Genomic DNA, 57,671 nt, shown 5'->3' with positions numbered 1-57,671 from the left:
TACATCTGTTTTTTCCATCGATAGCCAACACCCCACACCGTTTCTATAGGTTCAATTTCGTACTGTTTAAGCTTTCTTCTGAGGTTCTTGATATGTTCCGTAATGGCCGATTCATCGCCGTCTTTATCATATCCGTATATGATCTCATAAATCTGACCTTTCGAAAAAAACCTGCCCTTTGTTCTTAAACAACAGTGTCACAATATCAAACTCACTTTTCGTAAGCTCCACGAGTTCGCCTCTGACCTTCAAGCGGCACTCATTTGGATATAGCAAAACATTTTCATCTCTTAACACCACACCTGCGGAATCTCTATTGTCCCTTCTGATATGAGCCACAATTCTGGCTCTAAGCTCTGCTATGGAAAAAGGCTTCCTGATATAATCATCCGCTCCTATCGAAAGCCCGTATACTATGTCTTCTTCCAGCGCCTTCGCACTAAGGAAAATAATCGGACAATCAACGACTGCTCTTATCTTCGCCAGCAGATCGTATCCGCTTTCGCCGGGCATCATAACATCCATTATTATCAAACTATATACAGACAGATCCTGCGGAAGAGACTGAGTCGGAGAAAGGACAGTATCTACCTGATACTGCCCTCTTAATGCTTTTTCTATAAGAATCAAAATTTCTTTTTCATCATCAATTGCTAAAATTCTCATCGCATCACCATGTAAAGAATAAATGATAGTCCATATAAAACATAGATATGTGCGGGATAAAACCAGTAGAACAACTTGGCATTTCCCTTTCCACGCTCACCATTGTAGCATAACATGAGTATTATTGAAAAAACGCTGAGCCATTCATATGCATCAAAAAACAGTGTCTGCACATTCAGCTGCATTCCCATTACCGCAAGAGCGCCCACATTTATCAAAAGGCACATAACAGCCCATGCATAAATGCGAATTTTCTTATTCTTACAATAGCTGAAAAGAAGAAGTATTATTCCCTCAATCACTGTGATAGTTCCGCCATCAGCAATTGCCGTATGCATTGGCAAAAATGAAAGTGCACACATATTTGCCAATGCCAATCCGGTACTGTTATTCGCATTCATAAATGGTACAAACACGCAATAATATGCGATTATCGGCCATATCAAAGGCACTATCAAAGCTGTCAGGCCTTTTACCCATTTCTTTTCCCTGATCCACTCTATCCCCTGCATTACAACAAACAGTATCGCAAAGCTTGATAACATCCCGTTCTGCGGAAAGAATCCATCGCCTCTGACCGCAGGCGACAAGACGAAATAAAATCCAGACTGAATCACTCCCATTACAACTGAGATCAGATATATTTTCAAAAAATATTTCTTTCTATCGTGCGTGTGAATAAATCCTTCCACGAAACAAAACAAGAACAGCGGCGCCGCCAATCGACCTATCCACGAAAACGCGATCGGCACCTTTCCCGTAAATTCAAAAAAGTAGTGAATATGATCCAGCACCATAAACACCAGTGCAAGATATTTCAAACCAAAACCTGTAAGACCCTTTTCCTTGATATTAAACATTTCCGTCATCCTCCTGTTGAATAGAGGATAGATGGTAATTATAAGGAATTTATAAGGATGGGAAAAAATCAATTTAAAGCAGCATAAATCTCCTCTATTACAGGCGATTTATGCTCAATGTATTTATCTATATCATCAGGGTATAGCGTTGCTGCCTCAAGTTTTATATTTCCATATTTTTCCTTGTCGTCCGGATGACTTCTCAAATAATCCCTGAACGCAAGATGTCTTTTTAACTCTGCAGAATCTTCCGGACATACATATAAATGATGTGTCTGCAAATGCTCTTTTCCCTCATATGCAAAGGCTTCGCGCCCTTCGATTCCGAGATTACCTTCATGTGTATATCCGATGGTTTCAAGCGCCGCGATAGCTCTGTCAACATCCTCCGCCTTTACAACTGCATCAATATCAATAACCGGCTTAGCCGCCAGCCCCTCAACGGATGTGCTTCCAACATGTTCAATAGAAATTGCAACGTCGCCAAGCACCGCTGACAGCTCATTCGTTATATCTATAAAATCTTGCTTCCACTTCTCATCATACGGAAGCACTACTACATGTTTTGTTCTCATGGATGTCACCTCACAAATAAAACAATTTCATTTTTATAACCATAAGAAATCACATGGCATCGCGCAGCCAAAATCAATTATTTTCACCGGCTTATCTATCTTCCATACGCATTTTACAAGGAACTCAAAATAATCATTATTCCACAGGTTCTGCCTTGTACTATGTAAATATACCTTTTCCGATCCCCAATCTCTGGAACCATCTATTCCTGATGCTTTTTTCATAAACTCCCCCGCAATTGATTTATAACTTTTTTCAATCCGTTCTTTCTAATGTTGTCCAATTCCTCTGCATTCAGGCAACCACTCTGATAAAGTCTCAGATACTCCTTAGATACATCTGAATCAAAGATCAACACATCATCGGAATTAATTGTCACATCAACACCGCTACGATAAAGTTCCGCAATTGGATGAGTTTTAAAGTCTTTAACTCTTCCAAGAAGATAGTTACTTGTAGGTGTAATATTTAGCCTGATGTGATTATCCGCCAGAAAACGAATCACAGAAGAATCTTCCACCGCCGCAATTCCATGCTGTATCTCATCAAGTTCAAGGCACTCAACCGCTCTACGCACATCTTCAGCTGTTCCCCACTCGCCTACGTGCGCCTTAAGTCTAAGCCCTTCTGCTTTTGCGCGTCGATAGATTGGTTTGAAATTCTCTATTGGCTGTGCCAACTCATCTCCATACAGATCAATTGAATAAAACGCTTTACATCCCCAGAAATGAGAAAGGCAATCTTCCAAATACGCTACATCACAATGCCTGGATAACCCAATCTGAAGCCTAAGCTCAATTTCCGGTGCGATTTCTTTATGTGATAATTCAAACGCTTCAACAAGTTCATCTATATTCTCATGAAAAAACTCACCCAGCCCCCAGACATCTTCTCCTATTTCAAGTACGCTGACACCGTCCTCCTTTGCCTGCACAAATGTAGCCCGTATCAACATTCTACGCCCTTCAGGTGAATTAAAGTATTCTCCTATATTCTGCGCATTCCAAGCATGCATTTCATCCATGGAATTAAGTGGCTCTGTGATTGGTTGTATATCTTTTCCTGTCTGTTCTTTCAAAAATCGCCTGCTTCCGCCAAGTACAAAGTGGTTGTGTAGATCCGCCTTTGGGCATTTGCGGATATCATCAAGTTTTTCTTGTTTCAATGCCGTCTGAAAGTCCATCGTTGCTCCTTAATCAAGCTTATTCCATATTTTTATGCATATTCTAACGAATACTTAGAGAAAGAACTTTTTTATTATAGCATCAATCTCATTAGTTCCTAAGGGACTGATTGATGTTTCCTCTGTAATTATCAAATTTACTCCGATAAAAATTTCTTCCTTCATCAAAGATTTTAACCTTTGTACTGAATTCTTCGCATATTCTTTATCGTCTAACATGCCACGATGTTCCCAATATAATACTTTTCTTCTTTTGACATCCAAAACAGTGAAGTCAGGATGAATTATTCCCCCGCCACTTAGTTTTAATGGACATTCATATTTATATGGAATCCCCTTGTCCGCAAGTGCATTGGCTATATTGAGTTCTGACTTTGATCGAACCCTTTCTTTTCGTTTAGTTTCAAAAAAAGGAAGATATTCCGGAATAGGTTTTCTTTGATATGGCTCTTTTAACCAGAGTTGCACATAGTCCTCGTCCGAGACATCAATAGGTGTTATTAATTCTTTCGCTTCAGTAGGAAACGATGAATATGCTTTTTGAATCTTATCTATTGTATTTTCCGATTTGTCGATGAGTTTTTTCAGGCATTGAACCTCTACCGTGACAAGCTTATTAATCTTTTCGTCATAAGCTTTTTGAAGATATTGTTTAATCATAGATATTTCAGATTTATGAATATATTTTCCGGATTTTTCCGAACTTTCTCTTCGCAAATAAAACTGGACTCCATGCGCAGTTCTGCTCACATGTATTTTCCCCGGCGGCGCTTTTTCTAATGCTTCCTCTTTTGAATTCTTGATCAAAAGCAGCTCGTTGTACCTCCGCTTTGCTTCAGAATATAGATTGGTATATTTAGTCGTTAATAAATTTCGTTGCTTCTTCGTAATGATTCCTCCTTAAAAATATAAAAAGACTTGAATTATAAAAGCCTAAATTGCAAATAAAATTATAAAAGCTTGTACCATGCAGCTAAGTTGTTCGTTTTTTCTGCCACTTGTCAATCATGCCTTTCATGCTCGGACAGCGGAATTGTGAAAAATGGCATTTTCGTTGCAATAGATAATCATCATTTACTTTTTATAACAGCGAGATTATGAAAGCTGGCTTATCCGCTGTCATAAATTGTTTATCTACCTAGTTTCCAACATCGAAATTATAAAAAATTACTTTTTCGCCGCCGTATATAATCATCATTCGCATTTTCTAACAGCGAGATTATAAAAACCTACTTTTTCCGCTGTCATAGATGTTTTATTTACTTAATTTCCGACAGCGGAATATTAAAAAATAGCTTTTCCGCCGCCATATATAAAGCTTATGTGCTTTTTCCAACAGCACCCTCAATCTCGGCTTCTCAGCACGCAACACTAAAATCACAACACATCACATATCAAGGATTTTTGTGGTAAGACAAATATAACCACTCAAAGAAAAAATTATAGAAATCCTGAAACTGAATAAGAATATACTCCAACACATACAAAAAAGCAACTACAAGTTTTCAGCCTCGCGCCAAAGAGCCCGCATCCCCTATAAATACTAGAGGTTGCGGGCTTTGCTCCTTTACTCCTATAATAGAAATCGCTTGAAATACGAGGCTTCTGGCATGATGGTGGGTACTATGCCAGTCCTCTGATGTATATTTGCAATTGAAAAACCATCTGTGTTTCTGTAATGTATTAGCGTCCAAACTATACTACAGAGATACCAGAGGTACCCACAGATGGTTTCTGCTAATACATTATGTAAAAAATTGCTCAATGTCAATCATGCTATCGTAGAAGATGCAAACTTCTATCTTGATCGGGATGGTGTTACCCACCTCAGAATCCATGCGCGGACGGATAAATGGCATCAGGATGATTGTCCGTTCTGCCACAGACGCTGTCCTCGTTACGACCAGAGGATAGATCAGCCGCGCACTTGGAGAAGCCTTGACTTTGGTGCAACACTCGTAGAGGTTGAGGGGTGGACACATCGTATAGAGTGTCCTGAGCATGGTGTTGTAACAGCCTATGTTCCTTGGGCATATCCAGGAAGCGGATTCACCCGGGACTTTGATCTGACAGTCGGATGGCTTGCAGTTTATCTTCCTCGCAGTGTTGTATCAGAGTATATGCGCATCGACTGGGAAACAGTTGGGCGTTGTGTAAACAGAACTCTGAATGACATTGAACCTGAGCGCTCCAGAAGACTTGATAACCTTATAAACATTGGCATTGATGAGACCAGCTATAAGAAAGGTCACAAGTACATTACGGTTATCGTTAACCACGATACAAATACCGTTGTTTGGGCAGCACAGGGGCATGGTAAAGGTGTGCTGACGAAGTTCTACAAACAGCTTACTCCAGAACAGCTTTCATCCATCAAGGTTGTTACCGGAGATGGAGCAAAGTGGATCACGGAATGCGTTAACGAGTTCACTCCGGATTGTGAGCGCTGTGTTGACCCCTTCCACGTCGTACAATGGGCTATGGAAGCTCTTGACGAGGTTCGCCGTGAAGTATGGCGTGAAGCCTACGCTGAGTTCACACGCTTATCCAAAGAACATCCTCGTAAGAAAGGACGCCCCAAGGCAGATGATCCGGAAGCCGCTATATTGAATGCAGCCAAGGCTAAAGCAGATGAAATCAAAAACTCAGCTTATGCACTCGGCAAGGCTCCCGAAAATCTGACAGAGAACCAACAGAACCGGGTTACCATGATTGCTGAGAATAACAGTCGTCTGTATCGAGCTTACCGAATGAAGGAAACGCTCCGTCTCATCTTAAAAATCAAAGATACTGACGAAGCAGAAGCCGCTCTTAATCGGTGGCTCTGGTGGGCAAGTCACAGTAGGATTGATGCTTTCAAGGAGCTATACCTCAAGATCAAACGTCACAGGGATCACATACTCAATGCAATACGGCTGGGTATGAGCAATGCACGAATTGAGGCTACTAATAACAAAATCAAACTGATCGTCCGCAAGGCATATGGTTTTCGCAATATCCAAAACATGCTCGATATGGTCTACTTAGTATGCTCGGATTTGAGGATTCCACTTCCTAACAGAAAACCTCGAGGCGCATGATCAGCATAAATGCTGGGGATGATGGCATTTTTCACCCACCATTACCCCTGAAGAGCCTGAAATACAGCGATTTCTATTATAGGAGTTGTCGCCGGATGCTTCGACAATTTATATGAAAATCCCTTCGGGATTTCACGCATAAAATAGGAGACAGGACATAAATGCAAGCATTTGTCCTACCTCCTATCTTATGCTAAAACACTACGTGTTTTTCATTTAAAATTGTCTCGTGCCCGGCTCGTTATCACTCCAGTTCCCTAACTTAACCTGTACCTTAAACATTTTTGTTAGGGTTCTCTGTTACGATTTGATTTCATTTGGTTTCAGCTGTCCATATCGCATGGACTGTATCAGCTAATGTTATCAAATTGTTATCACGGAAGTGTTATCAAGTCAAACTAACTTAACTTCTCACTCACTTACCAAATACCTTCTCCATCACCTAAAATGATAGTCTTAATATTTTCATCTATTTGAGAGTCACTAAGCCCCTGTTTGATCAGTGGCTGGACAACCTCCCTGCTTTCACGCATATGCGGTAATTGTGACGCAAGCTTGCAGGCCTTATCTTCTCGCCCTGCTTTCAGATATAAAAAACATAACGCGGCTCTCATCGTTGATTTCTGCTTTTCGTTAATCGAAATAGGCAAACCTCTTTCCATTAACTCTATCGCTTCTTCTGTGTCACCTTTTAAAGCCAATGTACTAGCCAAGCCAAGTATCATTCCCGGCTTGTTTGGATATATTAGCAAGGCATCACGATAGGTCTTTTCTGCCATATCCAGGTCACCATTTCTTTGATATGCAACAGCTTTTTTATGAATATTGTAACGTGTTTCCTCTGCTCGGATGGTATCCATCCCAAGAAGCAAATCAACACTTGTCTCAAATATATTGGCTAACGCCGGGAGAAGCGTAATATCTGGATAGCTTTCGCCTCGTTCCCATTTAGATACGCTCTGCGGAGTTATTCCTAGAAACTCGGCTACATCTTCTTGCGTCAATTCTTTTAAAATCCTGTACTTCTTCAAGTTGGCAGGCAAATACATCATATATAGTTCCTCCGATATAAATTTTATTCAGAACGTTCTATGAAAATAATACCATTTATACATGTAAATCCAATGACGCAATAGTTGTGTTACGCTCAACTCCAATCTAGGATCATCTTTGTGCCTCAATTGCCTTTACGATGACCACGTCCAGCTAATCTACATACCCGATATCTTTCTTCAGATCAACAATCGTGCCACCACATTACAAGTTCATTTCTTTACTGTATTATAAAACGTTATTGGTTGAATAACACCAGATTCACAGTTCGCAATGTTAATACGATAATGCGTTGTATATATCTTAGCAGTTCCTAGGCAGCATTTCTTATATTTCTTGCCACTTCCACATGGACATCTATCATTTCGTCCAATATTTTCATATTCTGGACTGACGACTCGCAACTCGTCTACATTCCATAGTGCAAATGGATCCTTAACCACATTCATAAGTTGCTCCAAAGGAGCATAGTTATATTCCTGTCCCTCCATCTTAATTATGGCGTATTTATCAAATGGATCAGACACAATGGCAAATGCAAGGATTTCCATATCCGTTATTTCATGACAGCACATTTCTCCCATATATAACTGACCAATTCTATGATTACATCCATGTCTAAGACTTATCTTCTTACCACAGATAGAGCATTTCTCTTCTTTTATAATGTCTTCACGACTGGTAAACAGCCTATAAGGAAAAAGCTTTTGGAACTGCTTTACTGAATTCAGAATATGTCCAATGTAAAATTTCAATCCTACAGGACAACCAAAATATTTCTCAAAGTGTGGCTCCAGAAAGGATATTTCGATATCCGTTCTGTCCAAAGTATTCCAAGCTTCTTCAAAATTTCTGTTTTTTAGTCTTTCAAAAGCCGTTAAATATGAGCTTTGAATCTTATAGACCTGCTGAAGACACCATATATAATTGGCAGTTTGTTCATCCTTAGCATCTACTGCCTGCTTTTTCAGCTTTACTAATTCATCTGGGATCCGCGGATCAAGCTGACGATTTGGCTTTTCAAGATATTCTTCAATTTTCCTGGCTGTCATCCTTAAATATGTCCTTAGCTGCAGATTTTAATGCTTCCTCGATTCCATTTACTGGGCCCTCATAAGAAATCATTTTGCTTTTCTTTCCGTCTTCTGTAGTAATAATATTAACCCTTGCAGATACATCTTTTTTATCCCGATGCATCTTCTTTGCCTGATCATATAAATAATTGGATACCAGATTAATCATTATCGGCAGCACTATACTTGTCACAACAAAAGTTGCTATTGTTATACTGGCAGAATGTAATTCTAATTTTTTGAAGTCTCCATCATTAATAGCTATATCCGGTATTAAATTATCCGAACCATTATCTTTCACATACTCTAAAAATTCTTGTGTACATTCAGGAAAAACATAACCTTCTTTATCTTCCCGTTTTATGTAATCTGGAATCAAAAGAACATTAGCTTGCTTTATCTCCTCCGTCAATTCCTTAGGAAAGTACTCTTTCTCATAAATAGTCTCGAAAGTCTCTGAACAGTCTTTTACTATCAATGTTTTCTCATTAATTTCATGTTTCATATCTTCATTCTCCTCAAATACTATATAGGTCATACTTACCATCGCTTCATGTTTTTCAAATATTTTTCAGAATATGACTGTTTCAATTCTTCTGCCGAAATACCATAGCAAAGCAGCACATCATTGTAATACATTAGAACATCTGCCATTTCTTCAACTAAATCCTTTCTGAGTGCCTCATCAGAACACGATTTTGTTCCGCCATTTTTCTTAACGATGTCTATGACTTCTCCAATCTCTCCGACCATCCAAAGAAGTTTATTTTTCCCAGTCTCCGGACCGATAGTTTCCCATTTGTCTTTATATTTATCTTGCAAATTCCTTTGCATTTCCTGCATCTCGTTTATTGTAAAATCCAATCTAAGCCACCTCTATTTTTCAGCAACTACATAGTCACCATTTTTATAATTTCTCATCGATTTACTGATTCTAAATCCCGCCTTTTGCATCTCTTTCACCAAGGTATGCATATAAAAACCGTGCGTGACCACCACACTCTCGCAGTCGTCATTATTTAACAATTCAACAAATTTACTTGCCCTTGCTTCCGTCTCTTTTCTGCTTTCTGCTTGCCTATTGGAGTTAAGGAACCATTGAACTCGTCCCGTTATATTCCAAAACCACAATGGTAACTCCATCCTACAATCAAAACTTGACCCAAGCGGGACTTCGCTTACCAGTTCAGTACATATAAAATCCTTATTCCCAAATATTTCTATTGCAGTGTCCCGACTTCTAGGCAAGGTACTAACGTATACTCGTTTTAGATTAAAAACAGGAATATCATAAGACATCCGCATAATTGGTGCCTTGTCATACTGAGTACAAGCCTTATCAAACTCACAGGAACTATACGTTCTTTCCCAGTCATAAGCAACTGGTCCATGTCGTATTATAATTACTTTCAAATATCAAAATCCCCCACTATTTCACAAGCCACGAGCCTGTCTTCTTTGATCCGATTCTTTCAATCACACCTTCGTCAAGCAATTCCTTCATTAGCATTTGTACTGCCCTTCTGGATTTATTCATCATCTCTGACAGTTCTGCTTGCGTCAATGAAGGATTTTCTTTAAGAAGCAGCAATAGATGTTCTCTATCCGACATCATGCTTTTCTGCGCTTTATTTTGCGCTTTATTTTGCGCTTTATCATAAGCATAGTTGAGATTCCACAACGTAAGAAAGAAATTATACCCATCCGTGTAAAAAACTGGCTTTAATTCTTCCTTATATCGTTCCTCAGCTTCATAGGCGTCAAGGATTTTCTTAAATCCACTTCCTCTTCTCTCCATAAGCCGCATTCTTCCAAAAACATCCGCAAGAATCGGATTGCGTAGTTTTGACGGTACGTGTCTTATATCCAGCAACTGAACCTCCGAACCATCAAACATTCCTCCGGGATTAGTGATGACAATCCTGTCGTCATAGATATCTACCTGACTGTGGGCTCCTGTCTGAAGATAACTCCTGTGGATAAGAGCATTAACCAATCCCTCTTCCAATGCTCGTTCCGGATAGTCAGGCAACTCTACTCGTTTATCATTGTCTTTGCGCCATCCTTTTTTTGTATTGTTTTTTATAAAGGCCATGGTGCTATCATAAAGCTCTATGAGCCCACCTGTGTATTCCGCATCATCAAGTGCATCCTGTGTAGAATTAGCTTTTTCAAGACCATTCCACCTTGTACAAAAAATCCTTGAGTGATGAATATTCCATTGATCTGCAAACAAAATCCCTGCATTCGTCATTTGACCATCTTCTTGCATAAGCTTAAAACTCACAAGATCATTATCTAGCTCCAACGGGAGATGTGTTGCTTTCAAATATCTTTTCCTAAATGATTCAAATGTTAGCCTTTCTCTTGGAATATCCGAAATCATTTCATCATACGATGTCCCAGTACTTTTTATGATGAACTCTGTAAGTTCAAATCCGGTAATCTCCTTTTTTACACTTCCTGTTCGATAATAATATCTACCATGAAGATTTAACGGAAGTTTTGATTTCTTTACTTCGATTTGAATATATTTCTTTTCGTCCTTTGTTTTGAGGTTAACATCACATGTCATCCCAAAAGCCGCTGTAATCTTATTGGGAATATCCTCTAACAGCTTTTTTATAATCTTTTCTTCCAATCCCAGGACGTTACCATTATCATCAATACCAATATAAAGAGTTCCCCCTTGTGCATTGGCATAACCACAAATCCATTCGAGGTATTTATCCTGCCATGATTCTTTCCACTCAACAACCTGACTTTCATTTTCATCTATGATAAGGTCTATTTCTCGCATAATCGCACCTCTTTTTCATTCATTCCAAATATAAAATATCATATTTGCGCTTTATTTTCAATTCTAAAGCGCAAATTCAAAATTATTTTATGTGCTTTATGCGCTTTAATATTATTTTATCCAGTCTGAAGCCATATATTCCCTGTATGACATGATAACGGGAGCGTGACACGCCCCCGTCACTGTCTATCAAGGGAGTAGCTTAATCCAGTTCCGGTCCTCTGCGCTTCTTAGGTATCACCTGATTCGTTGGACGTTCAGCAGTCTCTTTCTTTAGCTCTGACAATCTGCCCAAGACACTTTCCCTGGTCTTTTCTTCAACTTCCTTACGCTTGTGCATATCCCACCACTCTTTAAACTTCCGCCATGCTCCTGCTACAAGCTTTCCAATTGGAGTTTTGGGTTCTTTAAGGAATGCGTACCTCATGAATTCTTTCTGAGCTTCCGTTTCAACCATTGTCTGAATCGTCTCTTCAGTCTGCTTGTTCAGTTCCTCCAAAACCGTTTCATTCACTTCAACGGCATTAGTCGTTTCTGCATATTGTTCATTCAATGATTCCAACGCCTCGGCTTTTTTTCTTATAAAGAACTCTTTGGACCAATCACTGTTCCGTCCCTTTTCGATTTCCTTAAGATCCTCTCCCTCGAAGATCTCGGGATGTTCGTTCATTTCCTGTTCGGCGTACTTATGCATTTTGTCTTGTAGTTCCGTAAGTGATTCCTGCGTGAAGACTCTTGTCTTTGCTGCCTGTTTCTGCATACCGCGCTTGTATCCCCGCCCTATCGGAAGTCCAATCACATGAGCATGGGGTGAATGCTCATCCAGGTGGACTACCGCAGATACAATCCGGAAGTCCGGTACAAGTTCCTGAAGATGCTTCAGCTGGTTTTCGAAGATCGGAAGCATCTGCTTCTTCATCTCCAATGACTTGTCATGCCAGAACTCTGCATCTCCAAGCTGGATGACAAGCTCAGCTGCCACATCGTTCTTTCCACTTTCGGAAACGTATTTCAGATAATCATCAATCTGTCGATCTGCCCGCTTGCCTTTGTTATATTCTTCAAGGCAAGCGTCAAATTCTTGATGATATGCTTCTTTCAGATCATCAAGAATATTATCTCCGCCGATAAGTACGTAAATATTGTCCCGACAATATTCCGGACTTTCATACTGGCGGAGATTATGCTTGCTCGCAGCCGCCACTTTTTTCGTGGTGGTAAGAGCATGCTTCTTGTTGGATAAATGTAATGAATACGAGATCATATTTCTCCTTTCATGATCGAGTGTGAATTACATGTGAGACAACAAGAACGCCCCGCAGGGCCCTCGGAGAGCCCCCGGATAATGATGCGAAGTGTCATTATCCATAGGGGGTTATCGATTATGTCCGTGGTGCTGCGCGCCACATAATCGGTATGCCGCCTGCGGCGGGAAATTCTGTTGTCAAGGTTCTTATAACGACCCAGTCGCACCGGATCGTATTCTATTAACAGAGGAAAAGTTACCATCTGAAATCCGGATGTATTCCTACCCGGTCAAGATATTCCTGTCTCGACTTTTCCCTTTCTTCTTCTGTAGGTGCTGTTTTCGATTTTGAATAAATATCATGATTCACCATTGTGTTAAGTTTTGCTTTAAGGCCTTTTTCGATTTCTTCCTTTTCTTCAAATTTATCCAAAAGGTGATAGCTCAAAAGTTTAAAAAACAGCTCCCGCGTTATCTGTACATATTTCATAAATCGCTCCTTTCAACCAAGTCCGCAACAACGCAAAGTCTTAATTTTTTTGCAACCTTGCATCCTTCAAGTCCGCAATTTCTTACTCCTTGCATTGTTGCGTTCTTCCTTTTATTCCGAATCTTCCCTGAGAACCCAATACCAGACATCGTTGATTTTTTTAGCTTTAAGTCCAAGTTCCTGTTTGGCATTCTCCATAGTCCTTTTGGAAATATTTTCCTCTTTAGCAATTTCAAAGATTTCTTTACTTGGAAGCATCCTGTGATTCTCTGCCAGTTCTTTTAACAGGGCCGTGGCACGGTCCTGTTTATTCACTTTAGGGGCAATACCTCCAAGCACTTCATCCGCCGTAATCTCATAATCTCCGATCCACCTGAAGCCGTCTTCTGAAAGTTCAAAAGCTTTCGAATGACCAAAGGCCGCGAGATTATTCTTAATCTGAACCATTGCTCTTTTGTCCGGTTCTCCTTCGATCCTTCCGACCAGAAGAACACTTCTTGCGACAGCATAGAAGTCTATCGATCCTATTCCTCTGTAAGCTGCCTTTGTACCACCGGCTTTGTTCATGTGACCAATAAGGACGATGGCGCATTTATATTTTTCTGCTAATGCTCCAAGCCGTTTAGTCATATCTCTTGCTTCATTTGCCCGATTCATATCCATCCCGCCGCCAAGATACGCCTGTATAGGATCAAGGATCAGGAGCTTCGCATTGGTCGTTTTCAACGCTTCTTCGATTCTCTCATCTGCCATGGATAATGATTTGTCGCTTTCATCAATCACCATTATCCTTGTGCAATCCGCACCGGCACTATCGAGCCTCGGCTTAACTGTGTCGGCAAGTCCGTCCTCCGCAGTCTGGTAAATCACATTGACGGGCTCACTGCAATTCATTCCTTCATCCAGCGTTTCGCACTTCGTCAGTTTCGCCGCAAGGTTCAATACCATCGTTGTCTTACCATCCCCGGGATCTCCCTGGATAATGGTAAGTTTTCCGTAAGGGATGAACGGATACCAGAGCCAGGACACTTCCTCGGCCTCGATTTCCGACATCTGAATCAATTTCAATTCTGTCTTGTTTTCTTCCATTTACATTTTTCCTCCGTTTTCATATTTTTGTGTTGAATGTAAGCGGAAGCCTTGTTATACTTTGAATTAAGTAAATTTGTATAAGAAAGCTTCGGCTTTTTAGGAAAAGTCCTCTGTTCCAGCAGAGGACTTTTTCGTTTACCTCCAATCGTCTTCATGCTGCATTCCTTCCATGATGGTTGCTATTTGTCTGATAAGTACAATCAGGTCAGGATCCACTGATGAACCGGCCTCAATCCTAGAAAGCTCATTCAGAACCTTTTTCAGTTCGTCCTTAAGTGCTTTATACACTTTAGGATTTCCCTGGACGGTTATTGTTTTGTTCATCAAGCGACTGATAATGTAATCCTGCTTCGTGTGACCTGAGAGGCGAACTTCCGCTTCAATCAGTGCATCTTCCTCAGGTGAAACCCTAAACGCCACTATCTTGTTTCTAAAGCGGCCCCTCTGATCCAAATTCTTTGCTGACATCCTTATGTCTCCTTTTCTGTGTTATTGCTAAATCTTTCATTATCAAGGAAATCTGCCATCTCATCCTGTTTTGTGGGAAACAGATGTGCATATCGGTACGTGATCCTTTCTGTTTCATGCCCTACACGATTTCCAATCTCCAGTGCTGTAAATCCCTTATTGATCAGAAATGATACATGGCTGTGCCGCAAATCATGAATTCGGATAACCTTTACTCCTGCGGCTTTGCAACCCCTTTCCATTTCTGTAGAGAGAACATGTTTGGATAATGACTGAAATATCCTGTCACCGGGCTTGATATCGTAAAACATCTTCAGACAGTCCTTCATTTCCTCACACAGGAACTTTGGAAGTTTTATAACCCTATTGCTCTTTTTGGTCTTAGGCGTCGTTACAACATCCTCTCCGTGCATTCTCTGATAAGACTTATTGATCCTAAGCGTTGACTTTTCGAAATCAAAATCAGCCGGAGTAAGTGCAAGCAGCTCTCCTTCACGTATTCCGCACCAGTACAAGATTTCAAAAGCGTAATAGGAAATCGGCCTGTCCATGATAGCCTCGGCAAAAGCAAGATATTCTTCTTTTGTCCAGAATGACATTTCCTTTATATCTTCCTGCCCCATACAGCCCGCATTTCTCGCCGGATTAACGCTCAGGTGATAATACTTAGCCGCATGGTTGAAAAGTGCGCTTAGTTCCGCATGTATCGTTTTCAGATAACATGGTGAAAAAGTTTCTCCGTTAGCTTTCGTCAAACGCATCATTTCGTTCTGCCAGTCAATCACGTCCTTTGCGGTTATTTCAGAAAGCTTACGTTTTCCAAGATAAGGAAGGATCTTTTTTTCATATATGACCTGCTTTGTCATCCATGTGTTTTCCTTTAGTCTTGGTCTTACGTCCTTTTCGTAAAGTCCGTAAAAGGCTTCCAAAGTCATATCGATATCCGATGCCTGCTGAAGCTTAAACTGAGCTTCCCACTCAATAGCTTCTTTACGAGTAGAAAACCCTCTCTGGCATTTCTGCCTGTTCGTCCCGGTCCAGTCCTTATAACGGATCATCGCATACCAGGTACCGTTCTTGTCGTTCTTATAAACCGGCATTAAGCATCCCTCCTCTCATAATCCTTGGTCTGATAGAAGTGTTCATAGAAGAATTTGGTATCGATCCTTCCCTGAATGGTCTGAAATCCCATTTCCTGCATTTCCTTGTTAAGCTTTCTTATCAGCTTATAGGCGTAACTTTCAGAAACGCCGAGGATTTCCATAACATCTGCAACTCTTAAAAACATTTTTTCCATACATTTCTTTCCTTTCTTTGGTTTCGTTTTTGTTGATACTTCATTTGCCGTTTTCCTTTGACACTTTCCTGACGGGTAACCTCTGGGTTCGTTAGCCTTATAGACTGTTTTGGACTGCGCCGTTTTCGCTCCCTCCATACGCTCGCTTTCGGTCCTCGCATACTTTTCCGGAGTCATATCTGTGTCTCAGACGATCATTCAGTTTTCACTTAACATATTTGTTTAAGTTCATGGTTATAATACTAAACATATTTGTTAAAGTCAAGTGTATTGTTAAACATTTTTGTTTAATTGTTCTTGATTGTCCTAAACAAATATGTTAAGATAATCCCATCAAGCGAAAGGAGCCCTCACTATGGCAATAGGAGAACGAATCCATTTCTTCCGTAGTAAACGCGGAATGACACAAAAATATGTAGGTACTCAGATCGGCTTTGATGAAAAATCTGCCGATGTCCGTATGGCTCAATATGAGAGTGAAAATCGTGTTCCAAAGGATAACCTTGTTCAGGCAATGGCAGAGCTTTTTGACGTTAAACCTGATGCCCTGAAGGTTCCCGATATCGACTCTTTCACAGGGCTTATCCATACCCTCTTCGCTATTGAAGATCGCTACGGTCTCAAAATTGAAAAAGCAGAAGACGGACAACCTCAGCTTTATCTTGATTTAAGGAATCATCCGGGAAGCATGCAGCTTTTTGACATGCTTATGGACTGGATGGATAAATCTGAAGCACTTAAATCCGGTCAGATCACCCAGGATGAATATGATGCCTGGAGATATCACTATCCAACACCCGGTCAGACAACTCATTCACACTTTGAAGAAGTACCTGCTCAGGAATGATCTAAATAACTCTTCTTTGAATTGTTTCCATCGGCTAACATAAGGGCAAAAAGAAAAGGCCTTGCTAAGCTATTCATTAGCTTAACAAGACCTTTTTAAGTCTTTGCTGAAACCTCACCTGCTAACCTTTTGCATTACTCATAAATAATGCTCAATTATCAAGTGTTATCATTTTGTTATCAAATCGCTTTTCAAAATCCTTAGAATCCGCATAAATACTGCATTCTTCAGACTTCGTTAATTATTCAAGTTCCACTGTTCCCGGCGGCTTAGAAGTAAGGTCATACATTACGCGGTTAACGCCCTTAACCTCATTGATGATTCTGCTCATGACTTTCTGGAGAACTTCGAAAGGAATCTCGGAAGCCTCAGCTGTCATGAAGTCTACCGTCTCAACTGCGCGGAGAACAATTGCGTAATCGTAAGTTCTCTCATCGCCCATAACGCCTACAGAGCGCATGTTTGAAAGAGCTGCGAAGTACTGATCGGGAAGCTTTGATAAGCCGGCTGCCGCGATCTCTTCTCTGTAGATGTAGTCAGCATCCTGCACAATGCGAACCTTATCGGCTGTAACTTCGCCGATGATACGGATGCCAAGTCCCGGTCCTGGGAAAGGCTGACGGAATACTAGATACTCGGGAAGTCCGAGCTCAAGTCCGGCCTTACGAACCTCGTCCTTAAACAATGTCTTAAGGGGCTCAATGATTTCCTTAAAATCAACAAAATCAGGAAGTCCTCCTACATTGTGATGTGACTTGATAACGGCTGACTCACCGCCAAGTCCGGATTCTACAACGTCAGGATATATTGTACCCTGTGCAAGGAAGTCAACTGCGCCGATCTTCTTGGCCTCTTCCTCAAACACACGGATAAACTCTTCACCAATAATCTTACGCTTGCGCTCAGGCTCTTCTACGCCTGCAAGCTTTGCGTAATATCTGTCTGCCGCATTCACGCGGATAAAGTTGATGTCGAAGTTTCCTTTTTCACCGAATACGCCTTCAACCTCATCACCTTCATTTTTACGAAGAAGTCCGTGATCAACGAATACGCATGTAAGCTGCTTACCGATTGCCTTGGCAAGGAGAGCTGCAAGAACGGATGAATCAACACCTCCCGAAAGAGCAAGAAGAACCTTGCCGTCTCCAACCTTAGCCTTGATATCTTTAATTGTATTTTCTACGAAAGAATCCATTCTCCATGTACCTGCAGTCTCGCAGATATTTCTTACGAAGTTATGGAGAATCTCTTTGCCTTTAACTGTATGTAATACTTCGGGATGGAACTGAATAGCGTACAGTTTCTTATCTTCACAAGCCGCTGCAGCTACGGGACAATCCGCTGTGTGAGCAATGATATCAAATCCCGGTGCAACTTTGCTGATATAGTCGAAGTGACTCATCCATACGATAGTGTCATCCTCAACACCTGCAAACAACTTATCCTTAGATCCGTCAATAAATGTCTGTGTCTTACCGTACTCTCTTACAGGCGCTTTCTCAACCTTACCTCCGAGCACGTGCATCATGAGCTGCGCTCCGTAACAAAGTCCCAAAACAGGAATACCAAGCTCGAACAATTCCTTAGTATAAGTTGGTGCTCCATCCTCATAACATGAGTTGGGGCCTCCGGTCAAAATAATTCCCTTAGGCTCCATCGCCTTTATCTGCTCTATCGGAGTGCGATATGAATAAATCTCACAATAGACATTACATTCCCTGACACGACGAGCTACAAGCTGATTGTACTGTCCGCCGAAATCAAGAACTATTACTTTCTCTTCTGCAGTCATGGTTCCTCCCGAAAAAAATTTTACAACAACAATTATGCTCGATTATACACTATGGCATAAAGGCTAACAATTGGCACATCACACAAATCTTCTGACACAGATAATCGGTCTGTACATCGCTGAACTATACTTAATTCCCGTCTTCTGAGTACTTGCGTGAACAATCTGTCCTCCGCCTATATATATTCCCACATGCCCGCCGTAGTAGATAACATCTCCCGGCTGTGCATCGGAATATGAAACTTCCGTTCCGTAATTTCCCTGCTCCCATGATGTTCTGGGAACCGATATTCCAAACGCCTTGTAAACAGAATATACAAATCCTGAACAATCTGCGCCGTTTGTAAGACTTGTTCCGCCGGACACATATGGATTACCAACGAACTGGCAAGCATAGCTCGCAATATTAGAGCCTGAACCGCCTCCCGAAGGTGCCGGTGGAGGAGATGAGTTCTTGGAACCGCCTGAAGATGTAGAATCTCCCGAGCCACCTCCGTTATCTGCGCTTGCTCTCTGAGCTTCTTCACTCTTACGCTTCCTCTCAGCTTCTTCCGCCTCACGGGCAGCCTGTGCTGCTTTCTTGGTCTCATTGACCTCATTCTGCTTGGATGCGATCTGTTTCTGAAGAGCCGCCATATCAGCCTGCTGGCTCTTGATCTGTGCCGTATATAACGCAGCATCCTGTTTGGCTTTAGCAAGCTTTACCTCGTAATCAGAATATTTGGCCTTATACTCTTTTAGGACTTCTTCCATCTGATGCTGCTCTTCTTCCATCTCAAATTTGGAAGTTTCAAGCTGCCCCTTCTCCTCTTCGAGCTGTGTCTTTGCCTTATCGGCAGCCGTCTTCGCTTCTACATACTCCTTAAGCTTTTCCCTGTCATATTCATAAATCTGCTCAATATACTGGGCTTTATTAAGTGCATCAGAGTAGTCAGCCGCAGTCAAAAGAATCTGTATATAAGATGATTCTCCCTGCTCATATAAATACTTTATTCTCTTAAGCATTGCTTCATACAAGGTATCTTCTTTTTGCTTCGCATCCTCGTACTCAGCTGTTTTAACTTTTATCTGTTCTTCAGTTTTCTCAATTTCCTCTTTTATAAGATCTATATCAGCCATCATGGAAACAATTTCGTTTGAAGTTTCATCCATGGCTGCTTTTGTCTTTCCCTGATCTGCGGCGATCGAATTTACTTTGCCGTTGGCGTTATTGAGATTTTTCTGATTCTCATTCTTTTTCTTCTCAAGCTCTTTTTTCTGATTCTTTAATGCCTGTTCTTCCTGCTCCAGCTTATTCTGTTTTTGCTGTAAATCAGTACTGGTGGTAGCCCTTACAGGGTCCACCACCAGCATACTAAGGACTAAGGAAAGAGCTATCGCAGAAAAAAAGTAATCTTTTCTCATTTCATCCTCCTTGTCCCTCATTATTCAGTAACTCTATATAATTATAACACGTAACACCAAGAAATTGCTTGATTCTGCAAAATCAAAGCTCACAATTTCCGACTGTTCTCGGGAATGACTCAACGTCTCTGATATTTCCCATACCTGTGAGATACATTACGCAACGCTCAAATCCGAGACCAAATCCGGCGTGTCTTACACTTCCGTACTTTCTAAGGTCAAGATAGAACTGGTAATCATCCTTCTTCATTCCAAGCTCATCCATACGCTTCTCGAGAATCTCAAGGTCGTCTTCTCTCTGGCTTCCGCCAATAATCTCTCCGATTCCGGGAACAAGGCAATCTGCTGCTGCAACAGTCTTTCCATCGGGATTAAGCTTCATATAGAACGCCTTGATATCCTTAGGATAATCTGTTACGAAAACAGGCTTCTTGAATACTTCTTCAGTGAGATATCTCTCATGCTCTGTCTGAAGATCGCATCCCCATGATACCTTGTAATCAAACTTATCATTGTTCTTTGTAAGAATATCGATAGCTTCTGTATAAGTGATACGACCAAACTCGTTACCTACAACGTTGTTAAGTCTATCGATAAGTCCTTTGTCAATGAACTCGTTAAAGAATGCCATCTCTTCAGGGCAATGCTCAAGAACATAGTTGATAACGTACTTAAGCATAGCTTCTGCTGTGTCACAATCATCCTTAAGATCTGCAAAACACATCTCAGGCTCGATCATCCAGAACTCAGCGGCATGTCTTGTTGTATTGGAGTTCTCAGCACGGAATGTAGGTCCGAATGTATATACATTCTTAAATGCAAAAGCATAAGTCTCAACATTGAGCTGTCCGCTAACAGTGAGGTTAACAGGCTTTCCGAAGAAATCCTTTGAGAAATCAACAGCTCCGTCCTCAGTCTTGGGAACGTTGTTAAGATCGAGAGTTGTTACCTGGAACATCTCTCCGGCACCTTCACAGTCACTTCCTGTAATAAGAGGAGTATGAACATATACGAAATTTCTCTCCTGGAAGAAAGAATGAATAGCATATGCAGCAACTGAACGAACCTTGAATACTGCCTCAAAAGTATTTGTTCTTGCACGAAGATGAGGAATTGTTCTGAGGAACTCAAGAGTGTGTCTCTTCTTCTGAAGAGGATAATCTGAAGTAGATGTTCCCTCAATCTCAACTTCCTCAGCCTGCATCTCGAAAGGCTGCTTTGCGCCGGGTGTTGCAACGATTGTTCCTGTTGCGATAACCGCAGCACCTACGTTGAGCTTACTGATCTGTGCAAAGTTTGAAAGTGCATCCGAATATACGATCTGAAGTGGTTTAAAGTATGTACCGTCATTCAAAACTATAAATCCGATAGCCTTAGAATCACGGATACTTCTGATCCATCCTCCGACTGTCACTTTCTGTCCGACATATTTTTCTTGTTCTGTAAATAATGCTTTTATATCTGTAAGTTCCATGACATCCTCCAATTAAAAATATTTCCCAACAAATAAAACGCTTTATCAATTAGCAGGCTCAACCACATTTGCATTATCAACAAGGAATGCTACAACCTTATCTGCCATAAGGCCTTCCCTAATAGTCTTGGGATCAACATCACCCTTAAGTTCATCAAGTGAGCTGTATCCTGTAGTTCCTGCATCAAAAGCTTCCTTAAGATAATTCTCAACATCCTCATCAGAAATTGCAATATTTTCATTCTTAGCAATTGCTGCGAATGTAATAAACTGCTGAGCTACCTCATTTACCATGTTCTTCAAAAATGCATCGGCATCTGTCTGATCAGGAGCGGTATTCTGCATCATAATGCGAACAATATCGCTTGCTGTTGTAGGCTGTCCGTATGCTGTGTACATCTGAGCATAATTCTCAAGCTGCTCATTCTCCTGAACAAGGTAATAATTGAGAAGTTCCTGAGGGAAATCCTTAAACTCTGAGATTTCAATAACTTTCTCAATAACTGCAGACTCAACATCAGCTTTGTGTGTTGCCTCTGCTTCTTCTGTAAGCTGCTGCTTAGATGTTTCCTTAAGCTGCTCAAGATTTGTAACACCTTCCATTCCAAGGCCGGCTGCCCACTCATCTGTAGGCTCTTTTGACTTTTCACTTATCTTGTTAACTTTAACTGTAAATACAACCTTCTTACCTGCAAGATCCTTTGAACCGTATTCTTCAGGGAATGTAAGGTCAAGATCTACTGTATCTCCAAGTTTTACACCGACAAGTCCGTCTTCGAATCCGGGGATAAACATACCGGATCCGATATCAAGATCGAATCCCTTCGCTGTTCCGCCATCAAAAGCAACTCCGGTGTCAGCGTATTTTCCTTCGTAATCTATATTTGCAATATCACCCTTCTGTATAGGTCTGTCTGTAATCTCTGTCTTGGCAGGATTGGACTCAATAAGATTATTGATATATCCGTCAACATCCTCATCTGTCACAGATACGGGAGCAACCTCGACAGTAAACCCTTTATACTCGCCCAATGTGATGTAATCCATAGGATTTATATCATCAAGAGTCTTCACTTCAAGTTTGTCCAAATTCTGCAAAGATGCAATGTCGTTTGAGCCTGCTGCAGCAGCTGCTGCAACTGCTTCTGTAGATGAGCTCTCAGATGCCGCATCGCTTGCAGCCTCTTTAGACTTTGAGCCACATGCTGTAAGTGAAGTTACTGCCATTGCCACGACCAACAATACAGAAAGATTCTTTTTCATAATGCTTTCTCCTTTAAAATAATTTGATATATTCAAGAATATAGAATATCTTGCTATTTCATATCAAAACAATATTTCTTATACTACCACACCTTCCAAAATGATTAAAGTATTTTATTTGCCTATCTTCCTAAAGAATGCTACAATACTTTTTGCTATAATATAGTATATTGATTTTCGGAGGATAATAGATTGAGTACCGGTTTAATTGTATTTATCGTAATAGCAGTAATTTTAGTCGCAATAATCATTGCACTTATGATAATCGGCAGAAAAGCCCAGAAGAAGCAGGAAGAACAGCAGGTTCAGCTCGATTCCATGAAGCAGAGCATGTCTATGCTTATCATTGACAAAAAGAGAATGAAGATCAACGAAGCAGGTCTTCCGCAGGCCGTTATCGACCAGACTCCCAAGCTTCTTCGCAGATCCAAGCTTCCAATCCTTAAGGTAAGAGTCGGAAACAGGGTTATGAGCCTTATCTGTGATGAAAAGATTTTCGATTCAGTTCCCGTTAAGAAGGAAGTTAAGGCTTCTGTCAGCGGTATCTACGTAACAGAAGTTAAAGGCCTTCGTGGTAAGACTGTTACTCCTGAGAAAAAGAAAGGCTTCTTTAAGAACCTTGTTGCTAAGGCTCAGGAAAAAGCCGGCGCTAAGATGGTTAAATAATATTTGCTCAAAATATAAAGCTCTCGCAAGCGATGATAATATATCACGCGATGTGAGAGCTCTTTTTTTGCCTTATCTTGCTTTTATTTCTATTATCATTTTAGAGTCGGATAAAACCTCATCTCCGGATTTAATTATGTATTCCGCAGAAATTTCACCGATCACACCGTTTTCTTCATTCTTAAAATCAAGGCTCTTGGTGATAACTTCCATCTGCATCGATCCGTACGGTGTCTTGTAATCCATGACATATTCTTCGGCGCCAAATACCATCTTCGAATTCATAGCGCCTGTGCGCACGATCTCTACGCACTTTAAATCGGCAGGTACAGTGACTTTGTTGGCCACCTTTATTCTCTGGCCGCCCACATCCTGCACTTCATCATATTCTATACATACAGAGCCGTCCGAAAGGGCCTCGTAGATTCCTCTTGAGTTTGTATCAATGCGCTCTTCTTCGTTTCCGTCTCTTATGTGGATTCCTGCCACGTTTATATCAACTTTTTTCTTCATTTTACTATCTCAGTCCTCTTTACCGGGATTAATGGGTGCGGACAAAAAAGCTTCCGGCGCAAGCTTACTTTCAACAACTGCCTTATAACCCGCTTCTGCCGCTTCTTTTTTGTCGAATACGCCAAATACTGTGGGTCCGCTTCCTGTCATGAATGCACCTACAGCGCCCTCATTTCTGAGTATCTCTTCAATCTGCCCTACCTCTTTGTATTTGGATGCAGTGACATCTTCAAGAACATTTCCTATAAGAGAGCACATCTTCTTAAGATTACCTGCTTCTATTGCAGCCTTGATTCCGTCTATATCCGGATGTGTTATCACTTCCCTGCTGTCCAGCTCTTTATAAACCCAGCCTGTTGAAACATCTATCGCAGGCTTTGCGATAACAAGATAACAATCCGGCATGTCGCTTATAGTTGTCAGTTCCTCACCGATTCCCTCTGCAAGCGCCGTTCCTCCGATTATACAATACGGGATATCGGCGCCCAGAGACACAGCAAGCTCACAAAGCTCTTTTTTACTGAGGTTAAGTCCCCATAACTCATTCAAAGCCAGATATGCTGCCGCACCGTCTGTACTTCCACCTGCCATTCCCGCAGCTACAGGGATTCTCTTTACAAGGTGCATGGTAACACCTTTTTTCACATTATATTTGTCCTTAAGCTGCCCGGCCACCTTGCAGATAAGGTTCCTTTCATCAGTTTCGATCTTATCCGTAGATGCGGTCAAAATGATATCGCCGCTGTCATTATCCTCAAATGTAAGCGTATCGTACAGATCCACATTCTGCATTATCATCTTTACAATGTGATATCCGTCCTCACGAACTCCCGTAACATCAAGTCCGAGATTGATCTTTGCATATGCTTTTCTCTCAAGCTTCATAATTATATACTCCGAAATTATTTTTCTTCATCTTCTCACTCCGAAGGATCAAACTCAAGGAAAAAATAAAATTTTTAAAAATTTTCGATATTTCGCTAAAGTTTTTTGTATAATTACCGATATGAGGATTAGGTAAACCATAGTTTCGTTTCAGCGCGGTATTTAGTACCCTGTCGCAGAAAAGGAGTTCGATATGGGCGTAAACGGAATTACCGAGGTTACTAACAACATCGCAACCACCTATGCTTCATCAGTTAATCCGTCAGTAGACGAGAAGAGTAAAAACGATGAAGTAAAGGAAAAGACCCAAGCTGCAGCCGTGTACGAAAAATCTGAGGAAAGTGATACAAAAAACGTATCTTCCAAAGAAGCGGACCGGACCAAGATCATCAAGCAGATGCAGGCAGATGTAGCAATGCGCCAGCAGCAACTTTTGAACATTGTTCAGAAGATGATGGGCAAGCAGGCCAGAGCCTACGGCATCGCCAACTCTGACAACGATGAGGATTCAATGTGGAAGTTCCTTGCAAAAGGGGATTTCACAGTGGATGCAGCAACTAAGGCACAGGCAGAGGCTGACATTGCCGAGGACGGCTACTGGGGCGTCAAGCAGACATCCGAGCGAATCCTCGATTTTGCCACCACACTGGCCGGAAACGATCCTGAAAAGCTGGAAAAGATGAGAGCTGCTTTTGAGAAGGGTTATGCTCAGGCAGAGAAAACTTGGGGAGGCGAGCTTCCCGAGATTTCAAAAAACACCTTCGACGCAGTTATGAAAGGCTTTGACGAATTAACCGGCAAGACAATGACTGAATAATACGTTGCTAGTAACAAAAAAGGACTGTCACTTTAGATGATCACTCATCTAAGTGAAGTCCTTTTTTCATGTTATTCATATGTTCTTCGTATATTTTTGCTTCCGACCTTGGTTCTTCCGATGCATCGGTACTTGCCGCCTCAGTAACAGAAGCTGCAGCGCTCTCTTCAAGTTCCGCCATCCGCTGAATCCTCATTACCGAAACATTTGTCGCAACGCCGCTAAGCATATCATGTGCCCACGGACTGACCGTGCATATGAAAATAATAAGAAAAACCAATGCGATCAACGCACCTATTGCATATAATAACGCTTCCAATATCTTCTTTATAATCATAATCTTTCCTTTACAGACCGCTTCCCTGCGTCCCCTTGTCTGTTTGTTTTTTATTCTATCATCACAATATTAAAAAACGTTAAAGGATTGATTATATATAGATAAAAGAACTATTTATACAATCTTACGTATGTCGTTTATGTCCTTAACATCGTACTTCTTCATGTACTCTTCGATGCCATCCACTACTTTTTCCGTAGTATAAGGATCGTGGAAGTTCATTGCTCCGACTGCAACCGCTGTTGCTCCTGCCATGATGAACTCGATTGCATCCTCAGCATTGGCAATTCCGCCCATTCCTATAACGGGAATATCAACCGCATGAGATGCCTCATATACCATTCTTACGGCAACAGGCTTGATCGCAGGGCCGGACATTCCTCCGGTCTTATTTGCAAGCGCGAACTTTCTCTTATAAATATCAATCTTCATTCCCGTAATCGTATTTATAAGTGAGATCGCATCCGCTCCCGCAGCTTCTGCAGCCTTTGCCATTTCAGAGATACTGGTGACATTGGGGCTGAGCTTCATGATTATCGGCTGCTTTGCCACCTTCTTGATCTTCTCTGTTATGTCATAAAGCGCATCTTTATTCTGACCGAAAGCAATGGCTCCTTCCTTAACGTTAGGACATGAAACGTTGATCTCAAGCATATCTACACGCTCTTCATCGCCAAGTCTCTCTACAACTTCCAGATAATCTTCTACGGACTTTCCGCATACATTTACAATGACCTTAGTGTCATATTTTTTCAAAAACTCTAGATCACGTTTTGCAAACACATCAATTCCGGGGTTCTGAAGACCTATCGCATTAAGCATACCACCGTACACTTCAGCAACTCTGGGTACCGGATTTCCGGGCCACGGCACGTTTGCAACACCTTTAGTTACTACTGCGCCAAGTTTATTAAGATCTACAAAGTCCGAGTATTCCATTCCCGAACCGAATGTTCCCGAAGCTGTCATTACGGGATTTTTAAATTTAACTCCTGCTATTTCAACTGTTGTATTCATATCACATCTCCAAATCGTCAGCATCAAAAACCGGGCCGTCGGTACAAATTCTCGCATTATGAACGTGAGAATGGTCATCAATTTCCTTTGTCTTACAGATACAGCCAAGGCAAGCACCTACGCCGCATGCCATTCTTTCTTCAAGAGAAAGATATGCCTTTGCACCAACCTCGGATGCATATGCTTTTATTGCTCTGAGCATAGGCATAGGACCGCATGCAAAAATAACGTCGCACTCTATTTTCTCTGCTTTCATTGCATCAATGACATTTCCCTTTGTTCCGACACTACCGTCTTCGGTTGCGATGTACATCTTGGCATACTTAGAAAATTCATCAGACAAAAATGTCTCACTGTTTCTATATCCCATAACTGCACTGACGTCTTCGGAAGAAAGCCTCTTTGCTGTCTCAAGAAGCGGTGGCACGCCGATTCCTCCGCCCATTACAACTACCTTTTTTCCCTCGGCAGCTTCAAGCGGAAAGCCGTTTCCCAAAGGTCCGAGGACATTTATATAATCACCCGGCTGATAAAGCGCAAACTCCGCCGTTCCGGATCCGACAACTCTGTAAACAAGTCGAATTGCCGATTTCTCTGCATCAACTTCGCATATACTGATAGGTCTTGGAAGTAATGTAGATTTATTTACAGGATATACCCCAACAAACTGACCGGGCTTAACATCGCCAGCAAATGGCGTTTCAAGCCACATATCATATATTCCGTCCGCAAGAAGCTTCTGACTGAGAACCTTCGCTTCTTTTTTCATTTTTTTAGCCATTAAGAACTCTCCTCATTTATATATTTCTTCCATAGCGAAGCGCTTTATATTTGATAGGAATCTCCTATCAAATATAAAATTACTGCGCTAAAGTATACTCTGTATCCCCAAGCATAAGCACGTCATCTTTAATGAAATACTTGATTGCCTGTGAAGGATCGTTATCATATTGTATTCTCTCATCGTTCCATACAAACCAGTAATCACTTTCATTTCCCGAATTATGTATTCCGGTTTTGTCACTGTAAAATACAATATAATCTCTCCACTTATACTGCATCCTCGAATCCTGATAATCTTCTTCTCTCTCGCGAATGTATACGGAGGCTTTTCTTCCTGTCCTCTTCGGATCCACAAAATCTGTAAATTTCACGTACTCATTGCCGTGCTTATCGACAATCTCCATCCACTTATCATATGAAATCTCATTGGTAGTATCCCAATAAGGACTTTCGTCAGAATAAAAATACCTGATTTTCTCTGTATTCACCAGATATTCATCACGGAGTCCTTCGACAACTTCAAGCTCATCATTGACAAATTTATAAAATGTAGCAACCTCCAATACCGATTTTGAAGGCATTGTACTTGGTTTGCTGTCTTCCTTGATGATTGTTCCGTCTGTTCCAAAATAATAAGTTTCGTCTTCTTCGCTTTTTAATACATGTACCATTACACTTTCCTGTAATGTAAAGATATCAAAAATAAGCGTATGATATCTGTCTTTTCCCGGTATGTCGGTGTCTTTTATACATGAATTAGCGCCAATGATAAGCTCCTTTATCCCGTCACCGTCAAGATCTCTTATCACATAGCCATATCGCAGATCTTCGGCCTCACTTCTGTATGTATTATATACATTTGAAGAAACATCCAGCCCTTTGAGATCTCCTTTTTCGACGCAATACCTTATGTCATCGATAAACTGCTCGTACGATCCATACTTCTCTTCATCAACTTCTTCGGAAGCTCCGTCTTCACCGGATTCGCTATTTTCGCTGTTCGAAGCCAAGCTCGCATCTGCACCAAGAATATCAACGGCATCTGTGGCTATCTCTTCACCGGCTCTGCTTCCATTGATCGCACTTGCTTCTGTACGACATCCTGTCAAAAAAACGGACACCATAAGTGCTAAAATAAATCTTTTCTTCATTCTTTCATTCCTTTATCAATCTGCTTCATATACCACTTTTCCACAGCATATTGTATATAAAACACGCGCCGGGAATTTCTCTCCCAAGAACGGTGTATTTGAGGCCTTTGAATATGTCTTATCAAACACCCACTCTGTCTTATTGTCAAATATCACAAGGTCTGCCTTTCCTCCGACTTTCACACTTCCCGCATCCAGACCGTAGATCTTGGCAGGGCAGATTGTCATGCGCTTTAACAGCTCAGAAAGCGTCATATATCCCTTGTCGACAATTTCTCTTATTCCCAGCAAAAGAGATGTTTCTATTCCGGTTATTCCACTCGGAGCCTCTTTTATCGGCTTATCCTTCTCTTCCTTTGAATGAGGCGCATGATCGGTAGCGATCATCTCTATCGTGCCATCCTTAAGGCCCTCGATTATTGCAAGTCTGTCAGACTCAAGTCTGAGCGGAGGATTCATTTTTGCCAAAGTTCCGTGCTTTAAAAACCGCATCCTCCGTAAGTGTGAAATGATGCGGAGTTGCCTCGGCATAAACTTTCACGCCTCTCTTTTTGGCCTGTCTTATAAGATCGACTGACTCAGCTGCGCTTATATGCTGCACGGTTATCTTTGCCCCCGTCCTCTCAGCTATCTCAATATCTCTTTTCACCATTGAAATCTCTGCTTCTCTGGGTGAGCCTGTGATTCCAAGCTTCCCTGCAACAGCGCCCGCATTGATTCCGTTGTCTGTAATAAACTTAGGATCTTCTTCGTGGAGACTAACAACTTTATCAAGTACCGCAGCTTTTTTACAAACAGCCTCCATTATCTTCTCATCGGTTATGGGTTTTCCGTCATCTGTAAAAAGAACTGCTCCTGCATCAAGCAGCTTTTCCATATCCACCTGCTCTTTTCCCTCCATGTTCATGGTCACATTTGCGCAGGTATACACGTTGATTCCCGTTTTCTTGCCCTTATCAAGAGCATACTTTATTGTCTCGACATTATCCATATGCGGATTGGTATTTCCCATCATGACAACCGATGTAAATCCGCCTCTTGCCGAAGCTCTCGCTCCTGTCTCTATATCTTCTTTATACGTAAATCCGGGGTCCCTGAAGTGAACATGTCCGTCAACAAGTCCCGCCGTTACTATTTTTCCGTCTGCATCTATCACTTGATTTGCGGTATCCTGCAAAAGTTTTTCCACTTTTACACAATCTTTATCCACAATATCCACAATTTTTGTACCATTTATTATTATATCTTTATATCCTTCATAGCCTGATTCGGGCTCGATAAGGTATCCATTCTTAATAATCAGCATTACATTTCTCCTCGGCTGCTTTTGTTTTGCATATTACTCTGCCCCATTATACGACAAAATAAATAATAATGGCATTAAATTATATGGTAAAATATGTTTTGAATCAGAGAATCATTTATAGAAACGAGGTTTTACATTTTATGATACGTTTTATCGCTGCAATACTATTCATCGTGATATTCCTGATCGTGAGTATCCCGATTCAGCTTGTTCTTTTGATAATCAAAAAATCCAATCCTTACGCTGTCAAAACAGCTTCTTTAAAAATCGTCGGTTTTGCATTTAATACCGTTATGCTGATATGCGGCATAAAAGTTACCGTTATCGGCGAAGAAAATGTCCCCAAGGATCGTTCCGTTTTGTATGTCGGAAATCACAGAAGCTACTTTGATATCGTAGTTACTTACCCCAGAGTTCCCAGACCTACGGGTTATATTTCAAAAGATGTCATCAAAAAGATTCCCATTCTTGGCTACTGGATGATCTTCCTCGATTGTCTGTTCCTCGACAGATCTGATATCAGAAAAGGTCTCGAGATGGTACTTGCAGCTATCGAAAAAGTTAAGAGCGGCATTTCAATGTGTATCTTCCCCGAAGGAACAAGAAACAGCACTGACGCTCCTATGCTCGATTTCCACAAAGGAAGCTTTAAGATTGCCCAGAAATCAGGATGTCCCATTGTTCCTATGGTAATCAACCACTCGCGTGACATTTTCGAAAATCACATTCCTTTTATCAAACCTACTCACGTTGTTATCGAGTATTGTAAACCCGTTGTCATCAGTGAACTTGATAAGGAAGATCAGAGAAATATCGACAGCTATGTGAAAAATATCATCGAAGAAACTTACATTAAAAACGAAAAACTTCCTCTGTAATCTATTATAAATCAATATTTGATTAGAGAAAAACCGCTGTAGCATGTTACCATGTTACAGCGGTTTATTTTTATTTATCAGCCTTTGCTTCCCTTGGAACCTCCGCCAAGCTTTACGCCCTCAAGTACGTTTGTCTCGAAAGAATAAACAACCTTGTGATTCTCTCTGTCAGCCTTGAGTGCAAGCTGGATCATGTTGTCCAAAAGATGCTCATATTTCATTCCAAGGGGCTCCCAAAGATAGAATGAAAGCGATCCCGGAATTGTATTAATCTCATTGAAATATACGTTATTAGTCTCCATATCAATCATGAAGTCGATTCTTGAAACTCCCGAACAGCCTAGCGCGATGAACGCATCTACAGCCATCTTTCTGATTTTGTCACGCATCTCATCAGAAATGTCTGCAGGAATCTTTCTCTTAAGAGAAGCCATTCCCTTGCTTCCGCCTGACTTTGCGCCCTTAGCGGATCCCTTTGATCCACCACCGATATACTTATCTTCAAAACTAAGAATATCATCAGAGTTGATAGGCTCTTCACACTCAGATGCCTCAGCTGACTCATAATCGCCGAGAACCGAGCAGTTAATCTCTTTAAGCTTAGAAATAGCGTGCTCAACAAGAATCTTCTTGGAGAACTCAAATCCAAGATCTAGAGCTTCAAGAAGAGATGCTCTGTCAGATGCTTTCTTGATTCCGATACTTGAACCAAGGTTAAGAGGCTTTATGATAACGGGATACTCAAATGTTCCCTCGATCTTTGCTACAAGCGCGTCAACGTCCTCATAGTCTTTCCATGTATAGCATTTGCAATCAAGAACAGGAATATCATTGTCCTTAAGAACAGTCTTCATTACATATTTGTTCATTCCGACCGCGGATGAAAGAACATCACATCCTACAACGGGAAGACCGAGTGTTGCAAGGAATCCCTGAAGTGTTCCGTCTTCCACGTTTGTTCCGTGAACGATGGGGAATGCAACGTCAACCTGAGTCATAACGTTATTTCCGAATTTCTTCATAGGATATCTTACAAGATTAACCTTGTCATTCTCTTTTACCCATACAACCTGTGTGCTCTTGGCAAGGAGCTGGTTAATGTGAGTGTACTCCTCAATCTTATCGATGTCATCTCCAACATAGAAGTCGTTGTTTTTTGTGATGTAAACAGGCACAACATCGTATTTTTCCTTATTGATATGTCCTATTGCCTGAATCGCAGAGATAATTGAAATCTCATGCTCTGTACTTTTTCCGCCGAATAAAACCGCAACTTTAAGCTTCATAGTATCCCTCTTTCATAATTTCTTTTTTGATCATGTATAGTTATCGGGAAGATCATTCTCAAGAAGTATTACTTTTTCTCTTCCCGCTTCAAGCTCGTACATAAGCTGTGTAGCTTCCGTGAGGCTGCTCTTTACAAAGAGCTTATCCTCTGCAAATCCTGCACCAAGTGCTCCCTTTTTGATCGCATGAGTCTGCTTCTCACCTACAAGTATGATGTAGTCGCAAACGCCTGCAGCCTGTCTTCCGAACTCTTCGTTGTACTCATCCTCTTTTGCCCCGAGTTCTACCATCCCGGGTGTTACAAGTATCTTTACCGAGTTCTCAAAAAGAGCAAGTGTCTCAAGCGCAACTTTCGCTCCGTTAGGATTGGAGTTATACGCATCATCAAGTATTGAAACAGCGCCGTGTCTTACAAGTTCAAGTCTGTGTGGAACGGGCTGTATTCTTCTTACCGCCATGCGAAGCTTGTTCATCGGAACTCCGAAGCTTGCCGCAACTGCGATAGCACCCGCAATATTTTCCACGTTATGTCTTCCGACGAGCTTCGTACTGAATTCAGAAGTCTCGCCCTCAGGTGTAGTCACATTAAATGTCGTTCCCGCTCCCGTAACGGAAATATCGGAAACCCTGTAATCGCATCCTTCTGAAACACCGTAAGTTATGGCATCCTTATATTTCATGTTTGCCATGACTATCTCATTGTCACCGTTTGCAAACTTAAGGTGCTTACCCTTTGCTGCGCCCTCTGCCTTTTCCTTCTCGTCAACCGCATCAAGAAGTTCATACTTGGTGCTGACGATATTCTCAAGTGAATGGAACGTCTCAAGATGCTGGTAACCTATTGATGTAAGTATACCATCATCCGGATGAACAATATCCGTTATCTCTTTTATATCATGAAGATGTCTTGCTCCCATCTCGCAAACAAATATCTCATGTGTGGGAACCATCTTCTCTCTGATAGTCCTGACAATTCCCATCGGAGTGTTATAGCTCTCGGGAGTCATCAAAACTCTGTATTTTTCTGAAAGAAGTGTTGTCAGATAATATTTAACGCTTGTCTTACCGTAACTTCCCGTAACACCGATTATTCTAAGTCCCTGATGCTCTTTAAGAATTCTTTTCGCATCATCGATAAACCACTGATTTATCCTCTTCTCGACAGGTTTGTTAATAAGATTTGAAAGTGCAACTACAAGAGGCAGACAACCTATATAAGCCGCAACAAAAAATGCAGCAACCGCATGCTTACCTGCGCTCCAATCAGCACCGAAAGCCACGCAGATACCTGCTATAAGTGCCACGATCACTAACAGAACGGCATAGGTTACAAATAATCTCTGAACCCTTTGTGTAACTACAAACTTTTTCTTCGCCTTCTTGGGAATATACATAACCGCCATAAGCGCCAGAAAAACGATAGCAAGAACAAACAGCCCTCCCGCTATCTTGTTCATATCGGTCTCTTCCAGAGCTTCCGCATATTCAAAAAATCCCGCACCGAAGATAGCCGCAGCCGCACCTGCATGAAGTCCGTATTTAGTAACAGTGGTCTTTAAAAATCTAAAATACCCCTGAAACTGATAGCTCGATAACTGAAGCATGTGCGTGTAGTAACGAAGCCCCAATACCGCAGCGCAAAGATATACTATGATAAATAATATAAGTATCGCTCCCAAATATCCCTCTCCTTAATTCTTGATTCCAAGAAAGCTTCCCAGAATCTTGTTATATACATAGAGATTATCAAGAAATGAGTAATGACCTGCTCCCTCTATGACCGCAAGTCCCGCCTCAGGCATAAGTTCTTCCATCTTTTGTCCGTCAGATAACGGTGTAGCCGTATCCTTATCACCCCAGATAAGAAGAACCGGCTGCGTAACTGACGGCATGCTCGGAACCATATCCTCATTTACCGCCATTACAAGGCTCTTTCGCATTACAGGAGATGCCGCTGCATAATCCGCACTTCCAAACTTCTTCTGAAGCTTATCAAGTGCTTTCGGATCAAGCTTAAGCAATCCGCTCTTTGTGATGAAATTCTTATAGAACTTGTATCTTCTTGACCTCTTTACCTGAGCCTTGGTCTTAACGGGAATAACTCCGGCTGAATCTGTAAGTACGATCTTAGGGATCGTAAATCCCGGAGAAAGCTTGCCCTCATTTATTCCGGAAGCAAGTTTTATTATTATTCTTCCGCCCATGGAATGACCGAGGAAGATCACTTCTTTATCATCGGGATAAAGAGTCTTTATAAAGTCGATCACGAAATTCATGAAATCTTCAACGCTCATGGGTTCTTTGGGCTCATCGCTTTTTCCAAAGCCGGGCATATCCATTGCAACAACATGATAGCCTCTTTTTGCAAAATTAATAACCCCCGCAAAAAGATCTATGTTGGAGCCCCATCCGTGAAGCATAACAAGTAAAGGTCCTGTTCCTTCATCTATGTAGTTTATATTTAGTCCGTTTATATTAACATTCATTTGGTTAACTATAGCACCATGATTCTGCCCATGCAAATCCCACAGTTTGCAAAAACATTGCAAAAAATGCTCTATATCGAAGTGCTATTCCTCTCCCTTTTTTTCAAGCACACTGAGCATAAATACTAACAGCGCATCAGCCTGCGGATCGTTCAGGATTCCGACTCCTGCTTCATCTGCATAAGTCCTCTCCGTTGCATCCGTAACGTAATTAACGGCTCCCGGATTCATACCCATCAAAAAATGCGCATGGTTCTCTATGATAGTAGTGTACTCATGGTTATATATTATATGGTCGGTTATGGTAAGACATCTCATATCATCCAAAAGCTCATCAAAAGCCTTCTCATCGGTCTTTGTTACCAGATAGGCCGATTGTCCTGCCTTCTGCGCAATATCCTCAGAACGCTTCATTAGAAGCTTCATAAGGTACTCACATCTTGCAACGTCAACCTGCTGACTTGTAGAAAGATATGTCACCGAACCGATCAGTATATTCTCATCCGTATTGAAAATCCGGTCAAAATTAGTTCTGCCAAAGTAATCCTCAAGAACTGTCACGTACCCTGAGTTTCCCGTTGCTCTGTATAGTTCTGCCGCAGCCTTAAATACCGTGGTGCTGTCCTGCGCCTTCTGGTTGTTAAAATAGCAGCTCCACGCTCTGTCCGCTGCTTTAAGGCATGTTGTCGCAAATTCGCCGTCATACTTCTGATAGATATAGCTGAATTTGGCAAGCACCGATGCAAAATTTATCGTCGCATCCATAGAAACCGGTGTAACTGTGACAGGGTATGTCATTACATCTCCGCCACCCGAACTGTCGGTAAGCGCCGCACCGTACTCTCCTCCTGTCTTTGCATCCTGCATCTTTAAAAGCCATTCAACTTCATACCTAACCTCATCAAGAATATCAGGTATACCGTTTCCGCTCTCGGGAATTCCCGCTTCATCAGTAAAAGCCGCTTCGTTCATCTCATAAGCAAGAAGAAGATTCTCCGCAACCTTACATCCGACCGTCGTATCTCTGTCAGCCTGCTCGTCCATGTGCCATCCGCCCGTAACATCTATCTCTGTTTCAGGATGTTCCTGAAGATGAGCAGGTGTAGTGTGACAGGCACTGTGCGCATTTTCACCCGCATATTCTTCGGACAATGACATTCCGCACCTGTTAATGTAGTATTTTTTGCACGCCTCATTAAATACGTTCGCGTACACATCTTCCGATACGGTAAAAGAATATGATTCTCCGATTATATCCGCGCATGCATAATAGGTTCCTTCTTCCTTCAGATCTGTAAAGTATCCTATGCCGGTAAATTCTTTTGTCTCTTCGTTATAGACAGACTTGACCACATCTCCAATGTATTTTTCTTCTTTTGTTCCAAGCTCCTTTATACTGAATGTCTTTGGGAGCTTCTTTCCGTGTAATATAACTGTTTTAACCGAGTCTGTCTTATATCCGACCTGGTCGGCAAGGACGCTCGGGATCTGATTAGGAACGCTGTAATCACCGCCTCCTCCGTTTTCCGGGCCTTTTGAACCTGCCTCGACCATATCAACCTGTTTTTCAGCAGAAGAAGCGCCGCAGCCTGCGACGCTTCCAATAAGCGACAGTGTCAGCACTGCCGCAATTATTCTGTTTTTCCGCCTCATAACAGAAAACATACCAATACCAGTCCCTTTTATTTAACTCTGTTGTAGTTTATAAGGCAACCGTCAAGAATTATCTGTCTTTCGTCATCGGTGAGATTACCAAGCTTAAGTTCAAACTCAGTCATGCTGTCCCCTGCAACAGCATATGCCTTAATAACTTCATCCTTATTCTTAACCGCATCTCTGATTCCGGGAAGGAAGATGTAGTCTTTGTTCTTGAAAGGAAGTTCACCCTCTTCAATAACAAAAGGAAGCATACCCCAGTTAATAAGGTTTGAACGATATCTCTTTGTTGCGTATTCATTGGCAATGTTAGCCCATCCGCCAAGAACCTTCTGACATGATGCAGCCTGCTCTCTGGCAGATCCGTCACCCGGCTTTACAGCAAAGATTGTTGATCCGAATCCAACGTTGTCATTATTAACACCGCTGAACTTCTTACCGATCACATCCATTACGCCCTTAAGCTCGCCCCATGCCGCAATGGGATCTTTGCCCTCTACAAGAGCATCCTGTGCCGCACGAACTTCTTTTGCAAGTCCTACATATGCAGGATCTTTTCTTGATAATGTAAACTCAGCAAGTCCGAGAGGATTTGATCTGTAAGATGAAGTCTCTCCTGAAGGGATGAGCTCATCAGTTGTTGTTACAGGATCATGGATCTCTGATACAACTCTGAGTACCATGTTCTCAGGAAGTTCTGACATCTTAGGCCAATCCTTGATGTTGGGGCCAAGCTGAAGCTCAACGGAAGGATCTGCAACTCCATGTGAATCAAATACACGGTTCTTATAGATCTCACTGTCAAAGTGATACTTGTATTTCTTGAGTTCTCCGTCAAACTCTGTTGCAGGTGTAAGAACACCCTGATTAGCTGCTGTTGCTGCGATAGATCTTGCATCCATAAGTGCAACTGAAGCAACCTGGCCGTTCTGAACCTTAGAGCCTTCACGGTTAGGGAAGTTTCTTGTTGAATGTCTGATACTGAACGCATTGTTTGCGGGAGTATCACCTGCACCGAAGCAAGGTCCGCAGAATGCTGTCTTAAGGATTGCTCCTGTCTCAAGAATTGCAGCAGCTGCGCCGTTCTTAACAACTTCCATAAAGATAGGTGTTGAAGCAGGATATACACTGAGTGTAAATCTGTCGTTTCCGATATAGTGTCCCTTAAGGATATCTGCTGCTGCGCAAATGTTCTCAAATCCACCGCCTGCGCAACCTGCGATTATTCCCTGCTCAACAATGAACTTGCCGTCTTTGAGCTTATCCTGAAGTGAATACTCAATGCTGTCACCAAAGCTTACTCTTGCTCTCTTCTCAACATCTGCAAGAATATCGGCAGCATTGCGATTAACCTCTGCGATCTCATATACGTTACTTGGATGGAAAGGCATAGCGATCATAGGATTGATCGAGCTGAGGTCAACCTTAACAAGACCGTCATAGTAAGCAACCTTTCCGGGCTTAAGTTCTTTGTAATCACCGACTCTTCCGTGGATCTCATAGAACTCTTTGATCGTATCGTCTGTCTGCCAGATTGATGAAAGACATGTTGTCTCTGTTGTCATAACATCAACACCGATCCTGAAATCAGCACTGAGCTTCTCAACACCGGGTCCGACAAATTCCATTACTTTATTCTTTACGTAACCGCTTCCGAATACTTCTCCGATGATTGCAAGTGCAACGTCCTGAGGTCCTACGCCCTTCTTAGGCTCACCCTCAAGATAAATTGCTACAACTCCCGGCATATCAACATCATAAGTCTGTCCAAGAAGCTGCTTAACAAGCTCGGGGCCACCTTCTCCGATAGCCATTGTTCCGAGAGCACCGTATCTTGTATGTGAATCAGATCCAAGAATCATGCTTCCGCCTGCTGCAAGCATCTCTCTTGCAAACTGGTGGATAACCGCCTGATGAGGGGGTACATAGATTCCGCCATACTTCTGAGCAGCTGTAAGACCAAATACATGATCGTCTTCGTTAATTGTTCCGCCAACCGCACAAAGTGAATTGTGGCAGTTTGTAAGTACATAGGGAATAGGGAATTTCTCAAGTCCCGATGCCCTTGCTGTCTGAATGATTCCGACATATGTAATATCATGTGAAGTAAGTTTATCAAACTTAACGCATAACTTTTCCATGTTTCCGGAAGTATTATGCTCTTTAAGTATTCCGTATGCTATTGTGTTCTCTTTCGCACTCTTTGCCGCATCCTCTGATACACCGTTAGATGCGAGAACCGCTGCAGCCTCTGCATTATCAGGCACTACAGTGTTACCGTTTATGAGATAACACCCATGTTCAAGTGTTGTTACCATTACCATTCCTCCTACCCATTTTTACTACGCTATACATGTATACAATTTACAGGCGTTATTTTATCATAGTTTTCGTCTTCTTTGTATGATATTTATTAATGTCCGTTCTTATCCTTATCGGCATCATAAATATTCTGCAGATATGTTTTTACCTCATCTACTCCCGCGGCCTGTAGAGCAGTCCTGAATTCATTGACCTCAGCCTCCGGAGTTCCTTCATATCTGCCATACGTGATCTCAGGAATATATTTATCGCACACCTTGGTGACTGCTTCTATCGTATTGTTGATATTGGTCGTCATAAATCGGTATCTGTCCCAAGGATAGTCTATTGCAATCTTGTTATACTCTGACTTAAGTTCGTTATAATCATCCCAGGCATAGTTCGAGTCTGCTTTTTCATAGGAATCTCTTCTTCCCCACCAGAAGTTGGTTGTTATTCCATCTTTTTCGTCATTATATCCGTTAGGTCTCTCAAGCATGTCTTTGGGATTTATCTGGTACTGCACACCTTCAATTCCGTATCTTATAAGTCTGTAGCACTCCACATCATTTCTTAAGATATCGTACACCATAAGAGCTCTCTCAGGATTCTTTGACTTTGATGAGATTGCCATTGCTCCGTGCAAAATACTTGTCTTTAACAGATTTTCTTTTCCAAACCAGAAGAACTTAAGCTTTGCCTCAGGCTGATAAATTTCCATATTGGGCTTTATCGTAGTGTAATAGTCCTCTGTAGTCGCAAGAACAACCGAGGTATCTCCGTTATAGAAAGCCTCATAGTTATCCTTGTAATCCGAAAAATCACTTCTCCATACGCCCATCTCATTCCATTTCTTCATGAGCTTGGCATAGTTAATAAGATAATTACCCGACATATAAGGTGAAACTATCTGACTCTGCGCATTCTTAAAAATGCCCCACACTCCGTATTCGCCAAGCTCATATATAGGAATATAATTACTTTCGGACATAATATATCCAAGAGCCTGCTTTGTTTCTTTTCCGTCAGCATCCCAGAAAAGCTTCTCGGGATTCTGCTCTCTATAGAGCGTAAAAAAATGCATCAAGCGTATCCCAGTCCTGTATCTCACCTATGTTGAAATCTCTTCCGAGATCGTTACTCTTGGCTTTCTCTACATTTTTTACATCATCCAATCTGTAAACAAAACCATAGTTTATCCACTGGGTATACTCATTTTCCGGAATAAAATATATCTTTCCTTCATAAGTGCAGCAACTCCAGTCCATGGATGACACATATTTATATGTCTGCGGACAATATGTTCTAAGCATATCTTCAGAAAGGGGTAAAAAATATCCCTTAGCCGCGTTAGGCCATGCGTCAAGCCAGTCACTTCCCGCAGCGATAAGATCTACATTAACGTTTCCCAAACTAAGCGTCTTGTTATAATTTTCCAGATAATCGTTCCAGCCAATATAATAGATATCCAGCTTCGCATTTACCTTCTTTAAAAGAAGCTCGTTAAGTCTGTCCAAAACCTTCTCGGTCATTCCGTTTATGGGCTTATCTCCTATAGTCAGATAAGTAATTGTAACCGGAGGGCCTGAAACATCTATATTACGGTATTGAAAATCCGAAACTACTTTTCTACTGTTTCCACAGCCTACTGTACTAATTGTCATTACCGCTGTCATAACCAGCGCGAGAATCTTCCTTTTCACTTAAAGATTTCCTTTCTGCTCTTTCTCAGCTTTATTTCTTGCTCTCAGCTCTATAAAAAAATCTTTCAGCAGTTTACTGCATTCCTCTTCCAATACGCCTTTTTTCACAACAACCTGATGATTGAAATCCGGATTGTTCAAAATATTCATGACCGATCCGGCGCATCCCGCCTTGGGATTCTCCGCTGCCATAACGATTTCGGGTATTCTTGCCTGTACTATGGCTCCCGCGCACATCTGACACGGCTCCAAAGTAACATACAACTTACATCCCTCAAGTCTCCAATCTTTTATCACCTTTCCCGCCTTGCGTATAGCGGTTATTTCCGCATGTGCTAGCGGTGTTTTGTCTGTGTTGCGCCTGTTATATCCTCGTCCGATTATCTTGTCTTCATAAACTATTACGCATCCTATCGGAACTTCTCCAAGAGCAAACGCTTTCTTCGCCTGATTAATGGCGGCTCTCATGTACTTGATATCTTTAAGCTCATCCTCAGTGCAGTTTTCCATGTTCACACCTGCGGATTTTGGCTGCATTTTCATAAATATACTTCTTTCCTAGCGAAATGGTAGTAATTCTGTTAATATATGATATACGAATTACTTCATGACTTAAGTCATTTTTGCAATTCTACATTATATCACTATATTATACCAAATTATCTATAAAAAGGGGTTTTTTATGCGAATATCCACAAAGGGAAGATACGCTTTGAGAGTAATGATAGATCTTGCCAGCTTCGGTAACGACAATTTCATTTCACTTAAAGACATTTCTCAGAGACAAAACATACCTGTAAAATATCTGGAACAAATTGTTTCGACCTTAAATAGAGCAGGATACCTCAACAGCATGCGTGGAAGTAACGGCGGATACCGTCTTTCCAAGCCCTCCGAGGAATATAATATCGGTGACGTACTCAGAACAGTTGAAGGAAATCTCACGCCCGTTGAATGCGTCGCATATGAAAACGGGGTTATGTGCCCCAGGACCGATTCATGCAATTCTGTTAACTTCTGGAAAGGACTGGACGAAGTCGTAAACAAATACATCGACAGCTACACCCTTAAGGATCTTATCCAGCAATAACAAATTGACATTACGGTCAAAAAAAAGTATAGTAATCAAAGCGGTCTTGTGAAGGGTGCATGTAGCAGTCCTTTTGTACAAGCGTGGGTCTTATGCAATGAAAATCTGCGAACCGTGTCAGGTCGGGAACGAAGCAGCACTAAGCAGAACCTTTCATGTGTTGTAAGGTCGCCTGCGCTGCGTCGGAAGTCAACGTACATGTATCCCTCACAGGACCGCTTTCTTTTATTCTCTTTCCTTAAGATATTTCATGTAATTAAGGACCATGAGTGCGATCTTGAAGGTAAGCGCATCATCGAATTTTCTCACATCAAGTCCACAGCTCTTTTCAAGCTTCTCAATCCTGTACACAAGAGTGTTTCTATGTACAAAAAGCTGTCTTGAAGTCTCAGACACATTGAGGTTATTATCAAAAAACTTCGAAATAGTATTTAAAGTCTCTTCATCCAGATTACTGGGTACTTCCTTATCCTCAAAAATCTCATCTATAAACATCTTACAAAGGCTCTCGGGAAGCTGATATATAAGTCTTCCTATTCCGAGCGTATTATATCCGTTTGCCCTGCACTCGGCATTGAAGATTCTTCCGACTTCGAGCGCCATCTTTGCTTCTTTGAATGATTTACTGAGATCGCGTATCTCTTCAACTATGGTTCCGTACGCAACTCTTACATTTAAAAGGGCCTCTGTATTCATCATATCCACTATTGTTGTTGCCACGCGGTTTATGTCATCATATGACTCATTTTTTCCAAGTGACTTTACTATGATAATGCTGTTCTCATCAACCGCAGTTACATAGTCACCTGACGTAGACGAAAACATGCTGGACAAAAGCTCTCTTGCGCTGTTATCTTTTGTTCGTCCCGTTTCAACCAGGATTATAGTTCTGGGAGCCGTCACTTCAATCTTGAGCTTCCTTGCCCTGTTATACACATCAATCATCAGCATATTATCAAGAAGCAGATTCTGGAAAAAATTATTCCTGTCAAATCTTTCTTTGTAGGCAAGAACAAGAGCCTGAAGCTGGCTCACCGCAATCTTTCCCACCATATATGCCTGCTCATTGTCGCCTTTTGAAAGTAGAATATACATGGGATCTCCATCGTCCATAACCTTAAAAAGATGGATGTCACCTATCACCTGTGAATCCACGGGTGATGAAGCAAAACTTGTAATTATGGAAATATCGGAAAATCCAAGATCACTTGTAGACGCCACAACTTCTCCACCCAGATCCATAACACATAATTCTACTTTGGTTATAGCTCCAAGTTCACTTATACTTCCTTTTATCGTCTGCGTTGAAATCATGCTTTCTCCTTTCAAAAGAAACTACCTTAAGTATATCACAAAAGGAGCCATGCGTTTGCACGGCTCCTTAATAGTATATTCACAATATTAGTTTGTGATTGTCTCTTCTGTCTCTTTGTCGAAGATGTGGATCTTCTCAACATCAAATGCGAACTTAACCTTGTCGCCGGGTCTTGCTGTTGTACGAGAATCAACTCTTGCAGTGATAGGGAACTGATCAAGATCAAAGTACAGATAAACTTCTGCACCAAGAAGCTCGTATACGTTGATTGTTGACTCAAATACAGCCTTAGATGTGCTAACAACTACCTCTGAATCATCAACATCCTCAGGACGGATACCGAATGTTACAGTCTTTCCTGCGTAACCACCCTCGATAACCTTCTTAGCCTTTGCAGGAGGAAGCTCAATAAGCTGATCTGCTACTCTGAGGCTTGCTGTGTCACCTGAAACTACAACTTCAGCATCGATGAAGTTCATCTGAGGTGATCCCATGAATCCTGCAACGAAGAGGTTAGCGGGCTTCTCATAGAGGTTCTGAGGTGTGTCAACCTGCTGAATGAGACCGTCCTTCATAACTACGATTCTTGTACCAAGAGTCATAGCCTCTGTCTGGTCATGTGTAACGTAGATGATTGTTGTGCCAAGTCTCTGGTGAAGCTTAGCGATCTCTGTTCTCATCTGTACACGGAGCTTAGCATCAAGGTTTGAAAGAGGCTCGTCCATAAGGAATACCTTAGGATTACGAACGATAGCACGTCCCATAGCAACACGCTGTCTCTGTCCACCGGAAAGAGCCTTAGGCTTACGATCAAGAAGCTTGTCAAGATCAAGGATCTTAGCTGCCTCTTTAACCATCTTATCTATTTCAGGCTTCGGAACCTTTCTGAGCTTAAGTCCGAATGCCATGTTATCATATACTGTCATGTGAGGATACAGAGCGTAGTTCTGGAATACCATCGCAATATCTCTGTCCTTGGGCTCTACATCATTAACTACTCTGTCACCGATCTTAAGAGTACCTGATGTGATATCCTCAAGTCCTGCAATCATACGAAGAGTTGTTGACTTTCCGCATCCTGAAGGTCCTACGAAAATAATAAATTCTTTATCCTCAATCTGAAGGTTGAAGTTTTTAACAGCTTCAAACTTGTTGGGATATACTTTGCATACATTCTCAAGTGATAAACTTGCCATAACCTTAAATTCCTCCTAATTCATTACATAGCTTATGATAGAACTTAGTATAGCTTTGGCTCACTTTATTTACTATTCACTAATTTCACAAAATTTTTATAATACATTGGCCAATGTGCTCATTGACCTCAAAATACATTTCCAATTCCGTAATGTTGACGAATAATTTTAAAAATCCATATGCAACTTGCTAATTATTCACCTTTTTCTTCTTCATCAAGCTCGTCGAGTTTTCTGATAGCGGCATTCATCTCATCTTCTTCGGAAACCTCTTCTTCTTTGGGCTCGAATCTCTTGAAAGTAGGATTATAAAGAACCGCACAAAGATACGCAGGGCCCGCTATTCCCACAAGTACATAAATGGGAATAAATTTCATGTCAAAGAAATAAGCAAGAAGAATCGGAAGAAGCGAAACAAACGCCATTCCCAAAGATCTTGGAAGCGCGATTATCGTCAATATGAATGCATTCTTTATCGTCTTCACAATAGTGTTTTCAAATTTTGACTGGAGCGGAAAAACATAAAGTCCCACCATATACAAAAAGACGAACATTGCAAACACAACATATCTGTAGAATCCGCCTCTGCTTCTGAGGATAAGGAAATCAAGAATAAGCATTCCGCCCACAAAAAAACTTTATAACCTGAAGAACTATTCCCTGTTTAAAGTTTTCCTTGAACGATTTAAAGAATGTCTTCGTCACATAGCTGTCTTCTTCTCTGACCATCTTCAAAAGAACGTAATGCATAGCAGTGCATGCAGGGCCACATATTGCAGACAACGGAATTCCTATTATCCACGACCACATTACCGCTGCTACAAAAACATCATAACTAAACTGTCCACCCTCTGTCATAAGCGGTGAAACAGCCGGTCCCAAGATCATTACCTGCTCGATCATAAGCGGAACAGCAAATAACAGTGTCAATATGTTGAGCCACATTACATCGGCAAGTCTTGTAAGTCCAGCCACAAAGGGGCTATCTAAACTAAAAAATTTTCCCATTTTTCATAACCTCAATTCCATCGGTGTGAATTTTATTCCGTCGGCAACCGTCTCTTTATGCGTGTCTCTAAATCCCAGTCTGTGATAAAAATCGATCGCATACGGTGATGCATTGACTGTGAGTTTGTCTATCCCCTCTTCAGTCAAAACATAATCAGAAACAAATTTAATAAGGGCACTACCAATTCCATTGTAATGGTAGTCCCCATCAACAAACAATAGCGATATGTGTGATTTTTCCCTTATTGTGAGCATTCCCAGGCATTTATTGCCATATACCGCAACAAACAACTGATAATGCCCTGCTACAAACATCTTGTGAAGATTCTCATCCGTCACAAAGTTACGAAAATTACCTATACCCTCTACTGAATAATCAGGGGCGTCAAACTTGGCGAAAGTTTCCCACGCAAGTTTCATCGCCCCTTCCCAATCAGAATTGTATGCACATCTAACGATCACTTTTGATGTATCAATTATCACTGCTCAACACTTTCTTGATCCAATCCAGCTGATCTGCAAATACTTTTTCTCTTCCGATTTCCTGTTGAAGTTCATGGCGGAATCCGTCATAAATCTTTATATCAACATTCTTCATCTGTAATTGAAGCCTGTAAATATCGTAAAGTCTCTTGAGTGCCTCTCCGTAGCCACACACAGGATCTTCGCTTCCGCCGGTTATAAGCACGGGAAGAGTTTTCGGAATATCTTCCATCCTGTCCTCATCCTGTATTCTCTTTAACAGCTCAGCCATTGTCTTAAATCCATTAAGTGTAAAAATAAAGTTGCACGCAGGATCTGCGATATATTTTTTTATACTCTCTTCGTTATGTGATAACCAGTCAAAAGGTGTGGCAGGTTTCTCAATCTTCCTCAGATATCCCTTGAAGGCCATATCATTGATCATCTTCGAGCGATGCTTTTCACCGAAAAAGAACTGCAACAGGGATACCCAGAAATTCATCGCACCGAGTGTACCTCTTGTAGTGTACGCTGTTCCCTGGATTATCGCACCTTTTATTCCTGTTCCGTATCGTGTCATATACTCTCTGGCTATAAATGAACCAAAGCTGTGACCAAGGATAAATACCGGAACTCCCGGAAATTCTTCCTGTGTCATCTTCTTTAATCTATGCGCATCGCGCACCAAAACCGTTGCGGGATCGTTCTTACAAAAATATCCGTAAATACTGCCGGGTGGATTAACCGACTTACCATGGCCCAGATTATCATTACCTATAACCATTATGCCGTTCTCTGCCATAAAACGGGCATATTCATCATAGCGGTCGGTATATTCCTGCATCCCGTGAATAACCTGGAGAATTGCAATCGGCTGTCCCTCGGGAATCCATCTTACTGCGTTAAGCATGGTCTGTCTGTCACGTGATTTGTAAGTCAGTTCCTCTTTACGTACCATAAGAAATCCCTCCCAACGTGTGTGGTTTTACATTTTTATGATATACGAATTTCCGATTATTAAACACCTATATCATATTTATATGATAACACGAATCCCTATTAAATTATCAACAGATTTCTGCTCCCGAAGGCATTGTTTTTTCAGGTGTCATAAGTGCAAGATTGCCTTCCGCATCCTCCGCACAAAGGAGCATTCCTTCCGACATAACGCCTGCAAGCTTTGCGGGCTTAAGATTCACAAGTACCATTACCTTCTTGCCTACCATCTCCTCAGGAGAATAATACTTTCTGATACCTGATACAATCTGCTTTACCCGGCTTCCGATCTTAACCTGTGAGCAAAGAAGCTTTTTGGATTTTGCAACCGCCTCACACTTTATGATCTCGCCAACCTGGAACTGCATAGCTCCGAACTGTTCGTATGTAATCTCATCCTTTGCAGGGATATCGATAACTGCTTCGTCAGCATCACCTGCTGTTTTTGCAGGAGCGGGAGCAAGACCTGCTTTTGCAAGGTTCTCTGCAGCCTTTCTCTGAGCTTCTTCATACTCAGCCTTCTGCTTCTTTGTTATCTCTGCAGCTTTCTCAAGAACATCCTTGAGATCCTTGCGGGCAAAAAGCATTTCAGGATTCTCTGAAACCTTTGTTCCGTTCTTGTACAATCCGAACTTATTAAGAGTATCAAAATCTCTGTCAGCCGCATTGATCTGCTTCTTGATCTTAGCAGCAGTCTCAGGCATAAACGGATCAAGGAGAGCCGCACCGATTGAGATAGCCTCAACAAGGTTATAAAGAACAGTTGAAAGTCTGTCCTTCTTACTCTCATCCTTTCCGAGGATCCAAGGCTCAGTCTCATCTATATATTTGTTGCATCTCTTAAAGAGTGTAAAGATCTCTGTAAGTGCATCTGCAACACGAAGCTCGTCCATCTTTGCTTCAACCTTATCGTAGCAGCCTGTAACAACTGCCTTAAGGTCATCGTCAACAGCCTCTTTCACACCCTTATCGGCCAATACTCCGCCAAGATATTTGTTACTCATTGCGATAGTACGGTTTACAAGGTTACCGAGCGTGTTTGCGAGGTCTGAATTAAATCTCTCAACGAGAAGGTCCCATGTGATAACACCGTCGTTTTCAAAAGGCATCTCATGAAGGACGAAGTATCTTACGGGATCGACTCCGAATAAGCTTACAAGGTCATCGGCGTAGATAACGTTTCCTTTTGACTTACTCATCTTCTCGCCGCCCTGCAAGAGCCATGGATGGCCAAAAATCTGCTTAGGAAGAGGCTCTCCGAGTGCCATGAGGAAAATAGGCCAATAAATTGTATGGAAGCGAATAATATCTTTTCCGATAAGATGAAGATCAGCGGGCCACCACTTCTTGTACTCTTCTGAACTGTTGCCCTCTGCATCGTATCCGATACCTGTTATATAGTTTGAAAGTGCATCAAGCCACACATATACAACATGCTTATCATCAAAGTCTACGGGAATTCCCCACTTAAATGATGTTCTTGATACGCACAGATCCTGAAGTCCGGGAAGAAGGAAGTTGTTCATCATCTCATTCTTTCTGGAAACAGGCTGAATGAATTCAGGATGTGTGTTGATATGCTCAATAAGTCTGTCAGCATATTTGCTCATTTTGAAGAAGTATGCTTCTTCCTCTGCAGGATGAACTTCGCCGCCACACTCGGGACACTTACCGTCAACGAGCTGTCCCTCTGTATAGAAGGCCTCACACTCTGTACAGTACATTCCCTTGTAAGATCCCTTATAGATATCTCCCTGATCGTAGAATCTCTTAAAGATCTTCTGAACCTGCTTAACGTGGTCTTCGTCTGTTGTACGGATAAATCTGTCATAAGATGTATCCATGAGGTTCCAAAGTCCTTTGATAGTATCTGAAACTCTGTCAACGAACTCTTTAGGAGAATTGCATCCTGCTTCGATAGCTCTTGTCTCTATCTTCTGACCGTGCTCATCAGATCCTGTCTGAAAATGCACGTCAAATCCGTCTCTTCTCTTATATCTTGCTATAGCATCTGCAAGAACGATCTCATAACTGTTTCCGATATGAGGCTTACCCGATGTATACGCGATTGCTGTAGTTATATAGTACTTTCCCTTATTCTGCATTCTATCCATTCCTTCCTGATATATTACCAACAGAGCAACTCATATCCCGTTTCGGTCACAAGAAGTTCCACTTCCCACTGTGCCGAAGGCTTTAAGTCTGCTGTATAAACTGTCCACTCGTTTTCTTCATCACAAAAGATCTCATCTGTTCCCATGTTCACCATAGGCTCTATCGTAAATACCATACCGGGAACCATTATCATTCCAGTCCCCGGTTTGCTGACATAACTTACAAAAGGTTCCTCGTGGAAACCATTTCCGCAACCATGTCCGCCAATCTCTTTTACGACAGTATATCCGTTATCAAGAGCATGCTGATGTACGGCGTGTCCCATATCTCCGATAGGAGTCCATGGAATTACCGCTTTGAGGCCCACTTCAAGGCACTCTTTTGTAACATCGACAAGTCTCTTCTTTTCCGGGGATACATTTCCTATGCAAAACATTCGCGAAGAATCAGAGTAATATCCGTCAAGAATTGTTGAACAATCGACATTTATTATATCTCCGTCCTGCAAGATCACATCCTCAGACGGGATTCCATGGCAAACTTCTTCATTTATTGAAGTGCATACGCTCTTAGGGAATCCCTCGTAATTAAGATCAGCCGGTATTCCTCCCATCTTAGTGGTTGTTTTATATACGATGTCGTCGATTTCCTGAGTTGTCATTCCTGCACGTATCTTATCACCGATCTCATCAAGTACAGCCATATTTATGACCGCACTCTTTTTTATTCCTTCAATATCTTTTTCAGTTTTTAACAGGTCTCTGGAAGGAATCCTGAAACCTTTATGTTCAAGTGCAATAAGCTTATCATCAAATGCGGCGTGACATGCTTTATATTTTTTGCCGCTTCCGCACCAACACGGATCGTTTCTTTCTAGTCTTTTATACATTCTATGCCTTCTTACCTCTTCTTAATTTAACAAATATAGTATGCCTTTTCGCCTCCCAAATGTCAATTAACGCCACAGACACTTATCCTTTCCGTGCCTGTGGCGTCTTATAATTATTATTTTAAATTATTTACTTCTCTGGCAGCTCTTATCGGCTCATAATCTTCAGGATCCGCCGCCACATATCCTTCATGTTTGTAAAAAGACAATACTTTCTTGCCTTCCTCTGTGTTACCGATATTTATAAATGCCTGCTGAATGGCTTCCTTTAACGATTCATCCATTACAGTCGCTGTCTTGCTGACGCAAACGGTATCATTATAAATTCCGCTTGTGACGCCGATAACAGCCGTTTCATCCCAGATATTAAAAGGTCTTCCGTATTTACTGCGCCACCTGTCTTCAAAATCGCGCCTTGCATCAGCATATATGCATATAACATCAAGAGCTTCAGATGCCAGTCCCTCAAATGCCGTACTGTATGTATCAACTTCAGTTACATATTTGAGGTTGGTGATCTTTTTATTATATTTCTCTTTCAACCAAAGAGACGGATACAAATATCCGGCGGGTGACGTGGAATTCATTACTCCCCATCTGAGCATATTGAGTTCTTCCCATGTAAGCGGCTCCCCGTTATTTACTTTTTCCGCCATGGCCTGTCCCTTTGCCGATGGACCTGCCAAAATAAGCGCTCTGTAATATGTTACCGTTTTATCCGTTGTAGATGTCGGTGTATTGTCATTCCACACTCTGGGTTCGTCACTTTCAATCGACAATCCTTTCCTGAGTGCCGTCAGAATAACATCGCAATACTCCTCATATAGTACGTAAGTTGCTCCGGGAACAAAGCCTATATCAACTTCCCCGATAGCGAGTTTTCTGCCTATCATTTCATATGAAGATCCTACTTCCACTTCTACATCCCTGACATAATAGCCCTGCTTTATCATTTCGCTCTTGAACATGTTCTTGAGCGCATCGCTTGAACCAAGAATTTCTTCCTCATCAACCGATTTAACAAAACCTATAGTAAGCCTTTGAACAGACTTCTCCGCTCGTTGTGACGGCGGTGCACAACTACATCCAACTAACGTAGTCAGACATAAAAAAACAGCAACAGCTAACGAAGTAAATTTCCTCATAACGCCTCCACACCATGATAGAAATATGGTATTTTTTGGAAAAAAAGGCTCATGCGCTATGCACATGAGCCCACTTGCAGCTTATACTGAAATTGTATTTTATTTATGTTTTTTTGTCAATGTGCAGGTTGTTATTCCGATAATATCTTCCTGAATTTTATAATATTTTCAGAAATATTGCCCTTAAAAATACCTGAACCGGATACAATCACATTCGCACCAGCCTCCAATATTTCCTCTACATTATCGATGTATACTCCGCCGTCCACCTGAATATCAACATCAAGCTTTCTTTCATCAATGAGCTTTCTGAGCTCCCTGACTTTATCGAGACTTTCAGGTATCAGCTTTTGTCCGCCAAATCCCGGTTCAACCGTCATGACAAGAACCATCTCAACCTTCTCAAGATAGGGCAGGACTGCTTCTATGGGAGTTCCCGGTTTAATTGCTATGCCGGCTCTTTTCCCATATTTATGTATCTCGTCAATGACCGCTTCGGGATCATCGGTAGCCTCCTGATGAAAAGTTACGGAGTCTGCCCCAACGTCCACAAAGTCCTTTATGTAACGTATCGGGTCCACTATCATCAAATGCACATCAAAAAGCTTATCGGTTATCCCTCTTATGCTCTTAACTATCGGCATTCCATACGAAATAGAAGGAACAAACATTCCATCCATGACATCAATATGTATGTAGTGGGTGCCAGCCTTATCGACTTCTTCGATCTGCGATCCCAGTCGTGTAAAATCCGCTGACAGAATTGAAGAACTCAATATATTCATTATTTAAGAAATTCCTTTACTGAAGCATATACTCCATCTGCATCAAGTCCATACTTATGAACAAGTTCACCTGCTGTTCCCGACTCACCGTACTTATCCTGCATTCCGAGTTTCTTAACAGGAGTAGGTGCGCTCTCTGAAAGTGCATCACTAACCGCGCTTCCGAGTCCGCCGATAACAGAGTGCTCTTCAACAGTTACAACCTTGCCGGTCTTCTTTGCTGAAGCGATAACAAGTTCCTTATCAAGAGGTTTGATAGTACAGATATTGATAACCTCTGCGGAAATTCCGTCAGCAGCAAGCTTCTCAGCTGCACCGATTGCTGAATCAACGCAGATACCTGTCGCAATAATAGTTACATCGGTACCTTCTTTGATAACAGAACCCTTACCGATTTCAAACTTGTAATCGGGTCTGTCGTTGATGATACTGCATGCAGCACGTCCGAATCTGATGTAAACAGGTCCTTCATGCTCAAGAGCTGCGCGAACGCAAGCCTTTGCTTCAATATCATCTGCAGGACACATAACAACCATTCCGGGAATAACACTCATAAGAGCGAAATCTTCATTACACTGATGGCTGGCTCCGTCTTCACCTACTGTGATTCCGGCATGTGTTCCGCCAATTTTTACATTAAGATGGGGATATCCCACTGAGTTACGTACCTGCTCAAATGCACGTCCTGCAGCGAACATGGCAAAAGAACTAACAAAAGGAATCTTTCCTGTTGTTGCAAGTCCTGCTGCGATTCCCATCATATTACACTCTGCGATACCGCAATCTATATGTCTCTCAGGAAATTTTTTCTGAAAAACAGCAGTCTTGGTTGATGCTGCAAGATCCGCATCCAAAACTACGAGATTTGGAAACTCATCACCAAGCTCCGCAAGAGCATTACCATAACTTTCTCTTGTTGCAATCTTCTTTACTTCGCTCATAGTGCTGCACCTATCCTTTCCAATTCTTCCATAGCCTGCTTGTACTCGTCGTCGTTAGGAGCTTTTCCGTGCCATCCTGCCTGGTTCTCCATGAATGAAACGCCTTTACCCTTAACAGTGTGCGCTATGATCGCTGTGGGCATACCCTTTGTTTTCTTAGCCTCTTCAAAAGCTGCCTTGATCTCATCAAAGTTATGTCCGTCTATATTGATAACATGGAAATTGAATGCTTCAAATTTCTTATCGATAGGATAAGGTGAACATACCTTATCTACAGGTCCGTCAATCTGAAGACCGTTGTTATCCACGATAACAACAAGGTTATCTAATTTGCGGAAACCTGCAAACATAGCTGCTTCCCATACCTGACCTTCCTGAAGCTCACCGTCGCCAAGAAGTGTATATACTCTAAAATCTTTTTTATCAAGCTTTGCAGAAAGTGCCATTCCGCAAGCTGCTGAAATACCCTGTCCAAGTGATCCGCTTGACATATCAAGTCCCGGAAGATACTGCATACTGGGATGTCCCTGAAGTCTTGAACCAAGCTTACGAAGCGTTGTCAGTTCCTCTTTAGGGAAATAACCTTTCTCTGCCATTACAGAGTAAAGTCCCGGTGCACAATGTCCCTTTGAAAGGACAAAACGATCTCTGTCCGGATCTGAAACATTTTTGGGATCTACATTCATTTCCTCAAAATACAGATATGTGAAAATATCTGTTGAAGATAAAGATCCGCCCGGATGTCCTGCTCCGGCTGCATGAAGTGCTGTTATTATACTTTTTCTTACTTCATTAGCCGTCTTTTGTAGTTCCTGATTGGTCATAGCCATATTGAATTATTTCCTTTCCGTAATATTCAAAGACAAACTGCATTTTCAATGTATCACATGCCACATTGTTTCGTCTACAGCGCAGTTTGTCTAAGTTTTATCATTGTCACTTTTTCTGCCCATAATAGGCATTTGCACCATGTTTTCTAAAATAATGCTTATCTTGAAGGTCAGACGAAATTACGCTGATCTCAGGATTTAAGAATTCGCTTCTTAATGCCATCTTTGCGACTTCTTCTTCAACGGCTGCATTGTGAACCGCTTCTGCCGCATCTTTGCCCCATGTAAAGACACCATGGTTCTGGCACAGTGTACCGGGAACCGCCATAGGATCTATACTGCGACGCTCAAACTCTGCTGCGATCGCAAGTCCTGTGTTTTTCTCATATTCAGACTCTATCTCAGCTTTTGTGAGTGCTCTTACGCAGGGAATCTCTCCGTAGAAATAATCCGCATGCGTTGTTCCGTAGCAGGGAATTCCTCTTCCTGCCTGCGCCCAGCTTGTAGCATAAGGTGAATGTGTATGTACCACACCGCCGATTTCCTTAAATGCCTTATAAAGTTCAAGATGTGTCGGAGTGTCCGATGAAGGTGAAAGCTCTCCCTCAACCTTATTTCCGTCAAGGTCCATTACAACCATATCATCGGGAGTCATCTTATCGTACTCAACTCCGCTCGGCTTTATAACAAAAAGTCCTTTTTCTCTGTCAATCTCGCTGACATTTCCCCATGTAAACAGAACGAGTCCATACTTGGGAAGAAGCATATTTGCTTCATATACTTTCTTTTTAAGTTCTTCTAACATTTCTATACCCCGTAATCTTTGTTTATCTGAGTGAATCAACCGCTGCCTTCTCAACGGCAAGTCCTGCAGAATAGTTCTTGATGAACTCATCAAAGCCTTTGACATCTTTCTCGTCAGGCTCGCATGTTTCCACGCTTACATTGGTAAATACTTTATCATTCAGATACTTCTCAAGACTCTCGCCGTCCTGCTTCTGCATCATGTAACCCGCAAGGATTGCCTGTCCCCAAGGACCGCCTTCTCCTGCAGTCTCCATAAGCTTTATTGTTGTTCCCAGAGCTGCGGCCATAGTCTTGTCTCCTGCGCCTCTTACCTTGAAGAATCCGCCCTGTCCGAAGAAGAAATCGACATTAACTTTCTCTTCTTTTATGAGAATGTCATTTCCAAGCTTAAGTGCACCGAGAGCTGTATAAAGATGTGTTCTCATGAAGTTTGAAAGATTGAATACATCGTCGGGTTTTCTGACGAAAAGAGGTCTTCCTTCATTGAATCCCGTGATGCTCTCTCCTGAGAAATAGTTGTATGCAAGAAGTCCGCCGCAATCGGGGTCTCCCTCCATAGCCTTTCTATAGAGCCCGCCATAGAGCTCGTCATCGCTGATATCCTGTCCGAATGTCTTTGCAAACTCTCTAAAAAGTGATACCCACGCGTTAAGATCGGAAGTACAGTTGTTACAATGTACCATGGCAACCTGCTCACCTGAAGGTGTTGTAACTATATCAAGCTCAGGATATGCCTTGGACAGATCATGTTCAAGTACAACCATTGAAAATACAGATGTTCCTGCAGAAATATTTCCTGTTCTCTTTGCAACAGAATTAGTCGCAACCATACCTGTTCCCGCATCTCCCTCGGGAGGACATACAGGCACACCCTCTTTGAGCGTTCCTTCGGGATCGAGGAAAAGAGCTCCTTCTTTAGTAAGAACACCGGCACGCTCACCTGCACAAAGCACCTTAGGAAGGATGTCACGAATCTTGATTCCCGCACTCTTTACCTCCGAAAGATTATCAAAAGTATCGAGCATTCCTGCGTTGTAATCGCATGTATCGGAATCTATAGGGAACATACCCGAAGCATCGCCAATACCAAGAACCTTCTCACCCGTAAGCAAAAGATGTATATAACCTGCAAGAGTTGTAAAGAAAGCAATCTTTCCAACGTGCTCCTCTTTGTTAAGAATTGCCTGATACAGGTGTGCAATACTCCATCTCTGCGGAATGTGGAATCCCAAAGCATCTGTAAGTTTCTCAGATGCCTCTTCAGTTATGGTATTTCTCCAGGTTCTGAATGGAACAAGAAGATTTCCATCCTTATCAAAAGGCATGTATCCGTGCATCATAGCGGAAACACCCATAGCACCGACTGTGGTAAGTTCCTCGCCATACTTGTTCTTCACGTCCTCTTTAAGGCCTTTATAACATGCTCTTACACCTTCTTGGATGTAGTCAAGTCCATACGTCCAGATACCGTCAACAAGCTTGTTTTCCCAGCTAAATGACCCTGATGCAAGAGAATTGTACTCTTTGTCCGTAAGAACTGCCTTGATTCTGGTAGAGCCAAACTCTATTCCCAGAAACGTACTGCCTTCGGCAATTGCCTTTTTTGCGTCACTCATAACTCCTTCTCCTTTTATCATATAATTTGTAACCCTTTATTAAATAAGTCCGCTATTTCTGGAATAATAAAACAGATACTGCTGCATTATACCGTTGTACGGAGCATATTTATCAAAACTAAATCCGTTTGGATACTTAAGCTCAAGAACCCTGTTTATCCAAACATCCTTCGGAAAGGCATCAAGTCTGTGATACCCAAATAATATCTCACAGTTTGCCACCTTAACCCCAACGCCGAACAACCCCAAAAGTCCGGTCATCAGTTCCTCATCCGAGGCATTTCCCCATTCATCAAGCGCTACCGCTCCGCTTGCCACATCAAGCGCAGCCTGCCTGACATATTTATCCCTGTAACCAAGGCTACAGGATGCGAGTTTTTCATCAGATAAACCCGCTAATTCTTCAGGTGTCGGAAAAGCATAGATCTTTTTCCCGTCACCGTCTGTGGCTATTTCCCTCGATACCGCAGCACAGAGCTTTTCGATAGAAGCTTTAATGGCCGGAATGTTTTTTCTCTGGGAAATTATAAAAGAAATTAGCATTTCCCACGGATCCTGCTTTAAGATCCTTATACCCTTGCCATACTCTGCGGCATCATACAGATACCTGTCTGTATCTTTATCTATCATTTCCCGGATCTTTCTGTAATCAAGACCGAGGTCGAAATAATCCTTCCAGAAGCTCTCATATTCATCCGGTTCGCAGTCAAGTTCATATTCATACTCGCCGCATTTTCTGATGAAAAGATGCTTGGAAGAAGCTGTAACCTCATACCCGTCGCCGTGCTCGTTAAATCTGAAGCACTGTCCGCTGTCTGCAATTTTTTTCAGATCAAAATCATCAAATATTTCTATCTTCATTATGTCTTATCCATACTGTCGAGGTATCCTCTGTCCCACAACATAATGTTAAGTTTCTGGGCAAGTTCCACTGCAGGTTGAGTAAAATACTGATTGGTCATTACAACACCGACCATCCTGCTGTAGTAATCTCTTCCCGCATATATTTCCTGAACCGCCTTAACTCCGATCGGCTTGTCGTAACACTTACACTGAACCGCGTAAGTTATACCGTCCTTCTCGGCAAGTATATCCGCTCCGAAATCTCCGCTTCCCTTTGTGACGGTTGCTTCGGCAAAACCGTTAGCTTTAAGAAGATCGGCGCAATAATACTCAAAATCATGCCCTTCCATCTCATCCATTGGAAGAGGCTTCATCCTGTATTTCTTAATATAGCTTACGATGAAAGCCGCAATCGCAATTATTGCCACTCCCACCGCTATATAAATATATATTTTCACCATAGGAATCTCCGCTTATTAAAGCTTCAAATCTCCCTCTTTTACCCATCCGAGCTTAACAACTCCGGCATGAATTACAGGAGCGATAATTGCAGGAAGTACGAATGAGATAAGTATAAGTCCGGCCCAATCAAATCCGGATATTGCTGTCTTGGCTCCGTCTGCGATATCCTGAACCCATCCGGTGTACACACCGATCTGTCCGACAAATCCGCAAGTACCCATTCCTGATGAAACAGGCGCTCCGTTCATCTTGAGCTTGAATAGACATGTAGCAAGAGGTCCCGTGATAGCCGATGTTACGATGGGTGCGATCCAGATTCTCGGATTCTTGATAATGTTACCCATCTGAAGCATTGATGTTCCGATACCCTGTGAAACAAGTCCGCCCCATTTATTTTCTTTAAAAGAGATCACTGCAAAACCCACCATCTGCGCACAGCATCCAGCTACCGCCGCACCGCCCGCAAGACCCGTAAGGCAAAGTGCCGCACAAATTGCTGCCGAAGATATAGGAAGTGTAAGTGCGATTCCTACTGTTACAGATACCAGTATTCCCATAAGGAATGGCTGAAGCTCTGTAGCCCACATGATAAGATTTCCAAACGCCATAGCTGCTTTTCCGAGAGCGGGAGCTATAAGCCATGAGAAGAAAACTCCGACACCTATTGTCACAAGAGGTGTTACCAGAATATCCACTTTTGTCTCTTTTGATACCGCTTTAC

The 57,671-nt window shown here is 41.8% G+C and carries 61 protein-coding genes, 1 other RNA gene and 1 pseudogene (3 of these 63 only partly in view); 7 read left to right on the top strand and 56 right to left on the bottom strand.

The genetic code is table 11. The features are described from left to right. On the bottom strand, positions 1–18 hold the 5' portion of the coding sequence (locus CD00_RS0113560) for a histidine kinase dimerization/phospho-acceptor domain-containing protein (RefSeq protein WP_026656451.1). Its footprint begins 702 nt before the window's first position; only the first 18 of its 720 coding nucleotides appear in the window; the start codon lies at positions 16–18; its stop codon lies off the left edge, out of view. Further along, on the bottom strand, positions 1–140 hold the 5' portion of the coding sequence (locus CD00_RS21425) for a winged helix-turn-helix domain-containing protein (protein ID WP_334291140.1). Its footprint begins 1 nt before the window's first position; 140 of the gene's 141 nt are visible here — the first part of the coding sequence; it begins with the start codon at positions 138–140; only part of the stop codon is in view: it crosses the left edge, with 2 bases visible at positions 1–2. Before CD00_RS21425 ends, CD00_RS0113560 begins: the two co-directional genes overlap by 19 nt. 4 nt (positions 141–144) lie before the next feature. Beyond that, positions 145–666 (bottom strand): response regulator transcription factor, encoded by a 522-nt coding sequence (locus CD00_RS18485; protein ID WP_330370432.1) that lies wholly within the window; start codon positions 664–666, stop codon positions 145–147. Next, complete coding sequence (locus CD00_RS0113550) at positions 663–1,526, bottom strand: TraX family protein (RefSeq protein WP_185750460.1); 864 nt, start codon at positions 1,524–1,526, stop codon at positions 663–665. The genes CD00_RS18485 and CD00_RS0113550 overlap by 4 nt, the downstream gene beginning before the upstream one ends. A 68-nt stretch (positions 1,527–1,594) precedes the next feature. Continuing rightward, complete coding sequence (locus CD00_RS0113545) at positions 1,595–2,101, bottom strand: GrpB family protein (RefSeq protein WP_026656994.1); 507 nt, start codon at positions 2,099–2,101, stop codon at positions 1,595–1,597. A 33-nt stretch (positions 2,102–2,134) separates the two neighbouring features. After that, on the bottom strand, positions 2,135–2,326 hold the full coding sequence (locus CD00_RS18480) for a hypothetical protein (RefSeq protein WP_051594212.1): 192 nt from the start codon (positions 2,324–2,326) through the stop codon (positions 2,135–2,137). Next, on the bottom strand, positions 2,323–3,285 hold the full coding sequence (locus CD00_RS0113535) for a hypothetical protein (RefSeq protein WP_026656449.1): 963 nt from the start codon (positions 3,283–3,285) through the stop codon (positions 2,323–2,325). Before CD00_RS0113535 ends, CD00_RS18480 begins: the two co-directional genes overlap by 4 nt. A 54-nt stretch (positions 3,286–3,339) precedes the next feature. Next, positions 3,340–4,092 carry a hypothetical protein gene (locus CD00_RS18475; protein WP_051594211.1) on the bottom strand — a complete coding sequence of 251 codons (753 nt, stop codon included), beginning with the start codon at positions 4,090–4,092 and terminating at the stop codon, positions 3,340–3,342. Positions 4,093–5,012: 920 nt separating this feature from the next. Between CD00_RS18475 and CD00_RS0113525 the strand changes: the two genes are divergently transcribed. Further along, a complete protein-coding gene (locus tag CD00_RS0113525; protein WP_034461900.1) occupies positions 5,013–6,365 on the top strand; it encodes an ISL3 family transposase in 1,353 nt (450 codons plus the stop codon). 419 nt (positions 6,366–6,784) lie between these two features. Here CD00_RS0113525 and CD00_RS0113520 read toward each other — a convergent pair whose 3' ends face one another. The 12 genes from CD00_RS0113520 to CD00_RS21530 all read right to left on the bottom strand — a co-directional run bounded on the left by CD00_RS0113520 (position 6,785) and on the right by CD00_RS21530 (position 16,061). After that, a complete protein-coding gene (locus tag CD00_RS0113520; protein WP_026656448.1) occupies positions 6,785–7,417 on the bottom strand; it encodes a helix-turn-helix domain-containing protein in 633 nt (210 codons plus the stop codon). Positions 7,418–7,630: 213 nt separating this feature from the next. Next, positions 7,631–8,470, bottom strand: coding sequence for a YecA family protein (locus CD00_RS20755; RefSeq protein ID WP_051594210.1), 840 nt, complete (start codon positions 8,468–8,470; stop codon positions 7,631–7,633). Then, the gene (locus CD00_RS0113510) at positions 8,451–9,029 is read right to left on the bottom strand and encodes a hypothetical protein (RefSeq protein ID WP_207640501.1); all 579 of its coding nucleotides are present in this window, start codon (positions 9,027–9,029) and stop codon (positions 8,451–8,453) included. Before CD00_RS0113510 ends, CD00_RS20755 begins: the two co-directional genes overlap by 20 nt. 2 nt (positions 9,030–9,031) lie before the next feature. After that, entirely contained in the window at positions 9,032–9,355 is a 324-nt protein-coding gene (locus CD00_RS0113505) for a MazG nucleotide pyrophosphohydrolase domain-containing protein (RefSeq protein WP_026656446.1), read from the bottom strand. Positions 9,356–9,367: 12 nt separating this feature from the next. Next, entirely contained in the window at positions 9,368–9,904 is a 537-nt protein-coding gene (locus CD00_RS0113500) for a histidine phosphatase family protein (RefSeq protein ID WP_026656445.1), read from the bottom strand. A 16-nt stretch (positions 9,905–9,920) separates the two neighbouring features. Continuing rightward, positions 9,921–11,291, bottom strand: coding sequence for an ATP-binding protein (locus tag CD00_RS18465; RefSeq protein ID WP_051594209.1), 1,371 nt, complete (start codon positions 11,289–11,291; stop codon positions 9,921–9,923). A 202-nt stretch (positions 11,292–11,493) separates the two neighbouring features. Beyond that, complete coding sequence (locus CD00_RS18460) at positions 11,494–12,555, bottom strand: plasmid recombination protein (RefSeq protein ID WP_051594208.1); 1,062 nt, start codon at positions 12,553–12,555, stop codon at positions 11,494–11,496. 238 nt (positions 12,556–12,793) lie between these two features. Then, a complete protein-coding gene (locus tag CD00_RS0113485) occupies positions 12,794–13,027 on the bottom strand; it encodes a hypothetical protein (protein ID WP_026656444.1) in 234 nt (77 codons plus the stop codon). A 111-nt stretch (positions 13,028–13,138) separates the two neighbouring features. Then, positions 13,139–14,116 (bottom strand): AAA family ATPase, encoded by a 978-nt coding sequence (locus CD00_RS0113475; protein WP_026656443.1) that lies wholly within the window; start codon positions 14,114–14,116, stop codon positions 13,139–13,141. A gap of 138 nt (positions 14,117–14,254) precedes the next feature. Then, positions 14,255–14,587: a plasmid mobilization protein gene (locus CD00_RS0113465; protein WP_026656441.1), complete on the bottom strand. Its 333-nt coding sequence runs from the start codon at positions 14,585–14,587 to the stop codon at positions 14,255–14,257. A gap of 2 nt (positions 14,588–14,589) precedes the next feature. After that, positions 14,590–15,687: a site-specific integrase gene (locus tag CD00_RS0113460; RefSeq protein WP_026656440.1), complete on the bottom strand. Its 1,098-nt coding sequence runs from the start codon at positions 15,685–15,687 to the stop codon at positions 14,590–14,592. Beyond that, positions 15,687–16,061, bottom strand: coding sequence for a hypothetical protein (locus CD00_RS21530; RefSeq protein ID WP_330370429.1), 375 nt, complete (start codon positions 16,059–16,061; stop codon positions 15,687–15,689). The genes CD00_RS0113460 and CD00_RS21530 overlap by 1 nt, the downstream gene beginning before the upstream one ends. Positions 16,062–16,239: 178 nt before the next feature. On the opposite strand from CD00_RS21530, the gene CD00_RS0113450 reads away from it, so the two are divergent. Next, entirely contained in the window at positions 16,240–16,731 is a 492-nt protein-coding gene (locus tag CD00_RS0113450) for a helix-turn-helix domain-containing protein (protein WP_026656438.1), read from the top strand. Between the two features lie 241 nt (positions 16,732–16,972). Here CD00_RS0113450 and guaA read toward each other — a convergent pair whose 3' ends face one another. The 4 genes from guaA to tig form a co-directional block, all read right to left on the bottom strand. Continuing rightward, complete coding sequence (guaA, locus tag CD00_RS0113445; protein WP_026656437.1) at positions 16,973–18,523, bottom strand: glutamine-hydrolyzing GMP synthase; 1,551 nt, start codon at positions 18,521–18,523, stop codon at positions 16,973–16,975. Positions 18,524–18,601: 78 nt separating this feature from the next. Then, on the bottom strand, positions 18,602–19,927 hold the full coding sequence (locus CD00_RS0113440) for a C40 family peptidase (protein ID WP_026656436.1): 1,326 nt from the start codon (positions 19,925–19,927) through the stop codon (positions 18,602–18,604). A gap of 82 nt (positions 19,928–20,009) precedes the next feature. Beyond that, positions 20,010–21,401 (bottom strand): asparagine--tRNA ligase, encoded by a 1,392-nt coding sequence (gene asnS, locus CD00_RS0113435; RefSeq protein WP_026656435.1) that lies wholly within the window; start codon positions 21,399–21,401, stop codon positions 20,010–20,012. 45 nt (positions 21,402–21,446) lie between these two features. Continuing rightward, positions 21,447–22,664 carry a trigger factor gene (gene tig / locus CD00_RS0113430; protein ID WP_026656434.1) on the bottom strand — a complete coding sequence of 406 codons (1,218 nt, stop codon included), beginning with the start codon at positions 22,662–22,664 and terminating at the stop codon, positions 21,447–21,449. 192 nt (positions 22,665–22,856) lie between these two features. Between tig and CD00_RS0113425 the strand changes: the two genes are divergently transcribed. Continuing rightward, positions 22,857–23,330, top strand: coding sequence for a hypothetical protein (locus CD00_RS0113425; protein WP_026656433.1), 474 nt, complete (start codon positions 22,857–22,859; stop codon positions 23,328–23,330). A 72-nt stretch (positions 23,331–23,402) separates the two neighbouring features. Here the strand turns inward: CD00_RS0113425 and CD00_RS18455 are convergent, their stop codons facing one another. Both CD00_RS18455 and ispE read right to left on the bottom strand, forming a co-directional pair. Then, a complete protein-coding gene (locus CD00_RS18455; protein WP_034462145.1) occupies positions 23,403–23,843 on the bottom strand; it encodes a DUF1934 domain-containing protein in 441 nt (146 codons plus the stop codon). Between the two features lie 9 nt (positions 23,844–23,852). Then, positions 23,853–24,728 carry a 4-(cytidine 5'-diphospho)-2-C-methyl-D-erythritol kinase gene (gene ispE, locus CD00_RS0113415; RefSeq protein WP_051594207.1) on the bottom strand — a complete coding sequence of 292 codons (876 nt, stop codon included), beginning with the start codon at positions 24,726–24,728 and terminating at the stop codon, positions 23,853–23,855. Between the two features lie 193 nt (positions 24,729–24,921). Here ispE and CD00_RS0113410 point away from each other — a divergent pair, with 193 nt between their 5' ends. Continuing rightward, on the top strand, positions 24,922–25,545 hold the full coding sequence (locus CD00_RS0113410) for a hypothetical protein (protein ID WP_026656431.1): 624 nt from the start codon (positions 24,922–24,924) through the stop codon (positions 25,543–25,545). Between the two features lie 40 nt (positions 25,546–25,585). Here the strand turns inward: CD00_RS0113410 and CD00_RS0113405 are convergent, their stop codons facing one another. The 5 genes and pseudogenes from CD00_RS0113405 to CD00_RS18450 form a co-directional block, all read right to left on the bottom strand. Continuing rightward, a complete protein-coding gene (locus CD00_RS0113405) occupies positions 25,586–25,882 on the bottom strand; it encodes a hypothetical protein (protein ID WP_026656430.1) in 297 nt (98 codons plus the stop codon). Positions 25,883–25,996: 114 nt separating this feature from the next. Beyond that, complete coding sequence (locus CD00_RS0113400) at positions 25,997–26,899, bottom strand: dihydroorotate dehydrogenase (protein WP_026656429.1); 903 nt, start codon at positions 26,897–26,899, stop codon at positions 25,997–25,999. Position 26,900: 1 nt separating this feature from the next. Continuing rightward, positions 26,901–27,680 (bottom strand): dihydroorotate dehydrogenase electron transfer subunit, encoded by a 780-nt coding sequence (locus CD00_RS0113395; RefSeq protein ID WP_026656428.1) that lies wholly within the window; start codon positions 27,678–27,680, stop codon positions 26,901–26,903. Between the two features lie 79 nt (positions 27,681–27,759). Beyond that, positions 27,760–28,833, bottom strand: a complete 1,074-nt coding sequence (locus tag CD00_RS0113390) for a hypothetical protein (RefSeq protein WP_026656427.1) — start codon at positions 28,831–28,833, stop codon at positions 27,760–27,762. 15 nt (positions 28,834–28,848) lie between these two features. Continuing rightward, positions 28,849–30,139 (bottom strand): annotated as a pseudogene (locus CD00_RS18450) (dihydroorotase). Positions 30,140–30,279: 140 nt separating this feature from the next. Here CD00_RS18450 and CD00_RS0113380 point away from each other — a divergent pair. Then, positions 30,280–31,017 carry a lysophospholipid acyltransferase family protein gene (locus CD00_RS0113380; RefSeq protein ID WP_026656426.1) on the top strand — a complete coding sequence of 246 codons (738 nt, stop codon included), beginning with the start codon at positions 30,280–30,282 and terminating at the stop codon, positions 31,015–31,017. Positions 31,018–31,094: 77 nt separating this feature from the next. On the opposite strand, the gene CD00_RS0113375 is transcribed toward CD00_RS0113380, so the two are convergent. From CD00_RS0113375 to tadA, 8 genes are all read right to left on the bottom strand, one after another. Next, a complete protein-coding gene (locus CD00_RS0113375; protein ID WP_026656425.1) occupies positions 31,095–32,303 on the bottom strand; it encodes a D-alanine--D-alanine ligase family protein in 1,209 nt (402 codons plus the stop codon). Between the two features lie 30 nt (positions 32,304–32,333). Continuing rightward, positions 32,334–33,983: a Mur ligase family protein gene (locus CD00_RS0113370; protein ID WP_051594206.1), complete on the bottom strand. Its 1,650-nt coding sequence runs from the start codon at positions 33,981–33,983 to the stop codon at positions 32,334–32,336. A 12-nt stretch (positions 33,984–33,995) separates the two neighbouring features. After that, complete coding sequence (locus CD00_RS0113365; RefSeq protein ID WP_026656423.1) at positions 33,996–34,790, bottom strand: alpha/beta fold hydrolase; 795 nt, start codon at positions 34,788–34,790, stop codon at positions 33,996–33,998. An 84-nt stretch (positions 34,791–34,874) separates the two neighbouring features. Next, positions 34,875–36,443 (bottom strand): glycoside hydrolase family 9 protein, encoded by a 1,569-nt coding sequence (locus tag CD00_RS19490; RefSeq protein WP_196803736.1) that lies wholly within the window; start codon positions 36,441–36,443, stop codon positions 34,875–34,877. Positions 36,444–36,472: 29 nt separating this feature from the next. Next, entirely contained in the window at positions 36,473–38,764 is a 2,292-nt protein-coding gene (locus CD00_RS0113355) for a hydratase (protein ID WP_026656421.1), read from the bottom strand. Positions 38,765–38,859: 95 nt separating this feature from the next. Then, positions 38,860–39,831, bottom strand: coding sequence for a DUF3502 domain-containing protein (locus CD00_RS18440; protein ID WP_051594205.1), 972 nt, complete (start codon positions 39,829–39,831; stop codon positions 38,860–38,862). Then, on the bottom strand, positions 39,809–40,450 hold the full coding sequence (locus CD00_RS19485) for an extracellular solute-binding protein (protein ID WP_051594204.1): 642 nt from the start codon (positions 40,448–40,450) through the stop codon (positions 39,809–39,811). The genes CD00_RS18440 and CD00_RS19485 overlap by 23 nt, the downstream gene beginning before the upstream one ends. Further along, complete coding sequence (gene tadA, locus CD00_RS0113345) at positions 40,451–40,987, bottom strand: tRNA adenosine(34) deaminase TadA (RefSeq protein ID WP_420354238.1); 537 nt, start codon at positions 40,985–40,987, stop codon at positions 40,451–40,453. Positions 40,988–41,132: 145 nt separating this feature from the next. Here tadA and CD00_RS0113340 point away from each other — a divergent pair, with 145 nt between their 5' ends. Both CD00_RS0113340 and ffs read left to right on the top strand, forming a co-directional pair. Next, the gene (locus tag CD00_RS0113340) at positions 41,133–41,540 is read left to right on the top strand and encodes an RrF2 family transcriptional regulator (RefSeq protein ID WP_026656419.1); all 408 of its coding nucleotides are present in this window, start codon (positions 41,133–41,135) and stop codon (positions 41,538–41,540) included. 22 nt (positions 41,541–41,562) lie between these two features. Further along, positions 41,563–41,767, top strand: an RNA gene (gene ffs, locus CD00_RS19915) — signal recognition particle sRNA large type. On the opposite strand, the gene CD00_RS0113335 is transcribed toward ffs, so the two are convergent. The 17 genes from CD00_RS0113335 to CD00_RS0113255 all read right to left on the bottom strand — a co-directional run. After that, positions 41,766–42,854 (bottom strand): PucR family transcriptional regulator, encoded by a 1,089-nt coding sequence (locus CD00_RS0113335; RefSeq protein WP_026656418.1) that lies wholly within the window; start codon positions 42,852–42,854, stop codon positions 41,766–41,768. The two genes, ffs and CD00_RS0113335, sit on opposite strands and share 2 nt — an antisense overlap. Positions 42,855–42,941: 87 nt before the next feature. Then, positions 42,942–44,051 carry an ABC transporter ATP-binding protein gene (locus CD00_RS0113330; protein ID WP_026656417.1) on the bottom strand — a complete coding sequence of 370 codons (1,110 nt, stop codon included), beginning with the start codon at positions 44,049–44,051 and terminating at the stop codon, positions 42,942–42,944. Positions 44,052–44,245: 194 nt separating this feature from the next. Further along, the gene (locus CD00_RS0113325) at positions 44,246–44,671 is read right to left on the bottom strand and encodes a hypothetical protein (RefSeq protein WP_026656416.1); all 426 of its coding nucleotides are present in this window, start codon (positions 44,669–44,671) and stop codon (positions 44,246–44,248) included. After that, positions 44,658–45,059, bottom strand: a complete 402-nt coding sequence (locus CD00_RS0113320) for a YesL family protein (protein WP_026656415.1) — start codon at positions 45,057–45,059, stop codon at positions 44,658–44,660. The genes CD00_RS0113325 and CD00_RS0113320 overlap by 14 nt, the downstream gene beginning before the upstream one ends. Positions 45,060–45,062: 3 nt before the next feature. Next, the gene (locus tag CD00_RS0113315; RefSeq protein WP_081670623.1) at positions 45,063–45,479 is read right to left on the bottom strand and encodes a GNAT family N-acetyltransferase; all 417 of its coding nucleotides are present in this window, start codon (positions 45,477–45,479) and stop codon (positions 45,063–45,065) included. A 52-nt stretch (positions 45,480–45,531) separates the two neighbouring features. Then, positions 45,532–46,479, bottom strand: a complete 948-nt coding sequence (locus CD00_RS0113310; protein ID WP_026656413.1) for an alpha/beta fold hydrolase — start codon at positions 46,477–46,479, stop codon at positions 45,532–45,534. Positions 46,480–46,588: 109 nt separating this feature from the next. Next, entirely contained in the window at positions 46,589–48,622 is a 2,034-nt protein-coding gene (gene metG, locus CD00_RS0113305; protein WP_026656412.1) for a methionine--tRNA ligase, read from the bottom strand. A 23-nt stretch (positions 48,623–48,645) separates the two neighbouring features. After that, positions 48,646–49,521 carry a methionyl aminopeptidase gene (locus tag CD00_RS0113300; RefSeq protein WP_026656411.1) on the bottom strand — a complete coding sequence of 292 codons (876 nt, stop codon included), beginning with the start codon at positions 49,519–49,521 and terminating at the stop codon, positions 48,646–48,648. Positions 49,522–49,637: 116 nt separating this feature from the next. Beyond that, the gene (locus CD00_RS0113295; protein WP_034462141.1) at positions 49,638–50,666 is read right to left on the bottom strand and encodes a phosphate/phosphite/phosphonate ABC transporter substrate-binding protein; all 1,029 of its coding nucleotides are present in this window, start codon (positions 50,664–50,666) and stop codon (positions 49,638–49,640) included. A gap of 131 nt (positions 50,667–50,797) precedes the next feature. Next, positions 50,798–51,454: a ribulose-phosphate 3-epimerase gene (gene rpe, locus CD00_RS0113290; RefSeq protein WP_026656409.1), complete on the bottom strand. Its 657-nt coding sequence runs from the start codon at positions 51,452–51,454 to the stop codon at positions 50,798–50,800. Beyond that, the gene (locus CD00_RS0113285) at positions 51,451–52,392 is read right to left on the bottom strand and encodes a transketolase family protein (protein WP_026513993.1); all 942 of its coding nucleotides are present in this window, start codon (positions 52,390–52,392) and stop codon (positions 51,451–51,453) included. Before CD00_RS0113285 ends, rpe begins: the two co-directional genes overlap by 4 nt. Beyond that, the gene (locus CD00_RS0113280; RefSeq protein ID WP_026656408.1) at positions 52,389–53,216 is read right to left on the bottom strand and encodes a transketolase; all 828 of its coding nucleotides are present in this window, start codon (positions 53,214–53,216) and stop codon (positions 52,389–52,391) included. Before CD00_RS0113280 ends, CD00_RS0113285 begins: the two co-directional genes overlap by 4 nt. Positions 53,217–53,328: 112 nt before the next feature. Beyond that, on the bottom strand, positions 53,329–54,027 hold the full coding sequence (locus tag CD00_RS0113275) for an L-ribulose-5-phosphate 4-epimerase (RefSeq protein ID WP_026656407.1): 699 nt from the start codon (positions 54,025–54,027) through the stop codon (positions 53,329–53,331). 22 nt (positions 54,028–54,049) lie between these two features. After that, positions 54,050–55,645 carry a xylulokinase gene (locus tag CD00_RS0113270; RefSeq protein ID WP_026656406.1) on the bottom strand — a complete coding sequence of 532 codons (1,596 nt, stop codon included), beginning with the start codon at positions 55,643–55,645 and terminating at the stop codon, positions 54,050–54,052. A 39-nt stretch (positions 55,646–55,684) separates the two neighbouring features. Beyond that, positions 55,685–56,506, bottom strand: coding sequence for a DNA-3-methyladenine glycosylase family protein (locus CD00_RS0113265; protein WP_051594203.1), 822 nt, complete (start codon positions 56,504–56,506; stop codon positions 55,685–55,687). After that, on the bottom strand, positions 56,506–56,949 hold the full coding sequence (locus CD00_RS0113260) for a restriction endonuclease (RefSeq protein ID WP_026656404.1): 444 nt from the start codon (positions 56,947–56,949) through the stop codon (positions 56,506–56,508). Before CD00_RS0113260 ends, CD00_RS0113265 begins: the two co-directional genes overlap by 1 nt. 15 nt (positions 56,950–56,964) lie before the next feature. Next, a protein-coding gene (locus CD00_RS0113255; RefSeq protein WP_051199113.1) for a PTS transporter subunit IIC crosses the window boundary here: on the bottom strand, positions 56,965–57,671 show its 3' portion. The gene runs 415 nt beyond the window's last position; the window shows 707 of its 1,122 coding nt (coding positions 416–1,122); its start codon lies off the right edge, out of view — the gene reads right to left on this strand; it ends in the stop codon at positions 56,965–56,967.

The sequence above is a fragment of the Butyrivibrio sp. AE3003 genome (assembly GCF_000686065.1).
In the GTDB taxonomy this organism is placed as follows: domain Bacteria; phylum Bacillota; class Clostridia; order Lachnospirales; family Lachnospiraceae; genus Butyrivibrio; species Butyrivibrio hungatei_A.
Note: the sequence above shows the minus strand (reverse complement) of the source record. Positions and strands in the feature narration are given on the sequence as shown.

Coding starts and splice junctions, on each gene's coding strand:
- CD00_RS0113550 (WP_185750460.1), bottom strand. CDS start 1,526: ATGTTTAATATCAAGGAAAAGGGTCTTACAGGTTTTGGTTTGAAATAT.
- CD00_RS0113330 (WP_026656417.1), bottom strand. CDS start 44,051: ATGGCAAGTTTATCACTTGAGAATGTATGCAAAGTATATCCCAACAAG.
- CD00_RS0113450 (WP_026656438.1), top strand. CDS start 16,240: ATGGCAATAGGAGAACGAATCCATTTCTTCCGTAGTAAACGCGGAATG.
- CD00_RS0113320 (WP_026656415.1), bottom strand. CDS start 45,059: ATGGGAAAATTTTTTAGTTTAGATAGCCCCTTTGTGGCTGGACTTACA.
- CD00_RS20755 (WP_051594210.1), bottom strand. CDS start 8,470: ATGACAGCCAGGAAAATTGAAGAATATCTTGAAAAGCCAAATCGTCAG.
- CD00_RS18480 (WP_051594212.1), bottom strand. CDS start 2,326: ATGAAAAAAGCATCAGGAATAGATGGTTCCAGAGATTGGGGATCGGAA.
- CD00_RS21530 (WP_330370429.1), bottom strand. CDS start 16,061: ATGACTCCGGAAAAGTATGCGAGGACCGAAAGCGAGCGTATGGAGGGA.
- CD00_RS0113440 (WP_026656436.1), bottom strand. CDS start 19,927: ATGAGAAAAGATTACTTTTTTTCTGCGATAGCTCTTTCCTTAGTCCTT.
- CD00_RS0113460 (WP_026656440.1), bottom strand. CDS start 15,687: ATGCCGGTTTATAAGAACGACAAGAACGGTACCTGGTATGCGATGATC.
- CD00_RS0113410 (WP_026656431.1), top strand. CDS start 24,922: ATGGGCGTAAACGGAATTACCGAGGTTACTAACAACATCGCAACCACC.
- CD00_RS0113395 (WP_026656428.1), bottom strand. CDS start 27,680: ATGGCTAAAAAAATGAAAAAAGAAGCGAAGGTTCTCAGTCAGAAGCTT.
- CD00_RS18485 (WP_330370432.1), bottom strand. CDS start 666: ATGAGAATTTTAGCAATTGATGATGAAAAAGAAATTTTGATTCTTATA.
- CD00_RS0113260 (WP_026656404.1), bottom strand. CDS start 56,949: ATGGTGAAAATATATATTTATATAGCGGTGGGAGTGGCAATAATTGCG.
- CD00_RS18440 (WP_051594205.1), bottom strand. CDS start 39,831: ATGCATTTTTTTACGCTCTATAGAGAGCAGAATCCCGAGAAGCTTTTC.
- CD00_RS0113325 (WP_026656416.1), bottom strand. CDS start 44,671: ATGCTTATTCTTGATTTCCTTATCCTCAGAAGCAGAGGCGGATTCTAC.
- asnS (WP_026656435.1), bottom strand. CDS start 21,401: ATGGAACTTACAGATATAAAAGCATTATTTACAGAACAAGAAAAATAT.
- CD00_RS0113275 (WP_026656407.1), bottom strand. CDS start 54,027: ATGTTAGAAGAACTTAAAAAGAAAGTATATGAAGCAAATATGCTTCTT.
- CD00_RS0113525 (WP_034461900.1), top strand. CDS start 5,013: ATGGTTTCTGCTAATACATTATGTAAAAAATTGCTCAATGTCAATCAT.
- CD00_RS0113285 (WP_026513993.1), bottom strand. CDS start 52,392: ATGAGCGAAGTAAAGAAGATTGCAACAAGAGAAAGTTATGGTAATGCT.
- CD00_RS0113365 (WP_026656423.1), bottom strand. CDS start 34,790: ATGAATGTTAATATAAACGGACTAAATATAAACTACATAGATGAAGGA.
- CD00_RS0113465 (WP_026656441.1), bottom strand. CDS start 14,587: ATGTCAGCAAAGAATTTGGATCAGAGGGGCCGCTTTAGAAACAAGATA.
- CD00_RS18460 (WP_051594208.1), bottom strand. CDS start 12,555: ATGATCTCGTATTCATTACATTTATCCAACAAGAAGCATGCTCTTACC.
- guaA (WP_026656437.1), bottom strand. CDS start 18,523: ATGACTGCAGAAGAGAAAGTAATAGTTCTTGATTTCGGCGGACAGTAC.
- CD00_RS0113405 (WP_026656430.1), bottom strand. CDS start 25,882: ATGATTATAAAGAAGATATTGGAAGCGTTATTATATGCAATAGGTGCG.
- CD00_RS0113390 (WP_026656427.1), bottom strand. CDS start 28,833: ATGAAGAAAAGATTTATTTTAGCACTTATGGTGTCCGTTTTTTTGACA.
- CD00_RS19490 (WP_196803736.1), bottom strand. CDS start 36,443: ATGAGGCGGAAAAACAGAATAATTGCGGCAGTGCTGACACTGTCGCTT.
- CD00_RS0113295 (WP_034462141.1), bottom strand. CDS start 50,666: ATGAGGAAATTTACTTCGTTAGCTGTTGCTGTTTTTTTATGTCTGACT.
- CD00_RS0113400 (WP_026656429.1), bottom strand. CDS start 26,899: ATGAATACAACAGTTGAAATAGCAGGAGTTAAATTTAAAAATCCCGTA.
- CD00_RS0113520 (WP_026656448.1), bottom strand. CDS start 7,417: ATGATGTATTTGCCTGCCAACTTGAAGAAGTACAGGATTTTAAAAGAA.
- tig (WP_026656434.1), bottom strand. CDS start 22,664: ATGAAAAAGAATCTTTCTGTATTGTTGGTCGTGGCAATGGCAGTAACT.
- CD00_RS0113510 (WP_207640501.1), bottom strand. CDS start 9,029: ATGACCTATATAGTATTTGAGGAGAATGAAGATATGAAACATGAAATT.
- CD00_RS0113545 (WP_026656994.1), bottom strand. CDS start 2,101: ATGAGAACAAAACATGTAGTAGTGCTTCCGTATGATGAGAAGTGGAAG.
- CD00_RS0113380 (WP_026656426.1), top strand. CDS start 30,280: ATGATACGTTTTATCGCTGCAATACTATTCATCGTGATATTCCTGATC.
- ispE (WP_051594207.1), bottom strand. CDS start 24,728: ATGAAGCTTGAGAGAAAAGCATATGCAAAGATCAATCTCGGACTTGAT.
- CD00_RS0113475 (WP_026656443.1), bottom strand. CDS start 14,116: ATGGAAGAAAACAAGACAGAATTGAAATTGATTCAGATGTCGGAAATC.
- CD00_RS0113355 (WP_026656421.1), bottom strand. CDS start 38,764: ATGGTAACAACACTTGAACATGGGTGTTATCTCATAAACGGTAACACT.
- CD00_RS0113535 (WP_026656449.1), bottom strand. CDS start 3,285: ATGGACTTTCAGACGGCATTGAAACAAGAAAAACTTGATGATATCCGC.
- CD00_RS18465 (WP_051594209.1), bottom strand. CDS start 11,291: ATGCGAGAAATAGACCTTATCATAGATGAAAATGAAAGTCAGGTTGTT.
- CD00_RS0113315 (WP_081670623.1), bottom strand. CDS start 45,479: ATGAAACTTGCGTGGGAAACTTTCGCCAAGTTTGACGCCCCTGATTAT.
- tadA (WP_420354238.1), bottom strand. CDS start 40,987: ATGCAGCCAAAATCCGCAGGTGTGAACATGGAAAACTGCACTGAGGAT.
- metG (WP_026656412.1), bottom strand. CDS start 48,622: ATGCAGAATAAGGGAAAGTACTATATAACTACAGCAATCGCGTATACA.
- CD00_RS18455 (WP_034462145.1), bottom strand. CDS start 23,843: ATGAAGAAAAAAGTTGATATAAACGTGGCAGGAATCCACATAAGAGAC.
- CD00_RS0113300 (WP_026656411.1), bottom strand. CDS start 49,521: ATGTATAAAAGACTAGAAAGAAACGATCCGTGTTGGTGCGGAAGCGGC.
- CD00_RS0113485 (WP_026656444.1), bottom strand. CDS start 13,027: ATGAAATATGTACAGATAACGCGGGAGCTGTTTTTTAAACTTTTGAGC.
- CD00_RS0113270 (WP_026656406.1), bottom strand. CDS start 55,645: ATGAGTGACGCAAAAAAGGCAATTGCCGAAGGCAGTACGTTTCTGGGA.
- CD00_RS0113265 (WP_051594203.1), bottom strand. CDS start 56,506: ATGAAGATAGAAATATTTGATGATTTTGATCTGAAAAAAATTGCAGAC.
- CD00_RS0113280 (WP_026656408.1), bottom strand. CDS start 53,216: ATGACCAATCAGGAACTACAAAAGACGGCTAATGAAGTAAGAAAAAGT.
- CD00_RS0113340 (WP_026656419.1), top strand. CDS start 41,133: ATGCGAATATCCACAAAGGGAAGATACGCTTTGAGAGTAATGATAGAT.
- CD00_RS0113310 (WP_026656413.1), bottom strand. CDS start 46,479: ATGGTACGTAAAGAGGAACTGACTTACAAATCACGTGACAGACAGACC.
- CD00_RS0113335 (WP_026656418.1), bottom strand. CDS start 42,854: ATGATTTCAACGCAGACGATAAAAGGAAGTATAAGTGAACTTGGAGCT.
- CD00_RS0113375 (WP_026656425.1), bottom strand. CDS start 32,303: ATGAAGCTTAAAGTTGCGGTTTTATTCGGCGGAAAAAGTACAGAGCAT.